We start from the raw sequence: 57671 nt of genomic DNA on the forward strand, positions 1-57671 counted from the left end.
TCAAGGATATTCCTAAATTAAATTTTTGTCTAACCTTAGATCTTTTGGTATTGCATCAATATTGTCAAAGAACGTTTTCTTATATCTTCTTTCTTCAAATAGTCGGGAACTTAATCCCTTTCTATCCCACTCCCCTTAGCGGAAAGCGGCTGCAAAGATAAACAATTTTATTTCCCTTTTCCAAAATATTATTGAACTTTTTTTGAAGTTTTTTACGCTAAGCTGAAAACCAATTAAATAAAATCTAATCAGCCCTCTTTTAACCAAAAAAAACAGTAAAATTCAATATCCTAATTTCAGTCTTAGGCGCCCCTTAACCTTCTTAAGAAGCGGCTGCAAAAGTAGAGGTTCTTATCGGGGTTTCCAAATGTTATTTGCTTTTATTTATCTTAAAAAATGTCAATCCACAATGAATCAATCTAAAGCAACATGCATTATAGTTCTTGAAGAATCAAAACATCGTATTTTGATTCTTGATTTAGCAAACATCAGGAAAATGGAATTAAATTTGCACATGTAAAAATCAGCACTATTTTCCTTTAAAAAAAGCAGCTCTTTAATAACAATAGATCGTAAGACTTTTCGCGAGACATTCGGGATTAGATGTTTTCGCCCCCGTCCCCTAGGGGGGAGATGCAAGTGAGTTTTTTATTATCAGCTGATTGAATAGCACGGCCATAGGTTTGTAAACGTTTGACGATTAAAATCATAGAAGAAGCTAAAGACCTATTATAATAATGAAAGCAACTAAATACATAAAAATAATATTCCTGTTCGCAACAGGAATATTTCTCATTTTATCATCCTGTAAAAAAGACGATGAAATAAATCCCGGTAATATAGAAGAAATACCATCAGGCATATTAAATATCAACCAATTTATTTCCTACTATATGAATCTGGCGTACTTTTGGAATAAGGAGATGCCTGATATAGATTACAAAACCGAACCCGATCCGGAAAAATACTTTTACAAGCTTCTTAAGGAGCCGGATGACAGATGGTCGTTCATTACTGATAACATCACCGAACTTGAAAACTACCTCCAGGGCATAGCAAAAAGCAAAGGCTACTCAATAGCTCCTTACTATTTTAAGGAAGGCTCCAACCAGGTAGTAGCTTTTGTTCAGTTTGTTTATCGTGACTCGCCTGCCGAACAGGCAGGACTAAAAAGAGGCGACATGTTTTATAAAATCAATGGGCAAACTATTACCGATATTAACTATCAGCAATTGTTGTCGCTTGATGATGTAACCCTTACAATGGGGCAAATTATTGATGGAGACATTGTAAAACTTGATCCTGAAGTAAACATCTCTGCTGTTGAAAATTTCAGTTCCCACCCGATATTATCGACCAGTATCATTGAGGCCAGCGGTTTAAAAATTGGCTATCTGGCCTACGGATCATTCATCAACAACTTCGATACAGCGATAGTAAATACATTCAGTAGATTTCATGAAGCAGGAGTTGATGAACTGATTCTGGATCTTAGGTACAATGGTGGAGGTCATGTGGGATCTGCCGTCACCCTTGCGAGTTTAATTGGATCTGCTGATCTGGCTGACGAGACATTTATATTTGAAAGATGGAATTCGAACCTTTCAAGTTTCAATGATGCAGTTAAGTTTGAAGAACAAGGTTTTAACTTAGGATTAAATCGCCTCTTTGTTTTGACTACTGACAGAACAGCTTCAGCCAGTGAAATGGTTATTTATGGTCTTGAACCATACATTGACATCATTCAGGTTGGGGAAAACACATATGGTAAATATTATGGATCAGTAATCATTTCTGACAACAATCAAAACCCTCATATGCGAAGGCACAATTGGGCCATTCAACCAATCGTGTTTCGTGCAGAAAACATTAAAAACAACATCAACTACCAGCAAGGCTTACCACCAACATTTACAATCGATGACGACATGTATGCCGTCCATCTTTTTGACGAAGGCGCTCAACTTGGTGAAAAAGAGGAGTTTTTTATTGCCAACGTTTTGTCCATCATTGAAACCGGTAGTCCAATTTTATCTGATGCGGAGTTAAAACGATCAAGTCTCAGATCATCGAAAGCAGTTAAACTTAAAGACATTCTGAGTACCTATCATGGATTAATGATTTCAGAACGGACTTCGGGTGATTTTTAATAAAAGCTCATAGAGCCTCAGGCTTTGATAGGCACCGGGTTCCGAGGACTATGAATCGTTCAAGTCTTTAGCGTTATAATTTATCCTTTATTTTTCTAAAGAATTTGGATGCAAAAATAAAATCATTCAACTCCTTATTGTCGCTTTGAAAAATATCCTGACTGCTTCCTTCCCAATATTTTTCGCCATTAAAAATAAATATGATGTGTTCACCTATACCCAAAACGGAATTCATATCATGTGTATTTACGATGGTAGTCATGTTATATTCCTTAGTAATTTCCTGAATCAGTTCATCAATTACAATGGCCGTTTTTGGATCCAATCCGGAATTGGGTTCATCACAAAATAAATATCTTGGGTTAAGCGCAATGGCACGGGCAATGGCAACTCGCTTCTGCATTCCTCCACTGATCTCGGAAGGATATAGGTGATTCACATTTTCAAGATTAACCCTCTTCAGGCAGAAATTGGCTCTCTCACGACGCTCATCCAGCTTTTGTTTTGTAAACATATCAAGAGGAAAACGTACGTTTTCCTCAACGGTTAACGAGTCAAACAGAGCCGATCCCTGAAACAGCATCCCCATCTCCTGTCGAACTTTTATGCGATCCTTATCGGGCATTCGTGTAAAATCTCTGTCATCATATAAAATATCACCCGAATCTACTTCATGCAAACCTACCAACGACTTCAGAAAAACAGTTTTACCCGAACCACTTTGACCAATGATCAGGTTGGTTTGCCCTGGTTTAAAAACTGCTGATACATCCTTTAATATTGTCTTACCATCAAAGGATTTTATAATGTTTCGTGCTTCAATCATGCCAATAAAAGCTGCGTTAAAATCAGATTAAATAATAGGATCTGGATGCTGCTTATAACAACAGCACGGGTGCTTGATCGTCCCACTTCAAGAGATCCGCCTGTTGAATAATACCCCCAATAACCAGCAATGGTTGTGATAAGAAATGCAAAAACCACCGACTTAATTAAGGAATAGGTAATGTAAAACGGTATAAACATATATTGTATCCCGTAAATAAATTCATCTGAGGGTACAACCCCCGTTGTTGTTCCAGCTGTCCATCCCCCAATAATTCCAACTCCCATGCTGATGATAACCAAAAAAGGAATCATTATAATCAAAGCCATCACCTTTGGTAAAACAAGGTATCCGGCTGAATTTATTCCCATCACATCAAGCACATCAATCTGTTCGGTAACACGCATGGTTCCAATTTCTGATGCTATATGAGAGCCAACTTTTCCGGCCAGAATTAAACTGACAATGGTGCTTGAAAACTCCAATATAATGGAGTCGCGGGCAGCCAGACCAATCGCGTATTTCGGGATGATTGGCAAATCGATGTTATAGGCTGTTTGAAGTGTTATGACAGCACCCATAAAAAAAGAGATAATCACCACAATGCCCACTGAACTCAAACCCAAAACATCCATTTCACGCACGATCTGCTTAAAAAAAATACGATGTTTCACAGGCCTGCCAAAAACCTGTTTCACAAACATTGCGTAACGTCCTATATGAAATAAAAAACTCATAATTACTTTACTAAAATTTAAAAGCACGATACAGATGATCGTATGCAAAACTAATTGCGAATAACTAATGTGCTGAATAACCTGCCATAACGCATCATATTTCCAGTCAGCACACAAAAAGAAAATCTAAATATAGTCAGAAGTTTTAAAAAAAGACAAATGGTTGCTATTTTTGAAGAATGGTACGAATTTTATGAGTATATATTCTGCTCAACATGGTATGTTATTCTAAAAAAAAAGGAGGCTTGTTGAAATATTAAAAAACACTCCGTATTTTAATATATAACATCACATTTTCATAACCTTACATACGCGCTAATAGAATTTAAGCCACTGAGACTATTACTTTAAAAGGATTCATAGAAATATATAACATATAAACATCATTAAAATGGATAAAAACACATATTGCATCATCATGGCCGGAGGCGTCGGTAGTCGATTTTGGCCATTGAGTAAAAGTTCAACACCCAAGCAATTTCTTGATATTCTGGGAACCGGAAAAAGTTTGATTCGACAGACCTTTGAAAGATTCCTGCCATTATGCCCAGTGGAAAACTTCCTTGTTGTAACAAGCAATGAGTACAAAAGCAAAGTACTTGAACAGGTACCAGAATTAACCGAAGATCAGGTGTTGCTTGAACCGTTCAGAAGAAATACTGCTCCATGCATTGCATACGCAAATGCATGGATAAGATCAAAAAACAAAGATGCAAACATTGTTGTAACGCCTGCCGATCACCTGATCCTTAACGAGAACAAATTTATTGATTCCATAAAAAAAGGGGTTGAGTTCGTGGACAATCAGGATGTACTATTAACATTGGGCATTAAACCACATCGGCCGGAAACGGGCTACGGATATATTCAGGTTGGAGATGAGAACAACACAGAATTTAAAAATTTCAGTAAAGTAAAAACCTTCACTGAAAAACCAGACTTAGAACTTGCAAAAGTATTTTTTGAAAGCGGAGAATTCTTTTGGAACAGCGGCATATTTATATGGTCGCTATCGTCAATTGATCAGGCTTTTTCTGACCATCTAAATGATGTACACAAGCTTTTTGCCAAGCTTGATGAACACATCGGGGCAAAAAACGAACCAGAGATCATCAACAGAACCTATGCCGAATGCAAAAACATATCTATTGACTATGGTGTAATGGAAAAAGCAACCAATGTGTATGTACAGACAGTTGATTTCGGTTGGTCTGATCTTGGAACCTGGTCGTCTCTTTATGAATACTCACCCCAGGATAAGAATGACAATGCTGTTATTTGCGGTAAAGCACTATTATATGATACCCAAAATAGTATTGTAAACGTTCCAAAGGATAAAGTTGCAGTGATTCAAGGACTCAATGATTATATAGTTGTAGATTCCTCAGATGCAATATTGATTTGCCCTAAAGACAATGAACAACAAATAAGACAATTTACTACAGATATAAAAACTGAATTCGGAGATTCCAGTTTATAAAAAAAGGGGTTGTCGCATGACAACCCCCTTATTATTTTTTCAACTCAGAGAAAACATTATTTAAAAAACTCACTCCTACCATTCCCAAAGATCATGCTCGAAGGTGAATATTTCATCACGAATTCTTTGAGATTCCAGGATTGCTTCAATACCTACAGCATACTCTTCAATGCTGCGATTTTGATGAACGTTTGACTCCTGAACAATGTAACTGCTGAAATACCTTTTGATAAAGATGTCATCAAAAGAGCGACGCTGGGCATCATTAATGGGATTGAACACCTCGTGACGAGCAAACAGATCTCTCGCTTCAGGGAAGTTTATCCAGAAAGTCTGACGACGAACAACTTCTCCAGCTTCATTAACCTCTTCTCTGATTGGGCAAAGTCCTAAGATGCGCACGTCCATCCGGCTATAGTTCTTATCGAAAAACCACACTTCTTTTACCATAACCTGTCTTACCTCATCGTACCGAACGTCTCTTGTAACTTCCATCTCCACATATGTATCGGTATCCGGATTATACACCTCTGTAAGCTCAGTGGTAGCCCCCATGACTTCATTCACCTCATTAATTCCAATTCTCACGCGAAATTCATCATCGGTAGTACTATATGCTGGTAGACCTTCATACTGAATACCATGCATTAAGAGACCAACCAAGCTATAACGGTCATCTGCAGGAGCAATGGGATAATATAGGGGCAGATTGATTTTTTCACGTAAATCAATGATTCGCCATATTCTTTTAGACCAGATAATGTCCGCCTCTCTAATAGATGGATAAGGAATTGGTCTTTTGTTTGTAATGTGTTCCTTTTCGAAAATATTATCTACCGGTCTGCCATCTCTCTGGCTGAAAGACTCTGCAGGCAGAATCAATAAACCGAAAATAAATACACTTACTAGAAGAAATACCTGTTTTCTCATGGTTGTATGTTTTAGTAATTCTAAAGTTTTTTCAATCTTATATAGTTAATCTATCGTTAGAGTAATGGAACTTAAGTTCCGTGTTCTTCCATCAGGCCCAACAGCACGAATGTCATCAATAATGATACGTTGTCCTCTTGTGGCAGCTCTAATTAAGTCCTTTTGCTCTTCAGTAAACATGTTATTGCTCGAACGTTGGTCTACCATAAAACCTCTTTGAACGGTAGAAACACGGAATTGAGTTACCCGGAATGTAAGGTCAAAATCAAAATTCTCCATATCCGCAACAATTCCCATCTGAGCAAGAAGCACCTGCCTAGCAATGGCTCCCTCACTAACTCCACCGACTTTTGCAACCGGGTTAGGCACTCTGTTAATCCTGAAATTACGACTTCCTAGATTTTGCATTCTCCCGTTAATTTCAGTGGTAACTGTTACAACAGCTTCTCTACCTGCAGAGCCGGCATTGGGTTGCACTATGTATTCATTTCCACGTCGCGTATATGTTGCATTAGAGATGTTGACCCTCAATCTTTCAGAAGGAACTCCCGGTGCAGATATCTCAACAGGATTTTCTACCCCTTCGTAAAACACATTCATTTTGGTTGGTGACACCACTACGTTTGGCTCCATCACATGAAACTGACCTCCTACCTGCTGTGGTGTAGTCCAGCCTTCAGGACCCATTATGGATATCTCAGCCTGCCATGAGTTGTCCCCCAATCTGGATGCCGGGATTTCAAGAATTCCACGTCCATCAGCAGTCCTGAGTTCCTGTCCGTTAAAGATAACTCGCGGTGGAAACTCATCATCATATGCGGCCATCATAATTTCAGCCCGATAAGTATCACCTCTCATAACATGTTGCGAACTTGGAATCACCAAAGGCCCAATTTTATTAAATCTGAAGGTTCCTTCATCAACCCTCATAAACAAATGACGAACTACATCAGCTTCCATATTACGCACATCAGCCTGAATCTGGCTTAACATAGCCATTGATCCGGCCATTGGAACATAATAAAACTTTGAATCCTCCCAACTTCTTTGAACTCCTTCCCGAGGTTCGGGATCGGCTGTAGAAAGATTGGTATTAATACGGGCAATTAAAGCTGTATCTCCTTCAACAAGGCTTGATAATAGCTCTCTATAATCATTTATATGGTTTTTAAGAGTATCACTTCGACGGCGTCCTGATGGTTCTGATAACAGTAGCTGACCTACAACACTGGTGTTGTTCTTCGATTTATAATTTTCCACTGTATAGCTTGGACCATCAGCTGTATGCACCAGTAAAAGTTTGATTCCCTGAATATAGTCAACTAGGAAATCGGCTTTTTCCCTCACCTGTAAAGCTTCCTCATAAAACTCTTCTACTCTTGGATTTAAAAGGGCTCCTTCTGCAAATTGTCTATATAGCTCTTCATTCTTAGCTTCCACAGACTCCTTAGCTTGCAGAATACTTCTATCTACCAGAATAAAAGCATTTAATAATTCTGCTGAAACATTTAACGCAAGCATCGCAGTAAGAAAGAGATACATCATCCCAATCATCTTTTGCCGCGGTGTTTCAGGACAGTTTCCTCCAGCCATAATTCAAAGTTCTTTAATATCTTGTGATTAAGGTTATCCTACTTATTACCACCTACGCTCATTGCGCTCAACATGTTTCCGTAAATGGAGTTAAGGTCGCCTAACGTTTTGGTTAAATTTGCTACTTCCTGCTTATATGCAGCTGTGTCAGAAACCGATTGGCTCATGTGTTGAGAAATATCTCCAAGGCTTTTTGTTAATTGTTGAGATGACTGAACCTGATCGTTAATACTGGATAATTGCAATTCATAAGCAGAGTTAATGGCTGCCAATTTTTGATTGGCAGAAGCCAACCCTTCAGTGTATTTTGCACCATCGCCGGAAACTTTCTCAACCTGCGTGGTCATAGACTCTCCAAGAGCCTGATATGATTGTACCAGTTTATCGCCACTCTCTTTCAAAACATCAACAAATGACTCTCCGGTAGCTGTTAATTTCTGAGAAAACTGTGTTCCAGATGATGAAACCGATTGAGCAGTATTTACAAAAGAACTGGCTAAAGATTCTGCTGATTCTCCAAGTTTTGAAGACACACCGGCAAAACTGCCAACGCTGTCTGATGCTGATTTCATAGCTTGTAAGTATGCCTCAGTTGCCATACTTGCTTCGCTAAGATTTGAAAGACTACTTGCAGTTTGAGATAGTTTCTTTATCCCTTCACTAAGCTTTTCAACAGTTGAAACGTCCAAATGACCTCCCTGTATAAGAGCTGCAAGTTCGCTTCCTCCACCACCTCCTACTGCAACTCCACCACCTCCGGCATTCAGACTCACTTTTGATTCGCGGGGTTCAAGACCAACAAGTTCGGGGTAAACCAAGCTCCAATCGGGCATCTCATGTGGGGGTTCGAAAGCAGAAAGAAAAAATATTAATGCCTCTGTACCTAGTCCTGCCATCAACATATAGTCAGCTCCAGGCCAGTGCAAAATCTTCCATAACGCTCCCAAAATCACTACTGCTGCACCGATTCCGTATGTCTTAGCCATTATTTTTTTATAGGCCGGACTTCCAAAAAAACCACTTCCACTCATTTTTCTCTTTATTATCGTGGGTTAATACTTAAAGCTCAAACTAGTTACCAATATAATCTCTTACACAACGGAATCCAATATAGGATTTCGCAGAATCCTGATATTCGTATGTACGAGTACTGTTCTGAAGAAAGAAACCAATGTCTTTCCAGGATCCACCTCTCACTACCTTACGTTTCATCACATGATGATCTCCGGGCAATGCATTATATTTATAAGTAGGGCTCATGTCGTGCATGAAACTGTATGAAGATTCATCAAAAGCACTTGAAGTCCACTCCGCAACATTCCCTGCCATGTCATATAATCCGAAATCGTTTGGAGCAAAGGACCCTACCTGCATGGTATACATTCCTCCGTCATCACCATAGCGTCCACGCAGAGGTTTGAAGTTCGCAAGGAAACATCCCTGATCATTCCTGGTATAGAGTCCACCCCATGGATAGGTGTTGCTGTTTAACCCACCGCGAGCAGCATATTCCCATTCGGCCTCACTTGGTAAACGGTACTGCATAACTTCAGGCTGGCCTTTTGAACGCAGGAAGTTATTCAGTAATTGAGTTCTCCATATACAGAAGGCAGTAGCCTGCTTCCAGTCAACTCCAACTACAGGGTATTCATCAAATCCGGGATGCCAGAAATACATTTCGGTCATTGGCTCATTGAAAGAGTAGGTAAAATCGGCAATCCATACCAAGGTATCAGGATATACATTTACTCTGTCCTTCATGATAAACGCTGAACGATCTGCAATCTCAATCCGCTCTCCAAATTGATTGTACACTTCGCCCTCATAGGAGTTGGTTTCGAAGTTAAACCTGTTGGATCTTCTGGCCGCCTGTTGTAGGTCAACCCATTCATATTCGTAATTCAACAATCTGGTATCGATCTCTTTTCTTCTAAAGAATCTTTCATTCTCAGGTAGAAACAGATCTTCCAATATTTCGGCATATTCTTCGTTGTTCCAATTCAATCTGGTACGCCAGTTAATGAAAGGCGGTTCTATGATGTTACCAAAACGATCTTCGGTAATTAAAAACTCATCAAATTGTTCACCCAACATTGAACGTGCAATACTGTCTCGAACCCAGTATACAAACTGACGATATTCAGTATTTGTAATTTCTGTTTCATCCATCCAAAATGAGGGAACAGAAACTGTTCTGACTTCAGTGGTCAACGACCCGGTTATGTCCTGATCATTTAACCCCATGTTGAAGCTTCCCTGAGGAATAAACAGCATTCCATAAGGTTCAGGTTCATAGAACGAAGCACGTCGTGGAACCCCAACAAGCTCACCATTACCGGATCTACCGCATCCGCTTAAAATCGTGAGTACAATGATACAAAGGGCAAGTACTTTCTTCATAGTTTTCGGATATTCTTAAACTGTTCTGTTAATTTCATACTCTCATGTTATAAAAAACGTACACTTCTATATCGTTTTTCTCTCCTGTTAAGAGATAGATCAAATGTGTATCCAACCATAATTTCGTGGCTTCCGCCACTTCCGGCCCGGCTAAGTTTTGATGTGGTTATATCGTAACTGTAACCTATTTTTAGACCGTTTTGTAATTCCACTCCTCCCAATAAAACAACCGCATCTTGTATTCTGTATGACAATCCGCCCCAATATCGCTCCCTGAAAATCATATTCATGTTTAAATCCAACTGCCATGAATTACTGGAATTCTTCAGGAAAAAAGAGGGCTTTAAAGTAACCGGAACTTCATACAAAGTGTGGCTATATCCAGCTGTAAAATAAAAAGAACGTGGTGTATATACGTTTAACTCTTCATTAAAGTTTGGTTTTGGCTCAAATAAATGCAAAATTGACAATCCTGCATATATGTTTCCATCTTCATACCATACGCCAACCCCTGAATCAAAAGCTGTTCCGTTATACTCAATCTGATCAATTGAGGGATCTTCATCAGAATGGTAATCACTGGAGGTTCCTGTCCTGACTTTTGTCCCATCAAAAACCTGATTAAACAATCCAATTGTTAACCCAACTCCGATTCTGCCATCTCCAACAAAATATCTTTGTGCGATACTTCCATTAATGGTAATATTTCGAAAAAACCCGATTTCATCATTCATAACAACCAAACCTACACCCCCGGGATTTCCAAAAAAATTATTTATCGCCATATCTGCCCCTACAACCGTTGTTCGCGGAGCACCTTCTAAACCCACCCATTGATGCCTGTCAACAGCCACCAAATTGATCTGTCCGGAATGTCCTGCAAAGCCAGGATTTACCACCAACGGGTTAAACATATTCTGGCTAAACTGTGGATCACTTTGACTATAAGCCAAAGGAGTTATGCAAAATAACACAAAAAAAACAAAACTGACAGAACAAAATGATCGAAAAAGGAAAAAAAACATTCCATCCCCGGATATGGTATCCGGCTTTTTCAAATCTAAGTTGCACTTAAACCTCTGTTTTATTTTTTTTCTGAACCATGACCTCATATACTACATTCGGGCTTCAAAGGTTTCATTTTTTTATTACTTTTAGTTTTTTTCAGAGCATCATATCACTCTGTCCTTCTGTGCTTTTAAGGTATAATCTCCACCATTTTTCGGGAAACTCCTTTTTTAACGCCCGACGGTAATCGTCATAATAACACGAGACTATTTTTTGATTCACCTCCATCCACCATCTGTTATTATTCAGATTTCGATAAAACTTTATTCCTTCTTCAAACTCATCAAATTGAACAACATAACATTTATAAGCGTCCACGGAACATGCCGGAAAATCATATACACGACCGCAGTAACCATCAATAAAATGCCAAATAAGTTCTGCGCCTAGTATGCTGTTTGCCCCCTCTGTGTCAGCAGGCATTTCAAATAACCCGACTACTTTTAACCGGTCGCTATAACCTGCATACCTCATTATTCGGCAAGCCTCATATGGCTCGCATCCATGCGGAGACATTTTTTTGTCATGAAACTGTGGCTGATCTCTTATCACACGAAAGTCCATGCTGAAAAAATCAGAGTCACGTAAAATGGCCTCACATTTTTCAATTCCATCGCCTCTTATTTCCGCCAGACGAACTATATCAAAGAACTTACTTGTTATTATTTGTTCCTGTGATGGTGATACCAGATAATTCTGGACACCAAAAACAGTTAAATCTTCAGGTATAATCTCCGCTTGCTGCAATAAAAAACTGATCCAGCTCCTGGAAGTAAAATCCTCTCCTTTTGCATCGGCATCTATAAGTGCATCGGCTATGGCAATAGAGCACTCACTTTCCTTACTCAATGCTTTATAAACCGACCATGAAAGATCCTGTGTCCCACCCAAAATCAATACGACCGATCCTTTTGACCGCAAAAAGTCAACAGCCTCTTCCAGTGCATGATACCTGTCGTTCAATGTATTGCCACGGATATTACCCAGATCAGCAATGCTCACTTCAGATTCGAAACCCCTCAGCGAATAAAGCCAAGAACGGATTTCATCCGGACTGTTTTTACTGGATAAATTATCGGCTCCATTTCTTGATTCCGGCACTCCCATCAAAATCAGATCATACTCGAAATCTTTAAACCACTCCTTTTTTCCGTTGAAAAAAGAGACCTGCTCCTTTAGCGATTCCTGTATATCTATACCCGGAATTGCTGCAGAAGTAAAATTACAAGGTTCAAAATAATGGAATATCTCCACGATTAATGTTTTAAAAACCTATTTCTTTGCAGCACTTTTTTTCGCCTTGGTGCTTTTTGATGCAGTAGTGTTCTTCCCACTTGCGGTTGTTTTCTTTTTGGTTGTGGCTTTTTTTGTTGCGGGAGCTTTCTTCCCACCGTCCTCAACCAGTTTCAAACACTCTTCAAGGGTTAATTTCTCTGCATCTTTTTCTTTGGGGATTTTGAAATTTTTGCCTTTATAGCCTATATATGGTCCCCAACGACCATTCAATATTTGCAGGTCCGGCTCTTCTTCAAACGACTTAATTATTTTTTTATTGTCTCGCTCCCTCTTTTCTTCAATCAGCTCGATGGCTCGTTGGAGTGAAATTTCCATGGGATCATCCACGCCTTTCTTCAAAGAGGCGAATTTTCCATCATGCCTGACATAGGGCCCAAACCGGCCAATGCCAACTACAACCTTCTTTTCCTCATAAAGTCCGAGATCTCTAGGCAATTCAAACAGCTTAAGGGCCTCTTCAAGTGTGATGGTTTCTATGCTCTGTTCCCGTGTTAAAGAAGCAAAGGCAGGTTTTTCATCTTCAGCCTCTGTATCCCCCAATTGAGCCATTGGCCCATAACGGCCAATTCTTACAATGACCGGCTTTCCGGTTTTGGGATCAGTTCCCAGAACCCTTTCACCCGTATTGCGTTCAGATTTTTCAAGTGTTTCTTCCACCTGATTATGGAATGGTTGATAAAACTGATCTATTGCTTTAGTCCATTGAACATCACCAACTGCTATCTGGTCGAACTCCTTTTCAACTTTTGCAGTAAACTCATAGTCCACAATATTTGGGAAATATTTAACCAGGAAATCATTCACCACCATACCAATATCAGTAGGGAATAATTTAGATCGTTCAGCTCCGGCATTTTCTGTTTTAACGCTTTTCTTCACCTCACCTCCTTCGAGTTGAACTAACCGGTATTTTCTGGGGTTCCCGGGTCGATCCTCTTTCACCACATACCCCCTTTGCTGAATCGTACTGATGGTTGGGGCATAAGTAGACGGACGACCGATTCCTTGCTCTTCAAGTTTACGAACCAGAGCAGCTTCTGAGTATCTCGGAGGTTTTTGAGTCCATCGCTCCCTAGCTTCCATAGCCATAAGACCCAAAACATCCTGTTCCTTTAAAGGAGGCAGAAACCCCGGTGCTTCCTCATCTTCCTTTTCAACATCGGAGGATTCTATATACATTTTCAGAAAACCATCAAAAAGAATCACCTCACCAGATGCATGAAACTTATATGTTGAACCTGAAACAGTAATATTGACATTGGTTCTTTCGATTCGTGCATCACTCATCTGACTGGCCAGAGTACGCTTATAAATCAAATCGTAGAGTTTCTGTTCGGCAGCCGTTCCGGACACGGAATCCTTGTCGATGTATGTTGGACGAATGGCTTCGTGAGCCTCCTGGGCTCCTTTGCTTTTTGTTTTGAATTGACGGGTTTGCACATACTTTTCACCCATATCTGATTTAATCTTCTGAACCGCAGCAGAAACTGCTGTATCGGCCAGATTAACCGAATCGGTTCTCATATAGGTGATTTTTCCTGCTTCATAAAGTCGCTGCGCCACCGACATGGTTTGACCGACTGAGAAGCCCAGTTTTCTGGAAGCCTCCTGCTGAAGCGTTGATGTGGTAAATGGCGCTGCCGGACTTTTGGTAAACGGCTTTCGTGTTACCTGCTCGACCGTAAACTGACCGTTCTTACAATGGGTGAGAAACTGAAAAGCCTCCTCTTCGGTCTTAAACCTGTGATTTAATTCTGCCCTTAACTCGTGCTTTTTGCCATCCTCATCGGTAACAAAGAATCTGGCAACGACTCTGAACGCTGAATCTGCGTTAAAAGCATTAATTTCCCTTTCACGCTCCACAAGCAAACGAACCGCAACAGATTGTACTCGACCTGCCGACAACGATGGCTTTACCTTTTTCCACAGTACTGGTGAAAGTTCAAAACCTACCAACCGATCGAGAACCCGTCTGGCCTGCTGAGCATCTACCAGATTGATATCGATTGGACGAGGGTTTTTAATGGCTTTTAGAATCGCTTCTTTGGTAATTTCGTGAAACACGATCCTTTTGGTTTGTGCCGGTGTAAGTCCGAGCACCTCATAAAGGTGCCAGGCGATGGCTTCTCCTTCGCGGTCTTCATCGGAAGCGAGCCATACCGTCTCAGATTGTTGTACCAAAGATATAAGCTCTTTTACAACATCCTTTTTATCTGAAGATATTACATACTGGGGTTGGTAATTATTTGAAACATCAACTCCAAAATCTTTCTTTGCCAAATCTCGGATGTGTCCGTAACTTGATTTTACCAAAAAATCTTTCCCCAGAAACTTTTCAATGGTTTTTGCTTTTGCAGGTGACTCAACTATCACCAGGTTTAAAGCCTTCTCTTTCGCTTTTTGCGTCATTTAAATAATCTTAATCAATTATTACTTTTACCTGAGGATGAAAACAGATGATACGACTCTGCAGTGCAGGCAAATAAACCGGAGGGATCAATCAAGTATATAAATCTTAACCCATTAAAAGAAATGATGCATTTAACAGAAATCATCTGAAAACCCATTCATGTTTCAGTTTAATTCCGTTTGAATTAAACGTTTTTGATGGTCAAAAATCCCTCCTACTTATTAAATATTCTGCCATTTCTACCCGCATTTCATGAACGCATCCCTTCACTTTAGGCAAAATAACATATTTAATAACAAGCGGCAAATTTATAAAATATTGTTTTATACGATCAAATGTTTAAGAACATCTTAATGATATTTCTGAGTTCTTTGCAAAATCAGAGTCTCTGGAGATGAACATTCATCTTATGAATAATGTTTTGGATAAACTGTTCTGTTTTAATAAAGTATTAAGGTAAGGACTACATTCTAATGGCCAAAAATCATTCAGTTTATTAACCACGTAGGTGGTTAATAAAAAGTTTTTAAGATTTGCGAGTAATCATCTTCAACTTAAATAAAGACCAGAATATAGTGTAATAAACATCTCCTTTATCATAAAATCAAATAGTTACATATTTTTTTTTGAGCTATTCGATACATAATTGATTGGATTAAGTATGAAAATGATTATTTTTGAAAAAAACTGAGATTTTGAAGAAAGGCACAGTTATAAAATCCACCGGCAGCTGGTATCTTGTAAAAGAAAATGACGGAGAACCTATTCCCTGTCGCATCAAGGGCAAATTCCGGTTAGACGACCTTAAAAGTACCAACCCGGTTGCCGTTGGCGACAAGGTATCTTTTGAAACCGACCCTGGCACCGGAAACGGTGTGATCGCTGAAATTGCACCTCGAAAAAACTTCATTATCCGCAAAGCCACAAATCTTTCTAAACAAAGTCAGATTTTAGCTGCTAATATAGATCAGGCTATATTACTGGTTACCATTAACTATCCCATAACCACTACCATATTTATTGATCGTTTTTTGACTTCTGCCGAGGCTTTTAACATTCCTGTAACGCTTCTTTTTAATAAGGTAGACAGGTACGATGAGAAACACCTGCGGCAGATGAAAGAGCTTAAAGTGATCTATGAAAATATTGGGTACAAAACCATGGCTCTTTCCGCCAAAACTCAGGACGATTTAAGTGAGGTAAAAGCACTTCTGACGGACAAGACAACAATGATAAGCGGTCATTCAGGGGTTGGTAAAAGCACCCTGATCAACAGACTTGAGCCGGGACTAAATCTCAAAACCCGTGAACTATCGGAATCACACCATACCGGTAAGCACACCACCACTTTTGCCGAAATGCATCCTTTCTCATTCGGGGGGTATGTAATAGACACACCGGGAATCAGAGGTTTCGGGCTAATCATGATCGAAAAAGAAGAGCTGTATCACTACTTCAGGGAGATTTTTGCCGTTTCCCATAAATGCCAATTCCACAATTGCACACATTTACACGAACCGGGTTGCGCAGTTAAAAAAGCTGTTGAAGAAGAGGAAATAGCATTTTCGAGATATAATAGTTACATAAGTATTTTACTTAACAAAGATGAGAAATACAGATAAGAAACGATTAATATACAGAACACTCCAATAATGAAGAAATCCACGATTATTGCATTTCTGAGCATTTTAGTTCTGACAGGAATAAATATTTACATTATTTTCTCCCTGCCGGCTGGAGTAAGCACCTCATCATTTCTTGAGAACTCCTATTTTGCAGGCTTTATATCTCTCCTTATCATTATTCTTGTTGTAACATTCTATTATATCCACATCAAGGATCACAACATTGAAAAGTCGAGGATACAACAATCTGAACAGGCTCTGAGCAAAGTGCTTCAATATTTACCAACCGGCATCATTCTTCTGGACAATAACCAGCGCATCAGGGAAGTAAATAAGGCAGCCGTTAAACTTTTTGAGTTGGAAGATTCTGATATAATTAAGGGATCTCAGATTGATGAAGAGATTCTGTTCAGCAGATTTCACATTCGGGAGAAAAAGTCTGTATCGTCTAATGGTACCCGCTATGTATTAACCGATAACGACAACAATGAGAGAATTATTTATAACGAAAAAATTGCATTTTTTCTGCAATCAGAAAAATATGTCATCAAATTTTATCACGAACTCACTCCCTTCATTCAAAATAGTGAATCTTCACTGAGTCCTCAGCAAACAGAATTCATTGCCAACATCAGCCATGACCTCAGAACCCCTCTAAACGGAATTATTGGCATGACAGACCTTTTGCTGAGTTCACCTCAATTGGCCGGTCAGGAAAAAGAGATGACTACCGTAGCCAAGCGATCAGCAGAAACCTTACTTTCTTTGATCAACGATATTCTGGATTTCAGCAAACTGGAAGCCGGAAAATTTGAGATTGAATCCATATCATTTAACCTCATGGAAGAGGTAAATCTCGCCATAAAAGATTTATCTTCTTTTGCAAGAGATAAAAAAATCACCATTGTTACCCGGCTAAACAACCTGCTGCCTGAAGATTTTATTGGCGACCCCATACGCATCAGACAGGTAATGAATAACTTGCTTAACAATGCCATAAAATTCACCCCACATGGGCGAATAGAGATATCTGCTCACCGCACCAAGACAGTGCATGGCAATCCTGCGATTCTCATGAGTATTAAGGATACTGGAATTGGGATTAAACCTGACAAAATCAAACATATATTTGAACCTTTTGCACAGGCCGACAAATCATCTGCCAGGCAGTTTGGTGGTACTGGACTTGGAACAACCATTTGTAAACAACTCATTCAGTTGATGGGGGGCGAAATTTGGGCACAAAGTCCATCGGGCATTTCCGAATATCCGAATCAGCCGGGAACCGAGATCTGCTTTACCCTGCCTCTTAAGACAAAACGCTATCAAAAATCACTGGATTTTTCAATGATCCATTCATTTACCCAGATAAAAGCTCTGGTTGTAACAGATAATCAGCTGCACGTGCAAGTATTATCGCGAAATTTAATTTCAATGGGTGTTGATTTTAAACTTGAACCTCCTACCAATGATACGGTTAATCATTTAAAGCAAAATAAATCATATCATCTTATAATAATAGATCACCGATTTGATCTTAACGGTTTGGATTTTCTGCACGAGCTTCATAACCAACACCTTCACAAGGAATTCTTCATCATCATCCAGAGTAGTGATTTGCATACATCAAATACCAGCCTGGCCAGGAGACTTGGTGCCGATATATATTTACGAAAACCTATTCCGATTTTTACACTTAAAAGAATTCTCACTCAAAATTTTCCCTCCATATCCGAAAGGGAGAAACGAGAGCCACTCTCCATCCCCGAAGAGTTTAACATCATGATTGTTGATGACAATCGGCTGAACCAGAGAATGACCGTTAACATATTATCAAAACTGGGATATGAAGCGACTGTGGCTCCTTCAGCGGCAGAATCGGTTGATTTGATGAAAAACAAAAAAATTCATTTGGTTTTGTTGGATGCATTTCAGCCTGAAGAGAAAATGACTGATTTAATCAGCCGTTTAAAAACAACTAATGCCAAATGTCCCATCATTGTTATGATGCTGGAGAAAGATATGAACAAAGAGTTTATGAGCAGACTCACACAAGCGGGTGCTTCCGACTTCCTGCCAAAACCAATTCACTTCGATCTGGTTTATCAAACCATACAAAGATGGGGATATAATTAATAAAGTTGATAAATGGAGATTTATAATAAAAAAAGATGGTGGAAATTTATGTTGTTTGTAGGGGCTGCAGCCATCAGTCTTTTTTCTTTACTATATACCAACAGATTAACTTCTGAACTCAAACAGGAGGAACAGATCAAAATAGAATTATGGGCCGAAGCCAACAGGCTTCTGGCCATTGATGCTTCACCCGGCGAAACCATGTCGCTTATTGTTGAAATATTGCGACACAATACAACCGTTCCTGTGATTGTGACAACCGATGAAGATGAAATCATCTTCCATCGCAATGTGTCTCTCCCAAGAAACAATCAGGAACAACATTTACGGCAAGTTCTTGAGAAGATGAAAAGATACCGTGACCCTTTTCCTGTAAAACTTGCTGAAGACGAATTTCAGTATATCTATTTTCACGATTCAATACTACTTAGGAAATTGCAATGGTTTCCCATTGTTCAGTTGATTATTGTCTTTGTTTTTATGCTGGTGGCTTATGTTGCCTTCAGCGTTGCACGTAAACTTGAACAGGATCAGGTTTGGGTAGGAATGGCCAGAGAGACAGCACATCAATTGGGAACTCCAACAACATCTCTGCTGGGATGGATGGATGTATTAACAATGAAAAATACCGATCCGGAACTGATTAAAGAGATGCACTTTGACATACAACGTTTGCAAACCATTACCAGTCGTTTCTCAAAAATTGGATCCAAACCCGATCTGAAACAAGAAAACATTATTGAGGTAATTGAATCAATGGTGTCATACCTGAGAAAAAGGAGTTCCTCCCTGGTCTCATTTACGGTAGTTCATTCGGTTAAAAACCCACTGATACCTCTTAGCAAACCCCTTTTTGAATGGGTTGTTGAAAATTTATGCAAAAATGCCATTGATGCGATGGAAGGGGAAGGACAAATATCAATTCTCATCAGATCGCATAAGGATTCGATATTCATTGACATATCAGACACCGGTCGGGGAATGAGCAGGCAAACACAAAAAACAGCCTTTAAACCAGGCTATTCAACCAAATCGCGAGGTTGGGGACTGGGATTAACATTAAGTCACAGAATAATTGAACATTATCACAAAGGAAAAATCAGCATACTAAGTTCAGTTCCTAACAAAGGAACCACGTTCAGAGTTGTTTTACCTTCAGAAGTCTGAAGTGAAAAATTATTTATCATCTCTTTTTCTGATGATTAAAGGCATAAGGAATCACTCTGCTTGTCAAAATGGGAAAATAAAAACAGTTTTTTTTTCGGATAGAATGATATTTTTATAACTTTGCACAGTTTTTACGGAGGGTATTGTGAAAAAGATCAAGGAATACAATATTGGTTTTAAAGGACTTAAAAACGGTTTACACACGTTTAAGTACACTGTTAACAAGGACTTTTTCGCACTTTTTGAAAGTGCCCTTTATGAAAACGGCAATTCAGAGGTAACAGTTAATCTGACAAAGAGCGAACAAATGCTGATTCTGGACTTTGACATCAATGGAACCATTGAGTCAGTATGCGATCATTGCCTGGAGGAAGTCAACATGCCAATCAATTGTCAGTCAAGACTATATGTCAACTTTGGAGAAGAGTACGATGAACCATCGGAAGAGATCATCATCCTTCCGCATGCAGAGCATGAAATCAATGTGGCCAGATTCATTTATGATGTAATTGCCACCTCGTTGCCAATTAAGCATGTACATGGTCTTGACCAAAAAGGTAAAAGCACCTGTAACCCTGAAATGGTTAATAAATTATCGGAATACCTGGTAGATCAGGAACCCGGAGCTGATGATTCCGAAGAAGAGATTGACCCAAGGTGGGACGAATTGAAGAAATTATTAGATAAAAACAAGTAAAGAGGTTGAAAAATGGCACATCCTAAAAGAAAAACATCGAAGACCAGAAGAGACAAGAGAAGAACTCATTATAAAGCAGAAATGCCTGCTTTAGGTGTATGTTCAAACTGTGGCTCAGCTGTTAAACTGCACACCGTTTGTGGAGAGTGTGGATATTACAGAGGCAAATTAGCTGTAGAGAAAGAAGTTACAGCATAACAACATCAAAAATATCATGATTTAAGGCTGTCATTTTTAAGACAGCCTTTTTGTGTTTGTCGCCATCAGAGCTTGTGCACCAACAGAAAACACTGGAAAAAACCAATATCAGTTGTACACCAGACATCTTTTTGTAATTTTGTATACAGCAGAACAGATTTTCATGCCGGGAATGATTTGTCACTCCCGCTTATATTTTCAAACTAAAATTATTTATCGGGTAGGACTAACAGGTATTGGCGGGTAGCTGTTTGAATATTTGTGAATTAAACCTCACAACTCCTCCTTTAATCAATGCATTGAAAATGACAAAACAGAAAGCTGTGATCACTGCCATTGGCGGGTACGCTCCGGACTACATTCTCAACAACGAAGAGTTGAGTAAAATGGTTGACACTTCCAACGAATGGATCATGACCAGGGTTGGAATTAAAGAAAGGCACATTCTCAAAGGCGAAGGAAAAGGAACCTCTGATATGGCTGTTGAAGCCATAAAACAAATCTTTGACAAATCCGGCACAAAACCTGAAGAGATCGATATGGTGATTTGTGCAACCACCACACCCGATCATATATTCCCGGCCACCGCCAATATCATTTCCGACAAATTAAACATCAGGAATGCCCATAGCTTCGATCTGAATGCCGGTTGCTCCGGATTCTTGTACGCACTCGACACCGGTTCTAAATTCATTGAAGCGGGAGCAAAAAAGAAGGTACTCGTGGTAGGTGCCGATAAAATGAGTTCCATTGTTGACTACACAGACAGAACGACTTGCGTCCTTTTTGGAGATGCAGCAGGTGTAGTCCTTCTGGAGCCATCTTCTGACGAAACAGGTATCATTGATAGCATTTTACAGAGTGATGGTTTCGGACGAGCATATCTTCACATGAAGGCAGGGGGATCGGTTAATCCACCTTCTCATGAAACCATCGACAACAAAGAACACTTTGTTTTTCAGGATGGGAAGCATGTTTTTAAACATGCCGTTTCCAATATGGCCGATGTTTCTGTGGAAATGATGAAAAAACACAGCATCGCTCCAGAAGATCTGGCATGGTTAGTTCCCCATCAGGCAAATCTCCGCATTATTGATGCCACAGCTCAACGCATGGGTATTGACAAACAAAAGGTAATGATCAACATCGAAAGGTATGGAAATACCACCTCCGCCACCATTCCCATGTGCCTATACGAATGGGAAAAACAGCTAAAAAAGGGAGACAACATCATCCTGGCAGCTTTTGGAGCCGGATTTACCTGGGGGTCTCTTTACCTGAAATGGGGATATGACACAAATGAAATGTGAAACAGTTCATCATATATGGTAGCAAAAGACCCGCATTAGGTTTTCTAGGTCGGGTAAACCAGATCCTATTTATCTCGCTGGTATTGTTATTGGGTTTTATCATGCTTTTCAGTGTGGCCATAGGCATTCTTGAGCTACCATTCAAACTAATTGTTTACCCCCTTTCAATGTGGCTTGTGCTTTTGTTGCTTTCAACAGGCTTTAATTTTTATTTGAAGAAAGTCATGATCCCAATTGGCATTCTTGAGATAGAGGAAAAAACGATGAAAAAGTCTATTGGTGATTACTCCCGCATTTTCAGATATTCAGATATTGAGAAAATATCCACAAAAAGCCACCTGAAAGGATGGCTTTTTCTGGACTCCAATAAGACCATCATCGTTACCATTTCTACCAAAGCCAAAGAGAATATATCTTTTGTAATCAAAAACAATTCTGAAAATCAACCACAAATTACCTTTGAAGAGATTATAAAATCTATACGTACAACAAAGTAATTGAGTTTACACATTGGCTATTTAAGAGTAAATATTGAATCGCCAGCGATTTAGTCGATATTAGATTCATGGCAACAAAGAAATTCGAGCCATCGTGAGAAAACTCGATAACTTAGCGGCTATTCCTTCTCTGCCAGATAAAAAAATAACCACTTTCAGTTTTTTGAACGAAGCAAAATATTTGATATTCCAGGCTTATAAAAAACTAAACTTCCGGATGGGAGTGATAGATATATTAAATTAAATGAAACTTTATACTAAAATCCATGTATACATATGTGAAATATAATGTAAATTTGCAAAGCTAAATTTACACATACACATCTTGACTTCATCGCCCATTAAAGCATATTCTCACATTTACTCAAAGCCCATTTGTATATACATGTTCTGGCTAATTCATGAATCCGCTTTTCGGCAAAACTGTCATTGAATAGAACTGAAGTATGATTAACTGAGTATTAGTCACTCACAAAAAAGATAAAATGAAAAAGTATTTTACACTTGCAATGTTTTTAATGGCCATAATGCTATCTGAGAGCGCCTTATCTCAACGAACTGCCGAAGTTATAAGAGAAGAAGGTGAGCCATGGGTTGCTAAAGTAAATGGGAACCAGGTCTACAGTGGCTTGGACATGATTCTAGCAATTCAAACAGCGATAAACAATTTGACACAAAACCGTACCGAGAAAGAGGTTGTGAATGTTAGGACATCGGGCTCAACCGGGCGCCATAGCTGGAATGGTGATGTAAAAGCAATAAACCTGCCAAGCAACACCATTATAGATTTTCATGATAATACCATGAATGTAAATGACGACGCTGAAGACAATATCATTGTTCCAATTAGAGCAATTCGTGCAAATAATATTGAAGTACGGAACATGAGAATCACAGGGAATCCACGTTACGGCATTTGGATTTTTGGTTCTGAAAATGTGATATTAGAAAATATTCATATTTCAATTCCACAAGCATACAATATTGGCCTTGGAATCAGAATTCAGGAGCGGGATGCCACATGGTCAAGAAATGTGACAATGGACAACATTTACGTAGAGCACAGCAAACATCACGGAGTTGAAATATGGAACACTGATGGTTTAAGTATAGGGACTGTAACGACCCAAAACACCGGAGGATGCGGCCTACTATTGAACAGTACACGCAACGCTACCGTACAATTGGTTGATGCTTACCGTGCAAATCATGGCGGAGGATATGCAGGATTAAGGTTTGCCAATAATTGCGGCCCCAATGTGGTTGTAGAAAAAGTCATTGCGAATAGTTGCGGAAGAGGTGTATTCAGTGTATCCGGGAGCCATGGAATAACCATCAACGAAGTTGACATCTACGGCTCTACAAATCAAGGCATTCTGATTGAAGACACAAAAGATTTCACGATTAATGGTGGTGTGGTAAAAAACAGTAGTTCGCAAGGTGTTAGAATTACTTCCCGGAGTAGTACCGAACACCATGCCTCGAGCAATGTGTTGGTTCAGAATCTTCGGGTTTATGATGACAGGACACCTATGGTGCAAAGCTATGGAATCCAGGAAACAACCCCCCGAACCAATAACAACAAAATTCTTAATAATGATTTAAGAAATGGTGGTAGGACTGCTGATCTAGCATTTTCCGGTCCGGGAACAATAGCAGAAGGAAATATTTTAACAGGCATGGAGCCTCCAACCACAAACATCCCCGATTTATTGGCTGATCAAACCATTGCCATTTATCCAAATCCATCGAATGGATCATTTACTATCCATTCCTCTCATTTGACGACACATGTTGAATTTAAGATTGAGATATTTGATTTGCAGGGTAGACTAGCGTTTTCTGACAAAAAAACCTTTACCGGAACAATTGATCTAAACACTGAATTAAACAGCGGCGTTTACCTAATCAAGATAAGTAACAATAATGATATCTTCAGTAGTCGTTTAATTATAAGCAGATAAGTTTTTTACCCTTAAAGCAATTCATTGCAGTTAATGTGAAGTATGCTGAGTAGCACTATACTTTTCATATAAACATTCTGCAATGATATTTAGGGTCTGCTGAAAAAGTCAAAAGGATTTCTTAGTGTCTTTACCCTCTACACGCACTTTCATGTTCTCACGAATACGAATATAAAACGACACCTTATTCCTAATGATATCCTCAAACCAATCCTCACCAACATTCTCTTTTTAAAACTAACTTGATTGAACTCAGAATCAGGAATATAAAACTCTGGTTTAAATCTTTCCGGACAATAGTAAATTAATTAATCGAAATCACTCCATAAAATCGCCAAAAGCATTATATGTTTTGTATGAATCGAGTGGATTCCGATTTTGCTTGATGTGCCATTTTTCTGCCAGATTTTTATAAAAACCATCAGCATGCTCAAGAAACATTTTGGTACTTCGGCAAAAGCGGGGCATCCCGCTGTCACGAATATCTTTCACTCGGTCCTTTGTACAGCCACCAAGACAATGTCGGTACCATGAACAACGCTTACATTTTGGAGGCAATACCGATTTCAACTTTCCAAATTGTTTCTGTTTTTGTGAGTTTAGAAGTTCAATTAAGCTTGTAGTATGGATATTGCCCAGCTTCCATTTTGTTTCCACAAAGAAATCGCAGGCATACACATCCCCATTGTGCTCTACTGTTGGGTAAGTACCGCATTCGGCCTGCATATAACATTCAGGAGCCTGCATACCAACATAGGTGTAGAAAAGCGATTCAAATTCACGAATATGCGTGGTTGGTTCGTCGTTCACAAAATCGTTCACCCATAAATCGAATAAATCAATCAAAAAATACCCGTAATCTTCTGCATTTACTGAAAAATCGGCGGCATATTTATTTCCATTGCGCGAAGTTTCAACTATGGGTATAAACTGCATCCATTCAAAGCCTTCATTTTTAAAGAAATTGTAGGTGTCTTCGGCATACTGCGCCGAGTATGATGTTACGCAGCTCATTGCATTTACGGCCACCTTTTGCTCTTTTAACAAGCACAACGAACGATAAACGCGATCCCAGCTTGGCGACCCGTTGCTCAGTTTTCGATAATGATTGTGTATATGCCTTGGCCCATCGATGGAAAGGCCTATCAGAAAATTGTGCTCAGCCAAAAATGCAGCCCACTTTTCATCAATCAGCATTCCATTGGTTTGAAGTCCGTTGCCAATCACTTTTCCCCTACCATACTTTTTTTGTAGCTCTATAACTTTTTCATAAAACCCGAGCCCAATAAGCGTAGGCTCTCCACCCTGCCAGGTAAACGATACATGCGAACCCGACTGCGCCATCACCTGCCTAATTAATACCTCAAGAGTTTCGTAGCTCATGCGATGGGTTTTAGCCTCGCTGTAGAGCTCCGCTTTCTCGAGATAAAAACAATACGTACAATTCAGGTTGCAATCTGGCCCTGCCGGTTTTACCAAAACTGAATTTAATGGTTTGAGATTGTTCATTGGCAAAGTGATATATACAAAAAAAGAAAGATATGTTTTCTGATTTCTTATCCCATCATATGTTTATGTGTTAAAAAACATATCGGATACATACTCAAAGTAAAAAACACAGCTTTACACCTCATAAACATTGAGAAAAACCGAATCAATATTTGACAGTTTCAAATGGGAAACATGTCCTTAATCATAAAAAAGAACCATGTAGGCAAAATCAATTTTCGTACCTTTATGGTATAAGGGGAAAAACACAACACTCACACTATTTCTAAATCCATAAACCTGCGATTATGAATTATACACCTGCATTTTCAGCAATAAATAAAACTACCGGGTTTATTGGAGCCGGATTATTGCTGTTCGGCTGCCAGCAAGCATCCGAGAAAGAACTCGAGCTACCCTTTCGTCCAAATATTTTGGTAATCTCATGTGAGGACATAAGTCCTTTTCTTGGAGTATATGGCGACCCCGTAGCCCAAACACCAAGACTGGATCAACTTGCGGCCGAAGGCATAAAATTTACCAATATGTTTGCCAATGTAGGTGTATGCGCACCCAGTCGTGCATCACTCATAACCGGCATGTACCCAACGGCCATAGGCGCCAACCACATGCGAAACTACAGCCCCGATGGCCCAGATTATAAATATATTCCGGAAAACATTGAGGTTTACGAAGTGGTTTTGCCCACAGGTGTAAAATGCTTCACCGAGTTTTTAAGGGAAGAAGGATACTATTGCACAAACAACAGTAAAACCGATTATCAATTTGCATCGCCCCTGACCGCCTGGGATGAGGATGGAAACGAAGCGCACTGGCAAAACAGGCCTGAAGGTAAACCTTTCTTCTCCATTTTCAATTTGTTTGTGTCCCACGAATCGCAAGTTTGGGCACGCGGCGATTTGCCCCTCACTGTTGATCCGGATAAAGTTCCGGTACCACCCTATTTCCCCGACGATTCGATAATTCGCCACGACATTGCAGTGATGTACAGCAATATTCACGAAATGGACAGGCAGGCCGAACGCTTAATTAAGCAAGTTGAAGATGCCGGATTACTGGATAGTACAATTATTATTTTCTATTCCGACCACGGAGGTCCGCTACCCCGACAAAAACGCAGCATCAAGGAAAGCGGAACACTGGTTCCTTTTATAGTTTGGTATCCCAATGGTTTCAGAAAGGGTGAAACAGAAGAAAGAATGGCTTCGTTTGTTGATGTGCCCGCCACAATATTATCGCTTGCCGGCATAAAACCACCCGAATACATGCACGGAAAGGCATTTTTGGGGAAATATTCAGAAGATCCCCGCGAATATGTATTTGGAGGAAGAAATCGCATGGACGAACAAATTGATAAGCAAGGATTTGTAAGGGACGAACGCTTCAGGTACATCAGGAATTATTATCCCGACCAAGTGGAGTTTATGCCTGTAACATACCGCATGCAAATGCCAATGATGAGAAGGATGTTGGAACTCTACAAAAAGAATGAGCTGAACGAGATTCAACGTATTTATTTTGAAAACATTCGGGGCGAAGAAGAATTTTATGATGTACTGAAAGACCCGCATGAAATTAACAACTTGATTGATCACCCCGATTACCAAGGATACATTTCACGTTTACGAAATGAATTTGAAAAATGGGATGAGGAATATAACGAAATGTGGCACATCCCTGAAATTGAAACCCGCGAAATGTTTTTCCCCAACGACAAACAGCAAATTGTTAAAAAACCAACATTCAAATTAAACAATGGAAACCTTTCTATAGAATCTAAAACCCCGGGGGCTTCCATAGCTTATCAAATAAATGGAGAAGGGCATAATCCCGATCATTGGTTTCTATATAACGGGCCAGTAGCCATAAACGAAGATGATAAGGTTACAGCCATTGGAGTAAGAGCAGGATTCAAAAACAGTAATGCGGCATATCATAAAGAGAAAAACAATTACAAATGAAACGCCCATGAGTGAGCAACTCACAACAAGAGCACGAAAATAACAGCTCATGGAAGTTCCATTCGGCCAATTAATTAACTAAATTATTTTCGGATGAAATATAGAATTATATCGGGAGTTCTGGGCAATGCATTGTTACTAGTTGTTCCATTTAATGCTGGTGCTCAAAAGAAAAAAATTGAAAAACCAAATGTGTTATTCATTGCCATTGACGATTTAAAACCTGAAATGGGTGCTTATGGTAACAGTTTAATACATACGCCCAATATGGACAGACTGGCAAGTATGGGAACCATATTTTTGGAAAATCATTGCCAGCAGGCTATTAGCGCGCCCTCAAGAGTAAGCCTATTGACCGGCAAGCGCCCCGATTATACCAAAGTATGGGACTTGAACACTCAAATGAGAGAGATCCGCCCAGAGACTGTTACCATACCTCAGCATTTCAAAGAAAATGGATACCATGCCGCAGGAACAGGAAAAATATTCGATTTCCGCTCGGTAAGCCGCGAACAGGATGAACAGTCGTGGAGCGAGCCATACCTCAGGGCGGGCAACAAATATTATCAGAACGGGCAACGACCGATGCTCTATTGGTATCAAAACCCCGAAAACAGAAAGATTGCTCAAAAATACATCGAAAAAGCAAACGAAAAAGGCCTAAGCGGAAACGATGCAATACAGTACGCATTGCAATATTTTAAACCTTCGGTGGAAGCAGCCGATGTGGAAGATAACGCCTACAACGACGGAGCCATGACCTTATTAGCCCTGGAAACACTTGCCAGACTAGCCTCGGATAAAAAACCGTTCTTTTTTGCTGTGGGTTATCAATTGCCTCATTTGCCATTTGTTGCCCCTCAAAAATATTGGGATTTGTACAATCGTGACGAGATGCCTCTGGCACCGTTTCAGGAAAAGGCCAAAAACAGCCCCGAAATTGCCTATCATAATTCGGGAGAGCTGCGTTCGTATTCCGACATTCCTCCTTTGGTAAGTTTCTCGGATCAACCATACGGAATAGGACTTCCGGAGTATAAACAAAAAGAACTGATACATGGCTATTACGCTTCTACTTCGTATGTGGATGCTCAAATTGGAAAATTGCTTGATTATCTGGAAGAATCTGGGTTAATAGAAAATACGATAATTGTTTTGTGGGGCGACCATGGGTGGCACCTGGGAGATCATGACCTTTGGTGCAAGCATTCGAATTTTGAACAAGCTACCCGTTCACCCTTAATCATTTCAGCACCGGGCTACCAGCCAGGCAAAACTCAAAGCGTAAGCGAATTTGTTGACGTTTTTCCAACATTGTGCGAATTGGCCGGAATTCCAGTTCCTGACAAACTCGATGGTTTGAGCCTTGTCCCTGTTCTTGAGAATCCAAAAAACGAGATAAAAGAGTTTGCGGTAAGCCAGTATCCTCGAGGGCAAAACATTATGGGATACAGCATTAGAAACAAAAGGTACCGCCTCACTTACTGGATTGGAGACGGTTTCAGATCCACACAACCTTATAATGACTCGTTGTTAGTTGCGAAGGAATTGTACGACTATAAAAGAGACCCTCTCGAAACCGAAAACATCGTCCATCGGCTTAGGTACAGGAGAGTGTATAGAAAAATGTCGCGACAAATAACCGGGTTTTTCGAAAGCCAGCTTAAGCAATAAGAATCTTAGCCAACAAAATTTTTAATTTTAAATCTAATTATTAATGGATTGCAATCTACTTGTATAGAATTATCGAACTTAAAAATATTCCCAGAATCAAAAAGGGAATCCAAATAATACGTTTCATACTAGTTCTTTAGATTAAAGATAAACACAACCGGATTATCCTCAATATTGCCATTCGCAATAACTCCTTTCAGTTGATTATAAAACCCTTCTAACTTATATTCGCTCTCCGGGAATGTCCCGGCTCGATGGACATTATTCATGGATTGAGGAATTACAATTTTGGAATCAATAATCGATGCCGGCGTAAACACAAAAGGCTTTGGTAAATTTAGGTTTATAGCTAAATCATATAATTGATAAACATTCTCATACTTATCATATATAAAACCATAACTATCACCCACTGTTTCAATAGAGGCAAAAAAATAGCGATCAGATTCACTGATCCAGCCAATATTCACGACTTTGTCATCATCGTTTTCCTGAAAAACAAGTTCCGGTCGACCGGATGGATATTTTGCCCTTTTACCTTTAAAATCGAAAACGTAAGATGGTGAAACAATCCCTTCATTTGTAATAGAAAAAACTGTGTCGCAACCGGAGTAAACTAAAGAGACATTATCTTTACAAATGGAATATAAAGGCCCTCTACTTCCAAGAGAAAGTGGCTCTTTATCAAATGGCAAATAATACTTATAGTTCTGGTTAACGATATCGTCAAGTAGATACAAGCGACTATTGCCCCACTCTTCCTCGCCCCAATCGACATATAAATACAACTTATCATTAAAGAAAAAAATATCATTCGCCCAAATATCAGGGTTTAGACCAGCCTCTTGGATTAACGCACCACTAAAGTCAAACTCCAAAAATTTACGCAGCGCCATGTCAAAAATAACAATTACAGAATCATTAGCTCCCATAGCACTGATTTCCATATATTCACCGGGACCCCGTCCATGCTTAGAGATTTTACTGTGCTTAGTGCCATCCATATTAAACAAATAGATTGCACGCGACATTCTATCGTAAATGATTATTTTATCATTTTTGATATCAATTTTTTCAACATCTCCAATAATAAAATCCGGGGTTGATTCCAAGGGAATAATCTGGTATGAAGAGTCAGTAATGGTGGCAAAATCGAAACGCGGCTTCGTTTTGGCTGCATCATATACGAATGTTTTTATGTCATAATTTTGAGTGTTGGTTGTATTACAACCAACTATAAAACAAAACATAAAGGAACAATTAATCAAAAAGAAAATGTACTTTTTCATGAGTTTATAATTTGTTTTTTAGCTATCAGATGTAACTCGCCAGATAATCATCCCCATGTGTGAGAACTTCTTCTCATGGATCGTTTCATTAGTTAAGAATTTAGATTTTAAAAGATGAACCATACAACATGTATCAACAGACTTCTTAAATACGCAATATCCCACCATCTTTATGGTCTTTTTCCTAATCATCATCATTTCCATTCTACCCAGTTCATGCCTTCGCCATCACCGCAATCCCCTCCAACGAAACATCTCCGGCACTTTTTCCTTGCAACACATTCATATTAAACACAGTTGCCACTGGGAAAAAACCTGTTGCTATTGCAAAAACAAGCAGGCATACCATTCCCAGTCCAAATAGTTTGGAAGTAAGAAGTTCGTTGAAAAATCCTGTGAAAGACAAAAATACGCTGCAAAGCGTAGTAGCAATAAGCAGCACTTGGAAGGAAGCGTAAATTGGGTTGGTTATAGCATTCATTTGGGGCTTAGGTTTATCATTTTATTTGGGTTAAGAGCTTAGATTAAAGTAAAAGTGACCATTACAAATTTATTGACATTATTTATATTATCAAATAATGTGGTAAGTATTTGATAATTGCATTTTGCGTAGCATAGGTATTGAAATTCTTGATGTTTGTATTTGATACACTGATCGAATCTTTGTGTACTAGAGTCACGAACAACCCAATGTTGAGTTGAGAGTTAAGAACTTTCAGTAAGGTCTTCTGGGTTTGCGAGGGGCGGGTCCATGAGAGTAATAGGATTGTTAGTGCTAATGGGAACAGGTGATTTTTCATTGATGTTTGGGTTGATGATGTTGTAAAATGTTTATGGACTAAAAAGACACAAGTTATAAAATTGAGCGACCGGAGTATCCCTCCTTTTCTTGAAAATTTAGTTGGACACTACTGATTTATTTTCTTTCTACAATATCAAAAAAATAATACATGGGTGTAAATATGCTCATTAACGTGTTATTAAATTGAGGTTCTCTTGTACTGCCATGACTAATTCCTACTATTTGAAAATCGTCCGATTTAGATTGTGAATAAATTAAAGGCCCCCCACTTGATCCTTGGTACGAACAAGGGCTAACGCTTATTTGGGCACTAATTATGTTGGGATTATCAATACGAGGTCGCTTCATTATATAATTAATCGAATAAGTCTTAAAAACATATGGTGTGAATACCGTAGTATTTCCGAATGATAAGTGATTTGCCAAAGGATAACTGACATGTAAAAAAGAATCTCCAATTTTGACACTGTATTTATTTACAATAAATTTTTCTGAAGAAACAGCGTGTTTGGAGTGCACTTCAAAGTATGTCTCAATTTTTGGTATTTCTAATATTGCCATATCTGCTATTTCATGCACTTGCCAATTTATATTTCTATCTTTTACTATATCAATAAGGTTTATTGTTTTTTGACTCAAATCCGAATTGCAAATTTGAATAACCGATTCATCTCTCATTAGCAGGGCCACATGAGCGGCAGTTATCAGAAATAAAGCACCATTGTGCTTCGCAATAAACCCGGTGCCGTAGTTTGAATTGTTAATGCAATTTTTACTAAAAATTGATACAACGAATGGATAGGGATTCTCTCTTGATTCTTTATGTAAATCTGTATAAGAAACAGATATATAGCTGATAATAAAAAGTAAACCAAACAATTTCATTGACGCTTTCATCATATACGTTATTTATTGATTATGTCAAGGGAGCCTTTTTCCTCAGCAAATATTAAACAAGGATTAGATTCGCTGCTTAAGTTAATATTGTAAGCCAAATTTGTAATAGGGAAATATTGATCATGCATAAGTCCTGGATGCATAGTTAAAACAACCATGTTTTTATGAACTGCAATAGGAATCATGGACAATAGCAGATTCTTATGAGAAATCGACTCATAATATAATGATTCATCCTGAAGATAATCATAAGCATGCCCAACGTTTCTCGATAAACCACTTGACATCAGCCCTATGGTGAAATATATCCTTGAATTGGAAACTGTATAATTTGCAGATGAAATATGATAATTATTTGAGTTCAAAAATCGCTTTGAATTATATTCATTAATGTTAGTTATCCTGCTTAATTCCTGATAGCTGGTGCTTCGAAGTAGATTCTCAATAGTATATAATGGCAGTACCTTGCCATCTGCTATTTGATATAGTTGTGGATTATACCCATGAACAAAATAGATTTTATCATCGTTTGTTGAAAAACAATACATAGGATCTCGTCTATCAAAAAAATTATTCGTCGGAAAATGTTTGCTTATCAAATCAGTGAGCTTATCGCACAACTCCAAGAGGTTATATTTTCCCTCAGTGTTGTTTTGTTCATAACATGACCAAACCCAAAAGGAACTATCTATTTTGCAAAATGATTTAAATCCATATTCCGTTTTGATAGTTTCAAGAAGATTTCCGTTTTCCTCAAAAACAAACATTTTATGTTGGGCTAAATCATGCGCATATAACAATTGTTCGTGTACATCGAAGAAAATACATGTTAAATAGATGTAATCATTTGGACCCTTACCTTGATTTCCAATTTGTCTGACAAAGGAACCAGAATGAATATCGAAACACAATATCTTTTGTTGTGATTCGTCAAATATATAAATCACATCATCACCAAAATAGATTTGAGAAATGTTGTTTATAATGGAATTTGAACATGTTTCTAATGGCAACACCTTTGTAATATTAAAGATTCTATCTGCATCAAGTTGAACTATATTGTTTTCGTTAAATGATGAACTGAACTTACTCTTGGGCGTATTTTTATTATTACCTAAATTATTACATCCCATATGAAATATGAGAAATATTAATAAAGTATAAAGAGAAAATGATTTCATAGTTTTTTTGTAAAAATTAAATTAACTGGTTTACAATGATATCCACTACCAAATGTATTAGAGCCACCAATATTTGTGCTTGATAAGCCAGCTGATATATGGGGATTCATTGCCCCTTGGACATTCCATCCCCCTCCGTTATGAGAATTTGTGGTTGAATTATTTGATTCATAATGAGCAGTAATAGTCTTTTGACTATGATACATACCTGTTACGGTTCCAAATTCATCCTTAAGAATCTCAGGAATTCTATAACTGTCATCAGCACTATTAGTTTTCGATGAATTCTTTTCACCTCCTGCCTGCGCCATCACCGCAATACTCTCCAAAGAAACATCCCCCGGCACTATTAGCTTGCAACACATTCATATTAAACACAGTTGCCACTGGGAAAAAACCTGTTGCTATTGCAAAAACAAGCAGGCATACCATTCCCAGTCCGAATAGTTTGGAAGTAAGATGGTCGTTAAAAAATCCTGTGAAAGACAGAAATACGCTGAAAAGCATGACAGCAAAAAGCAGCAATTGGAAGGAAGCGTAAATTGGGTTGGTTATAGCTTTCATCTGGGGCTTAGGTTTATCATTTTATTTGGGTTAAGAGCTTAGATTAAAGTAAAAGTGACCATTACAAATTTATTAACATTATTTACATTATCAAATAATGTGGTAAGTATTTGAAAATTGCTTTTTGTGGCGCATTAGTTCTGAAATTTTTGATGTTTGTATTTGGTGTACTGAACGAATCTTTGTGTACTAGAGTTTCAAACATCTCAATGTTGAGTTGAGAGTTAAGCATTTCTAGTAAGGTCTTCTGGGTTTAGGAGGGTTGGGAGCAGGAGACGAACAGAATTGCTAGTGTTAACGGGAATAGGTGTTTTTTCATTGATTTAAGTGTTGATATTTCTCGTAATTGGGCAAATTAAATATGTTTTAACAATCCTACGAGTTGCCTCTCAGCACTGCTGCTTTGCAAAGGCCTCGCGCCAAAGGGGTAAATCAATACGACCTTTGATAAACTAGCTATTTTGGAGCTTCTAGTTTAATCTCCTACTCAAACTTTGGTTGATAAAATACTAATACAGGATTGGAAGCATAAGTAAAGTCGTCCGGCAATTCAAACTCCATATCACCCTGATTATCTATCAAATAATAAGGCTGTGCAAGTGTGATTAAGCTATTTCTATAGTGTCCATATGTCCCATAAAATCCTTCTGATTCCCAAATATCATTGTTAATACTCTGTGGGATAATCATTGTTCTTGCATTCTCTATATCATAAAAATAAAAGTGGAGCATGTTGTCATAGAAAAAATTAAAAAAGACATAGCTATCATTCTCAACAAATGACCTAACATTATACATTTGATGTGGCATTGGGTAATTGAATATTGTATAAGGCGTTGCATCTATATATTGTTTCGTTTCTGACTCTGACATTGGTGATTCAAAATTAACAAAGTACTTAGGTAAAAAAAGATTGTTCGCTAACTCATATATAATATCATTATATCTTTGAGTTACGAATACTTCTCCTGACATGCTTTTTGTTAAATGGGAAAAATTGGATCTATCCATAGTTCCTCTTCTTTTTATCTGAGATGAAACAAAAGCCTCCTTAGATAAACTATAAAAATAATAATGATAATATGCTGTAGGATGGTAAAACAAAATAGTATCGCTATTAAGCATAGTGAAGTGATGATGCCCCGGATGCACAAAAGGCACCTCCTCGCCCCATTTGATATCTATCGATTTATGAAAATCAAGATCTTTATCCAAAACAAAGAATCGCTCAGGAGCAGCAAGTACATATATCTCCTCATCGAAGAATGAGATATCCAATATATCAATATATTCCTTAGGACCTCTGCCTATACTTCTGTATGAGTTTATAAAATTGCCGGTTCTGTCAAAACAAAAAATTGATTTTGACCTAAGCCTATCAAAGACATAAATCCGATCCTTTGTAACAAGAACTTTACTAATTTCTCCTATAATTGACTGATTATTATACTCTAAAAAGACGAGTGAGTCTATGCTAATAACATTTGAAAGACTCGTATTTAAAAGGATGTCTTTTTTCTTTACATCTATTGCTTCAAACCTGTTTAATGATTCAGAAGTCTCGTGAGTTTTCGATTTACATGAAAAAAGAACAACCATTAATATTAAAGGTAAGTAATTCATTGTATTAATTTTAAAATTAAAATGATTTGTATAGGGAGCTAACAACAAATTAGCTCCCCATTTATATTGCTAATAATCAATATACAAAAACTAAACTATTTTGTGCAACTTAACACCCCCAGCAAAATGAACCACCGCTACATCCTATCGCTGCTTCAGGAGCATCTTCAATAATAAAAGAGGCTTTGATTAAATCCCCACTTTGCCCGGAAACGGCATAGATAGATTTTTCTTCCTCATCAACAACGAAAGATCTTATAGAGTGATTTAGATTCAGAATTGCGATTGATTCGCCTTCCCAGTTAAATACATATATTTTTTCAAAATGGAACGGAGAATTTTCCATAATTCTTTTGCCGGAGAAACCGGCATAAATATATTTATCAGAGCAAGAAATATATGTGTAGCCAATTCTCGTATGCGGAGGACGATCAACTCCAGCATAATCATTATTTCTAAATATTTTGAAATTGGGATTTAGATTTAATGGGCCTCTAATAGCCTTAATAAGTTCGCCGGTAATATTATATATCTCTATTACATCAAACCAATAACAACCTGCAACAAATTTTGTCCTATCAGGCTTAACTTTATAATCTCCTTCGAAAAACAATTTTTCAGGCTGTGGACTCCACTCTTCATTTGCTGAAGTATTAACATCAATTAATCTTGACAAAGTGTTTAGATTCCCTAATCCCCTTAAAATCATATTTGCATTAAAATCATAAATGTCATATTTATTGTTTGTCCCGGTTGAACCAAATGTAATTACGCTTGCATCATCAACATACCTGACTTGTAATACTTTTAAATCAACCGTATTTGAAGTTAAATCTGATTCTTTTTCCAAAAAATCATTCGTGAACCAGATACGTCCCAGGCCTCTATCAAAAATCCAAAACTTATTATTAATGAGGCCACTACTTCCTGCCTGCAAAACTTCATTCGGGCCTCTTCCTCTTTTAAACTTTTTATCTACAAGCTCTCCGTTCTTTGTAAGTATAATAATCCAATATCCATCTTCAGGCGTTCGCGTATTATGACAGATGATAAAACCATTTTTTAAATGCATCTCTCTGGGTTCGGAATGAAGGTAACTAATTATTTTTTGAAATTCCACCTGAACTACATTCGGGAACTTTCCTAAAGCAGTTTCATTTTCATTAACTCTGATTCTTTGTCCTTGAACGGATGCCGTTATTAATAGAATTAAGAAACATAAATAAAATCTAGACATTTCAGTTAAGTTGTTTATTTAAAAAGTATTTTTATTACAAGTGATTGATTATATGGAAGGTGTAAAAAAGTAATTGACACCTTCAAAGTATCCATATCCTTATAGATGTCCTTACAAACAATTAAATATGACTGTATGAGACAGCTGCTAAAGGCTTTAGGTATAGCTCGATATTATGGATGAGGCCAATTTCCTCCAGTTCTAACAAAAAGGCACGAGTTGCAAACTCGCGTCAACGGAACAAAAGAGATGGTATAAACTTACAATACCATAAACTCCACCCGTCTATTTTTGGATCTCCCCTCCTCCGATATATTATCACTAACAGGAATCGTGGAGCCATATCCCTTCCATGAAAGTCGGGCGGCATCAATTTCAAGTTCAATCAATTTTTGAACAACAGCCTTCGCTCTTTTAACAGATAATTGCTTGTTATATTCATCGCTGCCTGAATCATCGGTATGACCGGCAACCTCAATGTTTCTGTTGGGATGCTGTTGCATAAATGATACAAGTTCTAACAAGTCGGGAATAGACTCTGCCAACAAATTGTAGGAGTCTACTTCAAATAAAATATTCTCCAGCACAATTGGAGTATCCTTTTCTACTTTTTGATGGTTGAATACCATTACAGGAACATCAACGGTTGAGGTTTCTGTAAAATCTGACGATTCAGGGTAAAAATTAGGTAATGCCTTATCTTTGTAGTCATGAGCAACCAAGATAAAACCATCAACATAGCACCATCTGGATAGAACGGAACTTCTCTGGATGGACGGTGTGATCTCTTTTAATGTATTAAAAAAACCAATGGTCATATATCGGGCAAATTCAGGCGCTTCAAATGAGAGTGTAACTTTTTGCCACTGGTGAACTATAATGTCGTGAAACGATTCAACGTTTACTAAACTATGAAAGTAGTTCTGAAAGTTATCCAAAGTAACAGGGTGCTCTGAAAAAGATATATTCAACGAATAATCAACTGGATAACTATACGGTTTCCAAAGCCAAAATTCAAGATGATACTTATCTCCTTTTAACATAGTAGAGTTAAGTTTCGTTTGTAATAATGGATGGTTATAAAAAGGATTGCAGTTGGCCAGCCCCCCTCCAGAAGACAATTCTATAAAACTATTACCCTCAATACTATTAAAATAGAAAACTCTATCTGCTAGTCCCCAAAGCGGAGAATGTGGTGTATTACTTTCTACATTATAAATATTGGGGAATTTTCTACCTAAGCTCTTCCAACCAGGAACTATAATTGCAATATCCTCATAATTACAAATATGTGCTTTACTTCTGTGATAGATTTCTTTATGTACAGAATAAAGTGAATTAGCATATATAGAGTCTATTACATATCCATTTTTTTCAACCAATACATATTGCATTACAACTCTGGAAAAGTCTAATGGACAACCGGAACGAGTTTCACGGGTAATCAAAGTGTACTTTGTAGTATCTATATCTTTTATATGAGTATGTACAAGCTCTGTGCGTATTACTGAGTCAATGGGTTGACATTGAACTGTATTTACGAAACACTTTTCTATGATATGCGGTGGAATCTCTGAATGTTTTTCAAAACTACCGTTTGGTATTAGGTTCAAATATGGAGGAAAATAACAATTAACCAAAACTCTTTTCCCATCTTTAAAGTTCTCTTCAAGAACCAAATTGCCATCTTTGGCCCATACTTTTCTTTTGTTTACAGCAATTGAATCAATCACCCGAAACCGTTCCCGCTTTATTCTCGACTCTGCGACCTCCTTTAAAGTACCGTTCTTATAAAAAAAGGAGTCTACAACATGGCGGGTGTCGTCAATTCGGCCGGGTTCCCATTTTTCTGTTGTATTTAAAACAGTTCTACGATGATGTTTACTTTGTCCCGATATCGAACTTATAGCAACGAACAAGAGCAACATAACAACAAAAGAAGGGTAGTTCATTTTAAACTTTTTGTGATGAACCAGTTTTCGTTTCATTTCTTTACTATTCGATATAGAACAACTACATTGTGTTGATTTTTGTTGGTTTTATCAACTATTTGAAAAAAATCCTTTTTAATGCTTTCATGTTCTGCACTCCATTTCATATCGGGTATAGACCTCGTAAATTCATACGAATTGAAGTGTAAATAGCTAACGAATTTGTCCTGATGGGTTCCACAATCAATGCCATTAAACAAGAATAGCGAAAGGTTATCAGTTTGAAATTTTTCAAATCTAACATTTTCAGCAGTATCATTTTTTATATAGCATGTCCAAACGAGGGGACTATGTATGTTATTCGCATTGGAGACCTGAAAGAAATGAAAACCATTTGCATGAGTGTATCGATGAATTCTTTTTGTATTCTCTACTCTCAGAAATTTGAATACTGAATTGTTGCTGATTTTAAATATTTCATTGTTTAGCTCCACAGAAAACAACACCTCATCATCCATCCCAGGGAAAAACCTCGGCCTAAAGATTGAATCATTTTTCCTACTTGTGAGAAAATATTGCTCCAATAAATTTAAGGAATGGTCAAATACATTAATTCTTACGGTATTATTTCTCCTGTCTGTTTCATGCTTGCAGATAAAATGCAGACCTTCCGTATTAACCATAAAGTCTTCAAAATTAAATGTCAATAATTCTTTGGACAGAAAATCCCCTTGTGCTGTAAATTTGAATAAAAACAAAGATTTATTATCTACAATGTAAATAGTATCCTTATGTATTGTAAAATCAGTTATCCAGGCTCGCTCATCATAGAGGGAGATATCAATTTTATTTTGTGCTTTACCCTGTAAATCATAGATAAATAAGTTCGTATTACTAATATCTGAGACATAGATAAGAGCATCACTCATTCTTACTTTTCTAATCGTATTTACCCGATAGCCCCTGCGTGATTGCAAGAGCGTAAGGGATTGTAATTCAAAAGTCAAATCTGCTTCATTGAAGATTTTAGTCTCATTGAGTTCGATTTTATGATGGGCATCTACTTTTTCAGAAAGGTCAAAATAGTATCGCTTTTGTCCAGATGCATTAATCATTGCAAAAAAAAGAAGAAGGCAAATGCAAAGTGTTTTCATAATAATTCTTTAAATGTATTGCTAACCATCGTATCCAGTTTGACAAAGAATTTGTTCAATAACAAAACAGCGTCCTCCTTCTCTGTTACAAACGGAGGTTGTTTTTCTAAAGAATCTGATTTCCGTACCATAAAAATAGCCGCATCGCCTTAATCCCGACAGCGATATACCACTTGATTTATCGGGCTGTATATTCTGAAGTTTTGATACTAATAAACGATAAGATGTATAAGCGGGAATTGATAGAAGAAATGCATCCGAGAATGGGTTCATCGGAATTGGAGTTCGCCGTAAAGGCATTTTGTGGGCTAAGGCTAACATGAAACTGAAATTTATGGATTCTGAACGAAAGATAACAAAAAAGAGAATCCGGGCAAAATCTTTAAACAGCAACGCCCCAATAAAAATATTATTGGGGCGTTGTTGTTTTGCTTATTTAAATGATAAAATCAAATAAATTTTATCCCTTTATGATAATCCTGTAAGGATTTTACCTTGTAATTTCCATTCTGCCGCTCTTTTATTCCGGCTGTGGCAGCTTTGGCTGCCGCAGTGGTGGTAATATAAAGAACATTGTGCTTGATGGCATTTTTGCGAATGTAAGAATCATCAAATTCGCTCTGTTTTCCTGAAGGGGTATTAATGACGAGGTTTATCTCGTCATTAACCAGCATATCCACAATATTTGGACGTCCCTCGTGAACTTTTAGAACTTCTTTGGCTTCTATACCGTTCTCTTCCAGAAACTTTTTGGTTCCCCGGGTTGCCACGATGCCAAATCCCATTTTCACAAAGTCCTGCGCCACATCAACAATTTTATCCTTATCGTTATCGGCGATGGTAATCAGCACATTTCCATTCACCGGTAATTTCAGTTTGGTAGCTTCCTGAGATTTGAAAAATGCCAGACCGAAAGAGTCGGCCATTCCAAGCACTTCACCTGTGGATCTCATTTCAGGACCCAACACCGGATCCACATCCGGGAACATATTGAACGGGAAAACGGCCTCTTTTACTCCAAAATGTGAGAACTCCGGTTTTTTCAATTCAAAATCGGCCAGTTTCTTACCCAACATAATCTCTGTAGCTATCTTGGCCATTGGGATGTTGCAGATTTTCGAAACCAAAGGAACCGTTCGAGAAGCCCTTGGGTTGGCTTCTAGTATATACACTTCGCCATCATAAATAGCGTATTGAATATTCATCAGACCCACCACTTTCATTTCAATGGCGATTCGTCTGGTGTACTCTTCAATGGTTTTTATTTGATTTTCGGTAATAATAACCGGGGGAATTACGCATGCTGAGTCGCCTGAGTGAATTCCGGCATACTCTATGTGTTGCATTACAGCAGGTACGAATGCATCTGTTCCGTCAGCAATAGCATCGGCTTCGGCCTCAATGGCATCTTCAAGAAACTTATCTATAAGCAATGGCCTGTCGGGCGAAACCTCGGCAGCGGCCGCTTTTACATACTGGCGCAGCATCTCTTCATCCAATACAATTTTCATTCCACGACCGCCCAATACATAAGATGGACGTACCATTAACGGATAACCTATACGGGAAGCTATTTCTATGGCTTCTTCCTCAGTACTTGCCATTCCTGAAGGTGGCTGCGGGATGTTCAGTTTTTCCATGATCATGCGGAACTGATCCCGGTCTTCAGCCAAATCGATGGTTTCAGGCGAAGTACCAATAATTTTCACGCCATTTGCCTGAAGCTCATCCGCAATATTGAGTGGTGTTTGTCCACCAAACTGGCAAATAACACCATCCGGTTTCTCCTTTTCATATATACTGAGAACATCTTCCACGGTTAGTGGCTCAAAGTAAAGTTTCCCTGAAGTATCGTAATCAGTTGAGACTGTTTCGGGGTTACAGTTCACCATGATGGACTCACAACCGGCATCTCTAATGGCAAAAGCGGCATGCACACAGCAGTAATCAAACTCGATTCCCTGACCAATCCGGTTTGGACCTCCACCCAACACCATGATTTTCTTTTTATCGTCTACCTTCACCTGATTGGGCGCATTGTAGGTTGAGTAATAATAAGCAGCATCTTCTACGCCACTCACCGGAACAGGTTCCCAGGCCTCTTCCATACCAAGTTTTAAGCGGCGCTGGCGAATCTCTTTCTCAGGAATTTCAAGGATTTTTGCCAGATATTTATCGGCAAATCCATCCTTTTTGGCCTGAACAAAAAGTTCGTCGGGCAATTGCCCTCCTTTATAAGAGAGGATCTGCTCTTCCAGTTCCACCAACTCTTTCATTTGTTCAATGAACCAGGCTTTAATGGCCGTTTTTTCGTGAAGTTGATCAATGGTAGCCCCTTTGCGCAATGCTTCGTACATAACAAACTGGCGTTCGCTGGTTGGAAATGCCAGGCGGCTTAATAACTGATCGAGCGTCAGTTCATTATAGTTTTTGGCAAAACCCAATCCATAACGACCGGTTTCCAGAGAGCGAATGGCTTTTTGGAAAGCCTCTTTATAATTTTTTCCAATGCTCATGACCTCGCCCACAGCCTGCATTTGAGTTCCAAGCTTATCATTAAGCCCTTCAAATTTCTCAAACGCCCATTTGGCAAATTTCACAACCACATAGTCGCCATAAGGCTTATATTTATCAAGTGTTCCTTCTTTCCAGTACGGAAGTTCGTCGAGGGTAAGCCCGCAAGCCAACATTGCTGAAATTAAAGCGATGGGGAATCCCGTTGCTTTTGAAGCCAGCGCTGACGAACGGCTGGTTCGGGGATTGATTTCAATCACCACCACACGTCCGGTTTTTGGGTCGTGTGCCCATTGAACGTTGGTACCTCCAATAACTCCTACACTTTCCACAATTCTATAGGAGTAATCCTGAAGCTTTTTCTGAACTTCCTCTGAAATGGTTAACATGGGAGCAGTACAGAATGAATCACCGGTATGAACACCTACGGCGTCCACGTTCTCAATAAAACATACGGTAATCATCTTTCCTTTATGATCACGCACCACTTCCAACTCCAGCTCTTCCCAGCCAAGAACCGACTCTTCAACCAGTATCTGGTTAATCATACTTGCCGCAATTCCTCTTGCAGCAATTACTCTGAGCTCCTCCACGTTATATACAAGGCCGCCACCGGTGCCTCCCATGGTGTATGCAGGGCGAATTACCACAGGGTATCCCAGATCCTCAGCAATTTTCTCGGCATCTTCCACCGTTGTCACCGCCTCACTTCTGGCCATCTCAATGCCCAACTCTTCCATCGATTTTTTAAATTCGATGCGGTCCTCCCCCTTTTCGATGGCTTTTAGGTTTACACCGATAACCTCCACGTTGTATTTCTCAAGAATTCCCTTATTGGCAAGATCCAGCGAAAGATTCAAAGCTGTTTGTCCCCCAAGATTTGGAAGAAGAGCATCCGGACGCTCTTTTTTAATAATTTCTGTAACAGCATATTCATTCAATGGCTCAATGTAGGTAAAATCGGCCATTTCAGGGTCGGTCATGATGGTGGCCGGATTGGAGTTTACCAGTACAATTTCATAACCTAATGATCGTAATGCTTTACATGCTTGAGTTCCTGAGTAGTCGAATTCGCAAGCCTGACCAATTACAATGGGTCCTGAACCAATGATCAGAATTTTGTGGATGTCGTCCCGTTTTGGCATTTTAAAGTAGTATTTAAACTGTTATTAAAAAGGGATTCTGAAGCGTATTATCAAAATGTGTAGAATTGTCTTGACAATTCTACTTAATAAATTCTGTTTATTTCACTCCAAAACGGATGCAAAAATAACAAAAATCATTTGATTTATAACAATCTGAAAGTATGTTTGATGGATATCGGGAAAAGTTTTTTGCTAAATCCATTTAGTTTTAAATCAACAAGTTGATTTATAACCGATTATTTTAAAACACCCCATTACTTGCCAAAGAATGCAATTTAATTCACGAGAACCTTTCGGCATGTCCGTAAATCAAGAAATTCAAGCTACAAGACTAATAGTGTAATCAATAAAAAATATAGTGCAATTCCTCAAAAGTGGCATCCAACTACTTAACCCTTCGGCTGAACTCCAATATCTGATACTGCACAAACATGGGTCGGTTTACCAGGCCAATATTGGCTCCGCGTGTTCGGACAAAATAGACTTTCTCATTGAAATCATCCACTAAAAAACTCTCACCGCTGGTGAGAGGAAAATCCTTTTTTGACTCATTCGGATTACCCTTTACTCCTACTACGGTTCTGATTCCGTTGCCACGCTCCCGCCCTGTTATATTCATTGGTTCAACATAAAACGGAAGATCTTCGTAATGGGCTTTGTATTGATCGTAAAACAGCTGAGATTCTCCAAACCCAATGGATGCAGTAAAAACGGGATTTATTTGTAAATCGTAAGTCACCTCCATGTATCTTTCCAAACGTAGGTCGTTAAAAAGACTCAACTCTTCAAGATTGTTTTTCAGAATTGAGCCCAATACCAATGAATCACTTGCCATTACCGAGAAATTATTGTCCAGCCCCTTTAAATCAAGATTCAGACGCCCCACGTAAACCGTATCGTTTGCCATTAATCGGTTGTTGCTGGTAAGGCGAAAACCGGAGACATCCAACCTTCCCATTGCATTTCCAGAAGGACTATAGACAGTGAGGTTATTTCCAAGCATCAATTGGTTGTTCTCGTTAATCTGTTGCTCCGAAAGTTGCCAGTTGATGATAAAAGCACTCCCGATAAGAGCTGCAATACTTCCACTCAGCTTTACTGGTCCCATGTTGAAATTGGAGTTTTCGATGCCACCTAAAAAATAAAACACCAGCGTTGAAATTGCCATGGCAATGAGCAGCGAAGGGACAATGGGCGGGAAATTCAGGAATACCAGGAGAACTCCTCCAAATAGCCCGAATCCCAATGTAACTGAAATTATAATCTTCTCAAATTTGGTAATGTTTTCCATATAGTTTTGGGTTTATCGATCAATAGATCGTTAGAATTTTAGATATTTAGATATTAGACAAAGGTAAACACTTAATTATACGCAAATTACGCGCTTAGCAAACAATTCTGCATATACTTGTATATCTGACAGATACAAAAGCTTAACGAACTATTATTGATAAAAGCAAAAAATTAATCCATATAAACAAAAGTAATGTTTTGGTTCTAATTCTCACTCTTTTTGACCTGTTACTATTTCTTCAAAAAATGGAGTTTGTGGGTGTAATGCGTCAAAAATAAGCAACAAACCAAATATTCCGAACACCAAACTTTGAATCATCTCTCCAACAGTCAGAAAGTTTAAAAAATAAGACATAAAGGCTACTATTACAGCATTTGCGATTAAAAAAAATATTGCCTTACGTTGCCGGGAATAAACTATAAACAATACGAATTCAATAAAACTGAACAAAATAAGAAATAATAACATGGCTCTATCCTGGGAATAAGGGAAAAGTCGAACAAATGCAAAAACAGAGACGACAACTCCGATTAGTCGCATAACAATCAAAAAGTTTCTGACATTGTCTCGCTCGTCCCTCAAGTATGATTCACGGTAACGTTTACTGTTTTCCATCCTAATCTGATGATCTTCATTTTTCTTTGTATTGGTAATGAAATACAAAAGAAAAATGTTTATTACGGGAATCATTAAAAACAAATAGTACCAGGAGGTGATTCTTTTATGTTGATGTAACCATTTCTTTGAAATGGTTACAGTTTGTAAACCGCTTAGAACAACTCCTGATAGCAAAAACAACATCATATAAAGAGGATAAAATAGAGGCATTTCATACTCCAAATAATCATCAAAACGCCCCACCACTCTATTGAATCCCCAAACCACAAAAACCAGAAATGAATAATTGAAACAAAACCCAACTAAGAACTCTTTTTGGGACAACAATTTTGTTTTAAAAGTACTCCGATTGGCTTTAAACAGCTCAATAAAGCCTGAATTATCAAAAAAGAATAAATAATAAAAAAGAAATGAGAAGCACAAAATGTAAACAAACAGATTGATTAATTGCGCAAGCCAAAATCCCTGAAAACGATAAAAAACAGAGACCACCAAATCCATATTGATTCCAGTATTGGTCATGAGATAAAACATCCCAATGCCCAGCAAATACTTTATTAAATAGTTAGACTTGTAACCCAATAAGAACGATCTGGCAATTAATAACAACCCGAAATTATTGATTAGGGGATTGAGATAGATCTCGATTTCTATTGGAATTTGACTAATTAAAAATCGGAAAAGTAAAACCCCTGCCACCACTCCGGAGAGATAAAAAATCTCTCTGAATTTTTTATCATATATAAATTCCCATACAAACAACAAGAACAAAAAGAAAAAAGTCTCAATGTGTCTTAAAAATGGATATTTATGTATAATTTGAAATTCCCTGAAATCACCAGTTGAAATAACCGGATTTAACCAGCTAAATAACATCCCACTTAAAAGAACCAAAATAGCTGGCAGAAATACAAATTGAAGTTTTTTAAAATTGGGGATGTAAATCATATCTTCATCTTGGTTTATTCATAAATTAGTCGAAATCCTACAGGAACCTGCAATGTATCAGAATCATACATGTTAATATACAGAATTACGGGCTCTTGTATCCCATCATAAGTTAATTCATACATATCAAGCAACCCGGTATCGCCAAATGTACCATTCTTAGTTTTAAACATACAACAGCTACCAAGTCTTCTATAACTCACATACTGCCCTTCCGGCCCTGTCAGTGCATTTAAATAACGTCGCTGATTCAACACCCTATCGGCACCTCCTCCGGTCATTACAGGATTCTCTTTTGCATATCCGTAAGTGGGATCATCACTGTAATGCGAAATAAGGAGAACGTAATCATTCAAAAGAACCTGTTCAACATTTGGCGATTTAAAATCAAGTTCCTTTTTAGAACTACAGGAATATAGAAATCCGGAAATCAAGAGACAATAAGCAACTTTATTCATACAGGCAGAGTTTGATTTTATTGATAAAAATAGGCTTTTTATTTAAATTCACGGAACATAACAAAACATTATAGTAATCTTTATGTGCATGGGCTTTTTAAAATAAGCAGTTGGCTATAATGCTTTAATAATTTTAACAAAACAGAACTATTAAAATATAGCCATCAAACAAACATTGCAATAAAACCACTAAGCCCCGGCTAAAAAACAAATTAAACTATGCGTTCGAAAAAATTAGTAAATAAATCGAACGATTATACAAATTCATTTGTAATATTGTTGATTCAAATTTTTAAACGATAACCCTGAATAATAAAGATTCTAAAACAGAATGGAAATTACAATAAGAGAGGTCTCCAACCAAAGTGAATTCAAAAAGTTTATAGCTTTTCCAGGCAAACTCTATAAGCAGAATAATTACTATGTGCCTCCCTTAATCTCTACTGAAAACAAAACGCTTTCGCCCCGGCATAACTCCGACTTTAACCACTGCGATGTGAAGCTTTGGCTCGCCTCGATTAACAATGAGGTTGTTGGAAGAGTGGCCGGAATCATTGATCATAGGTACATTGAAAAAACCGGAAAAAAGTATGTGCGCTTCGGGTGGTTCGATTTTATTGACCAGCAAGAAATAGCGAGTGTGCTGCTAAAAACAGTTGAGAATTGGGCTGTTGAGCATGGAATGACCGCCATTCATGGCCCCTACGGACTTTCACAGTTTGATCCATCAGGAATTCTGATTGAAGGATTTAACGAGTTGCCAACTTCATTCGGAAAATATAACTACCCATATTACGCTCCAACAATTGAATCCCTGGGCTATCATAAAGAAACTGATTGGCTGGAGTTTAGAGTAACGGTACCCGAAAAAGTGCCCGAAAAATATTTTAAGATAGCAGAGATTGTTGAAAATCGTTACAATTTATCGAGCGTTCCGATTAAAAGCAAGAAGGATCTGCATCAATATGCCGCTGAGTTGTTTACATTACTCAATAAAGTTTATGGAGAACTTTACAGCCATTTTGAATTGACTCCCCAAAAGATAAAAGAGCTTCAAAAAGAATTTATTCCCATGTTAAATCCCGAATTTGTTTCGATGGTAGTCAATGCAGACGGAAAAATGGTGGGTTTTGGAATTTGTCTGCCTTCACTGGCTAAAGCCATTCAGAAATCGAAAGGACGATTGTTCCCTTTTGGCTTTATAAGAATTCTTTATGCTCTTAAATATAACGACACCATTGATACTCTGCTAATTGCCATTGATAGCAATTACAAGGAGAAAGGAGTAAATGCCTTAATATTCCGTGATATAGGCCAATCCATCATCAACCATAAAATCAAGTTTGTTGAAACGACTCGTGAACTGGAGGGGAATCGCGATGTGCAGAACCTTTGGAATAAATTTGAATACAGACAGCACAAAAAGGCACGTTGCTATATTAAGGAGTTATAGCTCAATCATATTAGGTCGTTCGAGTTTAAGAAATTTAGATGTTAGATTAAAGCCAAACGATATATTGTCAACTAATTTTTAACCACTTAACACAATAATTATGATTAAAACTATTTTTGCAATCGTTGTTTTCTTTTTTGCAAGTATAACAGCGTTCGGGCAGGAAGATTCTGAGTATAGTAATACTCTTAAGAAAATGTTTGAAGTTTCAGGGACTGAGGCTTCGTATCAAACAGCCATCAAACAAATGATTTCGATGTTTAAGCATCAGTATCCTGATGTTAAAGCAGAAATTTGGATGGAACTTGAAGAAGAATTCCTTAAAACTTCAATGGATGAGTTAACTGAAATGTTGGTTCCTGTCTATTATAAATATATGTCCATTGGCGACTTACAGGACATCATAAAGTTCTATGAATCGCCCGCTGGTTTAAAATTCGCCGAAAGCACACCTCTGATTATGGAGGAATCAATGCAGATTGGACAAGCGTGGGGGATGAAACTCGGGCAGGAATTTACAAAAAGAATGGAAGAGAAAGGATTTTAACAACAATAAAATGAAGAAAGAGACTGTCTCAAAAGTAAATTTTCATAATCCTTGTCTTTCAAATCGTTAACTCCACATTAATATTTTACCCCTAAATCCCCCAAGGGCGACTTAAACCTCCCACTTGGGGGAGGTTTGGAGGGGTGAAAGTGAGTTTGCTTAAAGATTGCAGCCCTTTTATATGGGAAACGAATTAAATGTTTCCATAACCACCCCAGCTATCCTCTGCGAACTGGCATACAAAATCCCCTTATGATTCATATAAGTTGATTCACGGCGGTTCAGTTCAAGCGGCGACCCAAACATATCAACAGATATTGCTCCGGCTTCATTAAAAATACAAGCCGATGCTGCATAATCCCAAAAACTGCCTCCACCCTCTTCATCCTTTGGAAACTTAAAATAGCACGAATTGGCATGTTGTAAAACCATACATGCATTCATGGCGCCTCCGGCTGTGGTGTGCAGTTCTATTTTTCTGCATCCGGTTGATTGATGGTGTTCTTCCAGCTTTTTAACCACCATGGGGAAAAAGTCTTGTTCGGCAAAACTTCGGTCGGAATATAGATGTAATACCTCATCGTTATTATCAGGAATCTCAAGCTGTTTTTGATTAAAAAATGCGCCTCCTCCGGTATGCGCATGATAGAGGTTTTGTTTTAGCGGATCGTAAACCACACCAATAATCGGAAAACCATCCTTTCTTACCATAGCAATGGATACTGAGTATCCATGTTGCCTGTTAATAAAAGGGAGGGTGCCGTCCAACGGGTCAATACACCAGACGTAATCCTTTACCAGGCGACTCCCGTCATCGGGACTCTCTTCTGCTAAAAAGCCAATGTCGAACATGTCCATAGTGGGCTCCAAAACCTGTGAAACTATATTCTGGCTCTCCATGTCCACCTCGGTAAAAACCTGCGATGCCAGACTGTCGCCGGAAGCTTTTGTTCCCACGTTCAGCTTGCGGTCAACTTGCTTGGATATGTATATTCCTGCCTGGTATGCAGCTGCAATGGCGCTGTTTTTTAATAAAAAAAGTTGCCCGGAAGTGAGATTCATAATTTTTTATTTTTTTATTGATGCTTTCCGATTTTCTATATCCGGTAAAACCTTTCTGGTCATTTTTTCGCTGTAACTGTTTATTTTCCAATGACCGGGGCTCCAGCCTTTTAAAAAACGATGAAAATCAGCCCAGGCATAAGGATACATCTCACGCCACTCCTGTTCCAGTGCATCAAAGTTAACATCATTATTGTACTTAAAAATGGCTGTTTTAAGATGCATAAAATAGGTGTTGAGAAGATGATTTTCATACTTTTCGCAATCCTCTTCGTATAAGCAACTGCCAATAAAGTAGGCAACATCTTTCATGCCGCAACCACCACCAACATACTGAAAATCCACGGCAGCAACTTTTTGCATATCATCAGAAAAGCAGAAATTTGCCAGTTTGGCATCGCCATGCACCAATGTTTTATGTTTGGTTTGATTCAGAACCCGGTCAATCATGGAAGCCGCCTGCTTAAGGTTTTTATCCGTCAGCTGTTCCAATTCGTCAGGCCGGGTATCTAAGTGCCAGTAGGTTCCAATGGGCCATAAACCGGAAGGTTCGCTATTCATAAAAATTGCATGAAAATAAGCAAGCCATCTCAAACAAACCTCCATCTGATCCAATGAAATGGTTTTTGCTCTTTTCGGAAATCCTGTGCTGTTTAAATCTTCCAGCACAATGAGTATCTCATTGTGCTGCTGCTCTACTCCCAGACATCCGGGCGTGTAACATTCATCTGAACAACGGTCGCTCCACTTTTTATACCATTCTATCTCAACCTGATAGGAGTGTAATTTTCTTTGGTGCGAAACTGAAGTATTCCAACCCCGCGGGTGATTCATCTCTTCAGGATAGGAAATATGCTTTACAACTACAGAAGGATAACGTCCCTCCTTAAAATAAAATCTCTGGATGCGGCCATAGCCGCTCCAGAGCGATTGAATTTCTTCAACTTTTTCAATATGGTTTGTACCGGTAATTTCGCTTATTTTTTCCTTAAAATAGTTGTTCACGTCAAAATGTGTGTTTCTGATAAAATTACCAGCAAAATTACAATTTGCCTGCTAATTGAGGAATTATTAGAGTAAATGTTTCGTTTCTCTTTTTATTATGGCTGTATATTGTACCGCCCGAAGAAGAGGTTGTTAAGTCAGAAACCTAATCCCTGTTTACCAAAGAAATTACCTCTTTTCCTATTAACTCAATGGAACGTAACATCTGCTCATGCGACAATAATGCACTGTCCATTTGAAAGGTAACTCGATTGATTCCTCCCAGAGCTTCGCTGTGGCGAAGTATTTTTTCAGCCACTGTGGAAGCATCTCCCACCAAAAGGGCCCCTTTTTCCCTAACCAATGGGTCAAATCGACTGCGGGTAACCGGCGGCCATCCCCGTTCCTGCCCAATTTTTGTGAAAGACTCGGCATATCCCGGGTAAAACTCTTCGATGGCATTGTGAGTGGTATCAGCAACATATCCCAATGAATGCAGTCCCACCTTCATCTCAGATTCAGGATGCCCTGCCTGCAACCATGCATTGCGGTACATGTCCACCAACGGCCTAAAACGATGGGTTTCGCCACCAATGACTGCCACCATAAGCGGGAGCCCCATTTTCCCTGCCCTGACAAATGATGCCGGAGTACCGCCAACACCCAACCAAACAGGAATGGGGTTTTGAAACGAACGTGGATATACGGGCTGGTCATTCATGGCAGGTCTGAATTTTCCCGACCATGTTATTCGTCCCTCTTTCTGTATTTTAAGAAACAGCTCCATTTTTTCGGTAAACAGCTCATCGTAATCTTTCATGTCTAATCCGAACAAAGGAAAAGCATCAATGAAAGAACCTCTGCCTGCCACCATTTCAACCCGACCCTTGGAGATGAGATCCAATGTGGCGAATTGTTGATACACGCGCACCGGGTCGGCAGCACTTAAAACTGTAACCGCACTAACCAGTCGAATTTGTCTGGTACGAGCTGCCGCTGCTGCCATTATGATTGTATTGGCCGAATCCAAATACTCCTCCCGGTGATGCTCGCCAAATCCAAAGAGATGAAGTCCTGATTCATCGGCTCTGACAATTCTTTCAAGCAACTCTTCAAGGGATTCCATACTATTGTGAGCTCTGGTTCTGCTTTCTTCCGTCTTAACTGCTGCAAAACTGTCAATTCCTAATTCTATCATATCAAACCTTTTGGTTTTTGTTGTTTCAGTATTGATTAATACTTATGCTTTTATAAAGAACTTAATATATGCCAATTACGAACATTTAAAGAAACATTGTTTAAACAAAAACGAATAATTAGATAAAAAGTTCAATTGAATTTTGGATCATATGTGAAGAACGAACTTAGGACAACATGACACAGTTTTTAAATAATAGAGATCTAAAAATCTTAGAGAATGTCTAATTTAAGATATCAGGGCTAGCGCCCCTTTAATGTCCTCTAAAACCAAATTAAGAGGAGGAATCAGCTTTGAATAATCTGATCATATCTGCCTCTAATCTCCCACATTTCGGATTTTCCTTGCGAAAAACAGGACCGAGAGCAAACCCAACGGAACAAAAAGAGCAATCAGGGCGAAAACTGGTACATAAGACGTTTTGGTGATCACCGGAACCATGAAGTTCATTATAATTACGGATGACATTCCAACCATACCGCCAATCCCGGCCAATGAACCTACAGATTTTCCTTTAAACAGATCGCTGGGTAGCGTTTGGATGTTGCCAATGGAGAACTGAAAGCCAAACAACACCACAAAAAGTACTGCTAAGAACGCTTCAGGTGATTGTGCCAGGAATATTGTGCCAACCAAACCGGCAACCATTAAAAAAGCCCCAACAGCTATGGCACCCTTTCGGGCAATATTGATTGAACGTCCACGACGAAGCAAAAACCCGCTGAACCAACCCCCGGCCAAACTTCCAATAGCCGCACCAACGTATGGAATCCATGCAAAAAGACCAATTTGCTGGATATCGAACCCATAAGCGTCGAAAAGATAAATAGGCAACCAACCCATGAAAAAGAACCATACCGGTTCGGTAAAAAAACGTCCCATTAATACTGCCCATGATTCCCGATGTTTCAAAACCGATAAAAAACCGCTCTTTTTTCTGATTGGTGTATCTCTTGGCTCAGTCTGATCATTACAAATATACTCCTCCTCTTCTTCTGTAATCCAGGGATGCTCGGCTGGTGATTTTTTATTAATGATCAACCATGGGATGAGCCATAAAAAACCAAAAGAACCTACTATAAGAAAAGTGGTTTTCCAACCAAATGCCACAAACAGAAACGCCAGTAAAGGCGGTGCAACCAAAGCTCCTACTGAAGCTCCGGCATTAAAGATCCCCTGAGCAATAGCACGTTCGTGCCGGGGAAACCACTCAGCGTTGCTCTTTACGGCTCCAGGCCAGTTTCCTGCTTGCCCAATGCCCAACGCAGCACGCAAAAAAGAAAATGTCAGCACCCCTCTTGCAAAACTATGAAGTAACGAGGCCGAACTCCATAGAATTATACTTAAAACATAACCTGTTCTGGTTCCAATTTTATCAAAAACCTGACCACTTACAAACTGTCCAATTGCATAAGCAACCATAAAAGTATTCAAAATCAGGGCATAGCTATTTCTGTCCAGTCCCAAATCGGACGATATTTCGGGCCACATTACGGCCAACGCCCAACGGTCGATGTAGTTTATGATGGTTGCAATACCAATAAGCCCTATTATCCACCAACGTAGCCCTTTTAACTTAATCATTGCCTTAATTTAATTGCCGGTTAAAAATCAGCCAGCAAACATATCAATTATAATGACAATTAAAAAAAAATAAACTGAGCTTCAGAAAAAGGGAGAACCAACTAAAAAATTTTGAAGTGATGTAATAGAGTAAAAGCTCTTTTAGAGAGGTGGTTTATTGGTCTCTCAACAAAATGTAGGAGCGCATGGGCGATCCTTGTTCAGAAAGTGCTTTTGCCAGAATACGGGCATTTATCAATGCACCCTCTTCATTTGTGTGTGTATGATCCTTGGGGAAAATTAAAGCGACAGCTGCAGTCCCCATCTTTTCATACTGGATAGCAACCCTTTCATTCAGATCTATAAAATAAGCACCAGTCTCCATAGCAACTTCACGTGTCCACAATCCATAATCCAGATTATTTCTCTCAACCTTGCCTTTGTGCCATCTGTTTCGCGGAATATGTGAAAGAACAATTACATTTACTCCCACTGACTGTGCATCAGTGATAAACCGACGCAAATACCAGCCATAAGTATGAACCGTTTCTAGCGAACCGTCTTCCAATATAACATCAGAAGAATCATCTCCTATTCCGGGAATAGAAGCACGAAATTTAGGCTGGTCAATGGCACCTCCATCGTTATGTCCAAATTGAATCAATAAAAAATCTCCTTCTTGCAATAATTCAAGAGATTGCTCCCACAATCCTTCTGAATAAAAAGTACGACTACTACGTCCTCCTCGAGCTCTGTTCAAAAGCTCGATTCGTGAAGTATCCAGGAAATCTGCAAAAAACAACCCCCATCCGGCAATGGAATCCCGTCCATTTGCCACGGTTGAATCCCCAATTAAAACGGCTCTCTTCTTAACCGGGAAATTGATGACAGCATAAGGATCTAACAGAACATGAAGCCGGCTATTTCTTAACTCCCTTATACCCTCAACCACAAGAGAAGCAGCCAGTTTTGCTCCTTCAGCATTGGGATGTGTATGGTCGTGACTGAAAAAAAGAACATTTGTAACATTACTTTCTCCCAAAGTTTCCATGGCTTGTGCCATTTTTTCATTCAAATCAATAAATGTGACATCTTCTCGTTCGGCCACGGTCTTTGCCCAGCCTCCATAACTATCCTTGTTGCGAGGCACTTTACCATCCTCCCATCGATTGCGGGGAATTGGGGAAATAATTATCGGGGTGGCACCTTTAGCCTTAATCTCTTTAATGTATTCAGTTAAATACCGACCATAACTATATACTTTTTCACGCTCTCCGGTCAGGATGTTATCAATGACTTCAAATTCATCACCAACACCACGAATGGTTCCTCTGGCCCGAATTGAATCATTTAGTGTCCCGGCATCATTATGTCCAAATTGAATAAAAACATAATCCCCTTTTTTTAACTTGTTATACACTTCATCCCATAATCCCAATGTTCGATAGGTGCGACTGCTGGTTCCGCCACGTGCGTGGTTTTTAACCTCAACCTTTGCTGTGTCAAACCAGAGTTTAAAAGGATCTCCCCAGCCCCATAATCCACCGGCACCATCTCCCTGTCCATTTTTTACTGTGGAATCACCAATGGTATAAATAACAGGCTTTTCAGATTCTGTGCATGAAAAGGTCAGGAAAGCCAGGAAGGCTATAAGACTAAAAACTCGCAAATACATAATTGAAAATTATAATGACAACTTATTTATAACAGTTCGTTAAACTTTTTTATCTAATTGATCTATAGGCATATACAAACTTGCTTGTAATGCATTCAATGTGCTTAAAATCATGAACTTACTCTTACCTAAGAACTGAAATTTCAACGATCTATTGTTTTTAAACCGTTTAAATTAAACCTTAAAACCCGAAAATAGAAAATTAGAATTACAGACACAATAGATCACTATTCCCGATACATCATGATTCCCGATAGAATCGGGCTTACACAAAAACAAGTCAGGTTTAAAATCTTCAATACATTAGAACTCTATCCTATATCCAATATTTGGAATCAATATTCCTTCATATCGACTCTCAATGGTTCCATCTTTTAAATGATAATAGTGTGAATTGAATTCTTGTGTTGCCAACACGTTCAAAATCTGTAACGACCAAACCGAAGAGTAACGGGGTCTGTTTTTCCGATAGGAAAAAGAGACTGAAAAAATGGGTTGGTCGCTGTGCTGATTTTCAAATGCAAGATTTCCCGGAGTCTCTCCATAAACCACTTCGCCCAATGCCAGAGATTCGCCCATGTTAACCGGCTCTTTTCTGAGCCCTCCCATATAATTCAAACGAAAACCTGCACTCAACAAATTGTTGTTGTCACGACCAACAACCCACTCTTTTCCGGCCAAAAGATTAAATACATAATTGCGGTTGAAACGCGTGTTGCGTTCAACGCCATCAGGCGTTTTGTATTTAGAATCAAACAACGATGAGGTAAAAAGATAATAAAAGCCTCTGTTCAGAAACTGTTCAAAAGTAAAATCAACTCCCATGTTTCTCCCGGTTCCTTCGTTCACCAAATGGTCGTTAAAAAAAATCTCATCCATAAAATTCACACTTGACAAATAACCATCAGGGGATACCGGAACATTGGTCAACCGCTGATAATAAGGTTCAATTCCCAGCCGTAAATATGGCGACAACCTCATGTTCCATGAAAGAATAAAGTGTTCATTTTTCATTAAATCCAGTTCTTTATTTGGCTGCTCGCCATCTATAACCACAAAGTAAAGAGGGAGCTGTTCAACGCGGCTGTGCACTCCATAAGCCGCCGCTAAACTTTGGTTTTCGTTGAAATGGTACTTAATTCCCACCCGAGGTTCAACCGAAAAGCTGTTGTTCAACAACAACAGCTGGGTATTAATTCCCATGTTCAATTCCAAATTCGGAAGAACCCTGTATGTTGATTGGGAATAAACCTGAAACAAACCTGATTCACCTTTTCCATCAGCTAACGGAACCGGAGATGCCCCTTCAGAAGGGGCTTTTTCGATACCCACATTATAGTACATGTAGCTATACCGAAACCCAGTCCTATTGACATGCATATCCGAAAAATGATGCTGTATGCGCGATTGTAGCGACATCCTGCCTGAGTGATTCTTTACTTTTGAGTACGGACTCTCCTGTAGATCGGCTATGCCAAGTCTCGTTTCACTGTGCGAAAGGCCATCTCCGGAGGTTGAAACTGCCGTTCGGAGAAAAGTACGCGAGCCTAACCTCAGTTGGTGAGATAATCCGGTTGCATACAGATACAAACTTGTTGAAGAGTTCTCGCGGTCAAAATCGGCTTTCCAGTCAACACTGTCGGCTGCAACCATGTCCACACCATCATAAGCACCAATGCCCCAAAAAGTAAACGTTCCTGAGTTTTGAGTAGGAAATACAGACTTAAAGGTTAAATCCTGATATTTCAGAACACCTGCATTATCGGGCAGTAACGGTGAAACCAAAGCCATTGTTGAATATCTGTAATTCATAATGTACGAGGCCTCTCCCCCTTTTTTGAATGGGCCCTCGGTGGCAAAATCAACCCCTAATATTCCGGCCTGAAAAGTATATTCACGCTTTTTA

Annotated in this window: 45 protein-coding genes (1 of these 45 running past the window's edge); 14 read left to right on the plus strand and 31 right to left on the minus strand. The window is 38.7% G+C overall.

Annotated elements, in window-relative coordinates; genetic code table 11:
• Window positions 1–737: 737 nt before the first annotated feature.
• Window positions 738–2150, plus strand: a complete 1413-nt coding sequence (locus tag B5X70_RS12095) for a S41 family peptidase (RefSeq protein WP_079558168.1) — start codon at window positions 738–740, stop codon at window positions 2148–2150.
• Between the two features lie 73 nt (window positions 2151–2223).
• Here the strand turns inward: B5X70_RS12095 and B5X70_RS12100 are convergent, their stop codons facing one another.
• Entirely contained in the window at window positions 2224–2976 is a 753-nt protein-coding gene (locus tag B5X70_RS12100) for an ABC transporter ATP-binding protein (protein WP_079558169.1), read from the minus strand.
• Window positions 2973–3713, minus strand: a complete 741-nt coding sequence (locus B5X70_RS12105; protein ID WP_079558170.1) for an MlaE family ABC transporter permease — start codon at window positions 3711–3713, stop codon at window positions 2973–2975. The genes B5X70_RS12100 and B5X70_RS12105 overlap by 4 nt, the downstream gene beginning before the upstream one ends.
• Before the next feature lie 391 nt (window positions 3714–4104).
• Here B5X70_RS12105 and B5X70_RS12110 point away from each other — a divergent pair, with 391 nt between their 5' ends.
• A complete protein-coding gene (locus B5X70_RS12110; RefSeq protein ID WP_079558171.1) occupies window positions 4105–5193 on the plus strand; it encodes a mannose-1-phosphate guanylyltransferase in 1089 nt (362 codons plus the stop codon).
• Window positions 5194–5268: 75 nt separating this feature from the next.
• Here the strand turns inward: B5X70_RS12110 and porN are convergent, their stop codons facing one another.
• From porN to topA, 7 genes are all read right to left on the minus strand, one after another.
• Window positions 5269–6123, minus strand: a complete 855-nt coding sequence (gene porN, locus B5X70_RS12115; RefSeq protein ID WP_079558172.1) for a type IX secretion system ring subunit PorN/GldN — start codon at window positions 6121–6123, stop codon at window positions 5269–5271.
• Between the two features lie 45 nt (window positions 6124–6168).
• Window positions 6169–7716, minus strand: a complete 1548-nt coding sequence (gene porM / locus B5X70_RS12120) for a type IX secretion system motor protein PorM/GldM (RefSeq protein WP_079558173.1) — start codon at window positions 7714–7716, stop codon at window positions 6169–6171.
• Window positions 7717–7754: 38 nt separating this feature from the next.
• Window positions 7755–8747 (minus strand): type IX secretion system motor protein PorL/GldL, encoded by a 993-nt coding sequence (gene porL, locus B5X70_RS12125; RefSeq protein WP_079558174.1) that lies wholly within the window; start codon window positions 8745–8747, stop codon window positions 7755–7757.
• A gap of 40 nt (window positions 8748–8787) precedes the next feature.
• Window positions 8788–10116 carry a T9SS ring complex lipoprotein PorK/GldK gene (gene porK / locus B5X70_RS12130; protein ID WP_079558175.1) on the minus strand — a complete coding sequence of 443 codons (1329 nt, stop codon included), beginning with the start codon at window positions 10114–10116 and terminating at the stop codon, window positions 8788–8790.
• A 47-nt stretch (window positions 10117–10163) separates the two neighbouring features.
• Window positions 10164–11141: a PorP/SprF family type IX secretion system membrane protein gene (locus B5X70_RS12135; protein WP_079558259.1), complete on the minus strand. Its 978-nt coding sequence runs from the start codon at window positions 11139–11141 to the stop codon at window positions 10164–10166.
• A 139-nt stretch (window positions 11142–11280) separates the two neighbouring features.
• Window positions 11281–12438, minus strand: a complete 1158-nt coding sequence (locus B5X70_RS12140; protein ID WP_079558176.1) for an arginase family protein — start codon at window positions 12436–12438, stop codon at window positions 11281–11283.
• Between the two features lie 18 nt (window positions 12439–12456).
• Window positions 12457–14889, minus strand: coding sequence for a type I DNA topoisomerase (gene topA, locus B5X70_RS12145; protein WP_079558177.1), 2433 nt, complete (start codon window positions 14887–14889; stop codon window positions 12457–12459).
• 696 nt (window positions 14890–15585) lie between these two features.
• Here topA and rsgA point away from each other — a divergent pair.
• From rsgA to B5X70_RS12185, 8 genes are all read left to right on the plus strand, one after another.
• A complete protein-coding gene (rsgA, locus tag B5X70_RS12150) occupies window positions 15586–16512 on the plus strand; it encodes a ribosome small subunit-dependent GTPase A (RefSeq protein ID WP_079558260.1) in 927 nt (308 codons plus the stop codon).
• Between the two features lie 30 nt (window positions 16513–16542).
• Window positions 16543–18651 carry an ATP-binding protein gene (locus B5X70_RS12155; RefSeq protein ID WP_079558178.1) on the plus strand — a complete coding sequence of 703 codons (2109 nt, stop codon included), beginning with the start codon at window positions 16543–16545 and terminating at the stop codon, window positions 18649–18651.
• A 12-nt stretch (window positions 18652–18663) separates the two neighbouring features.
• Window positions 18664–19818, plus strand: a complete 1155-nt coding sequence (locus tag B5X70_RS12160; RefSeq protein ID WP_079558179.1) for an ATP-binding protein — start codon at window positions 18664–18666, stop codon at window positions 19816–19818.
• Between the two features lie 145 nt (window positions 19819–19963).
• The gene (locus B5X70_RS12165; RefSeq protein WP_232468277.1) at window positions 19964–20515 is read left to right on the plus strand and encodes a YceD family protein; all 552 of its coding nucleotides are present in this window, start codon (window positions 19964–19966) and stop codon (window positions 20513–20515) included.
• 12 nt (window positions 20516–20527) lie between these two features.
• On the plus strand, window positions 20528–20713 hold the full coding sequence (gene rpmF, locus B5X70_RS12170; RefSeq protein ID WP_079558181.1) for a 50S ribosomal protein L32: 186 nt from the start codon (window positions 20528–20530) through the stop codon (window positions 20711–20713).
• Window positions 20714–21018: 305 nt separating this feature from the next.
• Window positions 21019–22023, plus strand: coding sequence for a beta-ketoacyl-ACP synthase III (locus B5X70_RS12175; RefSeq protein WP_079558182.1), 1005 nt, complete (start codon window positions 21019–21021; stop codon window positions 22021–22023).
• Complete coding sequence (locus tag B5X70_RS12180; RefSeq protein ID WP_079558183.1) at window positions 22020–22520, plus strand: hypothetical protein; 501 nt, start codon at window positions 22020–22022, stop codon at window positions 22518–22520. The genes B5X70_RS12175 and B5X70_RS12180 overlap by 4 nt, the downstream gene beginning before the upstream one ends.
• A gap of 485 nt (window positions 22521–23005) precedes the next feature.
• On the plus strand, window positions 23006–24484 hold the full coding sequence (locus tag B5X70_RS12185; RefSeq protein WP_079558184.1) for a T9SS type A sorting domain-containing protein: 1479 nt from the start codon (window positions 23006–23008) through the stop codon (window positions 24482–24484).
• A 318-nt stretch (window positions 24485–24802) separates the two neighbouring features.
• On the opposite strand, the gene B5X70_RS12190 is transcribed toward B5X70_RS12185, so the two are convergent.
• Window positions 24803–25993, minus strand: a complete 1191-nt coding sequence (locus B5X70_RS12190) for an anaerobic sulfatase maturase (protein ID WP_079558185.1) — start codon at window positions 25991–25993, stop codon at window positions 24803–24805.
• Window positions 25994–26280: 287 nt separating this feature from the next.
• On the opposite strand from B5X70_RS12190, the gene B5X70_RS12195 reads away from it, so the two are divergent.
• The gene (locus tag B5X70_RS12195; RefSeq protein WP_079558186.1) at window positions 26281–27954 is read left to right on the plus strand and encodes a sulfatase family protein; all 1674 of its coding nucleotides are present in this window, start codon (window positions 26281–26283) and stop codon (window positions 27952–27954) included.
• A 93-nt stretch (window positions 27955–28047) separates the two neighbouring features.
• On the plus strand, window positions 28048–29628 hold the full coding sequence (locus tag B5X70_RS12200) for a sulfatase (RefSeq protein WP_079558187.1): 1581 nt from the start codon (window positions 28048–28050) through the stop codon (window positions 29626–29628).
• Window positions 29629–29756: 128 nt separating this feature from the next.
• On the opposite strand, the gene B5X70_RS12205 is transcribed toward B5X70_RS12200, so the two are convergent.
• The 15 genes from B5X70_RS12205 to B5X70_RS12270 form a co-directional block, all read right to left on the minus strand.
• Window positions 29757–30917 carry a 6-bladed beta-propeller gene (locus B5X70_RS12205; RefSeq protein ID WP_079558188.1) on the minus strand — a complete coding sequence of 387 codons (1161 nt, stop codon included), beginning with the start codon at window positions 30915–30917 and terminating at the stop codon, window positions 29757–29759.
• Window positions 30918–31131: 214 nt separating this feature from the next.
• Complete coding sequence (locus tag B5X70_RS12210) at window positions 31132–31398, minus strand: hypothetical protein (protein WP_079558189.1); 267 nt, start codon at window positions 31396–31398, stop codon at window positions 31132–31134.
• A gap of 435 nt (window positions 31399–31833) precedes the next feature.
• On the minus strand, window positions 31834–32619 hold the full coding sequence (locus B5X70_RS12215; RefSeq protein WP_079558190.1) for a S1 family peptidase: 786 nt from the start codon (window positions 32617–32619) through the stop codon (window positions 31834–31836).
• A gap of 5 nt (window positions 32620–32624) precedes the next feature.
• The gene (locus tag B5X70_RS12220) at window positions 32625–33797 is read right to left on the minus strand and encodes a 6-bladed beta-propeller (protein WP_079558191.1); all 1173 of its coding nucleotides are present in this window, start codon (window positions 33795–33797) and stop codon (window positions 32625–32627) included.
• The gene (locus B5X70_RS12225; RefSeq protein ID WP_143255075.1) at window positions 33794–34108 is read right to left on the minus strand and encodes a hypothetical protein; all 315 of its coding nucleotides are present in this window, start codon (window positions 34106–34108) and stop codon (window positions 33794–33796) included. Before B5X70_RS12225 ends, B5X70_RS12220 begins: the two co-directional genes overlap by 4 nt.
• Window positions 34089–34361 carry a hypothetical protein gene (locus B5X70_RS17935; protein WP_143255076.1) on the minus strand — a complete coding sequence of 91 codons (273 nt, stop codon included), beginning with the start codon at window positions 34359–34361 and terminating at the stop codon, window positions 34089–34091. The genes B5X70_RS12225 and B5X70_RS17935 overlap by 20 nt, the downstream gene beginning before the upstream one ends.
• Before the next feature lie 483 nt (window positions 34362–34844).
• On the minus strand, window positions 34845–35984 hold the full coding sequence (locus tag B5X70_RS12230; protein ID WP_079558193.1) for a 6-bladed beta-propeller: 1140 nt from the start codon (window positions 35982–35984) through the stop codon (window positions 34845–34847).
• A gap of 109 nt (window positions 35985–36093) precedes the next feature.
• On the minus strand, window positions 36094–37221 hold the full coding sequence (locus tag B5X70_RS12235; RefSeq protein WP_079558194.1) for a BF3164 family lipoprotein: 1128 nt from the start codon (window positions 37219–37221) through the stop codon (window positions 36094–36096).
• Window positions 37222–37481: 260 nt separating this feature from the next.
• Window positions 37482–39209, minus strand: a complete 1728-nt coding sequence (locus B5X70_RS12240; RefSeq protein ID WP_079558195.1) for an OmpA family protein — start codon at window positions 39207–39209, stop codon at window positions 37482–37484.
• Window positions 39206–40306, minus strand: coding sequence for a 6-bladed beta-propeller (locus B5X70_RS12245; RefSeq protein ID WP_079558196.1), 1101 nt, complete (start codon window positions 40304–40306; stop codon window positions 39206–39208). Before B5X70_RS12245 ends, B5X70_RS12240 begins: the two co-directional genes overlap by 4 nt.
• A 21-nt stretch (window positions 40307–40327) precedes the next feature.
• Window positions 40328–40627: a hypothetical protein gene (locus B5X70_RS12250; RefSeq protein ID WP_143255077.1), complete on the minus strand. Its 300-nt coding sequence runs from the start codon at window positions 40625–40627 to the stop codon at window positions 40328–40330.
• 128 nt (window positions 40628–40755) lie between these two features.
• On the minus strand, window positions 40756–43965 hold the full coding sequence (gene carB, locus B5X70_RS12255) for a carbamoyl-phosphate synthase large subunit (RefSeq protein ID WP_079558198.1): 3210 nt from the start codon (window positions 43963–43965) through the stop codon (window positions 40756–40758).
• Between the two features lie 385 nt (window positions 43966–44350).
• Entirely contained in the window at window positions 44351–45256 is a 906-nt protein-coding gene (locus B5X70_RS12260) for a hypothetical protein (RefSeq protein WP_079558199.1), read from the minus strand.
• A gap of 213 nt (window positions 45257–45469) precedes the next feature.
• Window positions 45470–46825, minus strand: coding sequence for a hypothetical protein (locus B5X70_RS12265; protein WP_079558200.1), 1356 nt, complete (start codon window positions 46823–46825; stop codon window positions 45470–45472).
• Window positions 46826–46839: 14 nt separating this feature from the next.
• Window positions 46840–47283: a hypothetical protein gene (locus tag B5X70_RS12270; RefSeq protein WP_079558201.1), complete on the minus strand. Its 444-nt coding sequence runs from the start codon at window positions 47281–47283 to the stop codon at window positions 46840–46842.
• A gap of 331 nt (window positions 47284–47614) precedes the next feature.
• Here B5X70_RS12270 and B5X70_RS12275 point away from each other — a divergent pair, with 331 nt between their 5' ends.
• Together B5X70_RS12275 and B5X70_RS12280 are read left to right on the plus strand one after the other, a co-directional pair.
• Window positions 47615–48736, plus strand: coding sequence for a hypothetical protein (locus B5X70_RS12275; protein WP_079558202.1), 1122 nt, complete (start codon window positions 47615–47617; stop codon window positions 48734–48736).
• A gap of 100 nt (window positions 48737–48836) precedes the next feature.
• Complete coding sequence (locus tag B5X70_RS12280; RefSeq protein WP_079558203.1) at window positions 48837–49283, plus strand: DUF2059 domain-containing protein; 447 nt, start codon at window positions 48837–48839, stop codon at window positions 49281–49283.
• Window positions 49284–49460: 177 nt separating this feature from the next.
• On the opposite strand, the gene B5X70_RS12285 is transcribed toward B5X70_RS12280, so the two are convergent.
• The 6 genes from B5X70_RS12285 to B5X70_RS12310 all read right to left on the minus strand — a co-directional run.
• Window positions 49461–50345, minus strand: coding sequence for a 3'(2'),5'-bisphosphate nucleotidase CysQ family protein (locus B5X70_RS12285; protein ID WP_079558204.1), 885 nt, complete (start codon window positions 50343–50345; stop codon window positions 49461–49463).
• A 6-nt stretch (window positions 50346–50351) separates the two neighbouring features.
• Window positions 50352–51350: an oxidoreductase family protein gene (locus tag B5X70_RS12290; protein ID WP_079558205.1), complete on the minus strand. Its 999-nt coding sequence runs from the start codon at window positions 51348–51350 to the stop codon at window positions 50352–50354.
• Between the two features lie 145 nt (window positions 51351–51495).
• A complete protein-coding gene (locus tag B5X70_RS12295) occupies window positions 51496–52527 on the minus strand; it encodes an LLM class flavin-dependent oxidoreductase (RefSeq protein WP_198314155.1) in 1032 nt (343 codons plus the stop codon).
• A 318-nt stretch (window positions 52528–52845) separates the two neighbouring features.
• A complete protein-coding gene (locus tag B5X70_RS12300; protein WP_088328623.1) occupies window positions 52846–54111 on the minus strand; it encodes an MFS transporter in 1266 nt (421 codons plus the stop codon).
• Window positions 54112–54265: 154 nt separating this feature from the next.
• Entirely contained in the window at window positions 54266–55765 is a 1500-nt protein-coding gene (locus B5X70_RS12305; RefSeq protein ID WP_079558206.1) for a rhamnogalacturonan acetylesterase, read from the minus strand.
• Window positions 55766–56068: 303 nt separating this feature from the next.
• A protein-coding gene (locus B5X70_RS12310; RefSeq protein WP_079558207.1) for a TonB-dependent receptor crosses the window boundary here: on the minus strand, window positions 56069–57671 show its 3' portion. The gene runs 734 nt beyond the window's last position; only the last 1603 of its 2337 coding nucleotides appear in the window; the start codon falls outside the window, past its right edge; the stop codon is at window positions 56069–56071.

Origin of the sequence: Alkalitalea saponilacus (assembly GCF_900168165.1) — a bacterium.
Classification (GTDB): Bacteria; Bacteroidota; Bacteroidia; order Bacteroidales; family Marinilabiliaceae; genus Natronoflexus; species Natronoflexus saponilacus.

Excerpts from the sequence above, each read along its gene's own strand:
- B5X70_RS12095 (WP_079558168.1), top strand. The coding sequence starts at position 738 with ATGAAAGCAACTAAATACATAAAAATAATATTCCTGTTCGCAACAGGA.
- B5X70_RS12100 (WP_079558169.1), bottom strand. The coding sequence starts at position 2,976 with ATGATTGAAGCACGAAACATTATAAAATCCTTTGATGGTAAGACAATA.
- B5X70_RS12105 (WP_079558170.1), bottom strand. The coding sequence starts at position 3,713 with ATGAGTTTTTTATTTCATATAGGACGTTACGCAATGTTTGTGAAACAG.
- B5X70_RS12110 (WP_079558171.1), top strand. The coding sequence starts at position 4,105 with ATGGATAAAAACACATATTGCATCATCATGGCCGGAGGCGTCGGTAGT.
- porN (WP_079558172.1), bottom strand. The coding sequence starts at position 6,123 with ATGAGAAAACAGGTATTTCTTCTAGTAAGTGTATTTATTTTCGGTTTA.
- porM (WP_079558173.1), bottom strand. The coding sequence starts at position 7,716 with ATGGCTGGAGGAAACTGTCCTGAAACACCGCGGCAAAAGATGATTGGG.
- porL (WP_079558174.1), bottom strand. The coding sequence starts at position 8,747 with ATGAGTGGAAGTGGTTTTTTTGGAAGTCCGGCCTATAAAAAAATAATG.
- porK (WP_079558175.1), bottom strand. The coding sequence starts at position 10,116 with ATGAAGAAAGTACTTGCCCTTTGTATCATTGTACTCACGATTTTAAGC.
- B5X70_RS12135 (WP_079558259.1), bottom strand. The coding sequence starts at position 11,141 with ATGTTTTTTTTCCTTTTTCGATCATTTTGTTCTGTCAGTTTTGTTTTT.
- topA (WP_079558177.1), bottom strand. The coding sequence starts at position 14,889 with ATGACGCAAAAAGCGAAAGAGAAGGCTTTAAACCTGGTGATAGTTGAG.
- B5X70_RS12155 (WP_079558178.1), top strand. The coding sequence starts at position 16,543 with ATGAAGAAATCCACGATTATTGCATTTCTGAGCATTTTAGTTCTGACA.
- B5X70_RS12160 (WP_079558179.1), top strand. The coding sequence starts at position 18,664 with ATGGAGATTTATAATAAAAAAAGATGGTGGAAATTTATGTTGTTTGTA.
- rpmF (WP_079558181.1), top strand. The coding sequence starts at position 20,528 with ATGGCACATCCTAAAAGAAAAACATCGAAGACCAGAAGAGACAAGAGA.
- B5X70_RS12175 (WP_079558182.1), top strand. The coding sequence starts at position 21,019 with ATGACAAAACAGAAAGCTGTGATCACTGCCATTGGCGGGTACGCTCCG.
- B5X70_RS12185 (WP_079558184.1), top strand. The coding sequence starts at position 23,006 with ATGAAAAAGTATTTTACACTTGCAATGTTTTTAATGGCCATAATGCTA.
- B5X70_RS12190 (WP_079558185.1), bottom strand. The coding sequence starts at position 25,993 with ATGAACAATCTCAAACCATTAAATTCAGTTTTGGTAAAACCGGCAGGG.
- B5X70_RS12195 (WP_079558186.1), top strand. The coding sequence starts at position 26,281 with ATGAATTATACACCTGCATTTTCAGCAATAAATAAAACTACCGGGTTT.
- B5X70_RS12200 (WP_079558187.1), top strand. The coding sequence starts at position 28,048 with ATGAAATATAGAATTATATCGGGAGTTCTGGGCAATGCATTGTTACTA.
- B5X70_RS12205 (WP_079558188.1), bottom strand. The coding sequence starts at position 30,917 with ATGAAAAAGTACATTTTCTTTTTGATTAATTGTTCCTTTATGTTTTGT.
- B5X70_RS12210 (WP_079558189.1), bottom strand. The coding sequence starts at position 31,398 with ATGAATGCTATAACCAACCCAATTTACGCTTCCTTCCAAGTGCTGCTT.
- B5X70_RS12215 (WP_079558190.1), bottom strand. The coding sequence starts at position 32,619 with ATGATGAAAGCGTCAATGAAATTGTTTGGTTTACTTTTTATTATCAGC.
- B5X70_RS12220 (WP_079558191.1), bottom strand. The coding sequence starts at position 33,797 with ATGAAATCATTTTCTCTTTATACTTTATTAATATTTCTCATATTTCAT.
- B5X70_RS12225 (WP_143255075.1), bottom strand. The coding sequence starts at position 34,108 with ATGGCGCAGGCAGGAGGTGAAAAGAATTCATCGAAAACTAATAGTGCT.
- B5X70_RS17935 (WP_143255076.1), bottom strand. The coding sequence starts at position 34,361 with ATGAAAGCTATAACCAACCCAATTTACGCTTCCTTCCAATTGCTGCTT.
- B5X70_RS12230 (WP_079558193.1), bottom strand. The coding sequence starts at position 35,984 with ATGAATTACTTACCTTTAATATTAATGGTTGTTCTTTTTTCATGTAAA.
- B5X70_RS12235 (WP_079558194.1), bottom strand. The coding sequence starts at position 37,221 with ATGTCTAGATTTTATTTATGTTTCTTAATTCTATTAATAACGGCATCC.
- B5X70_RS12240 (WP_079558195.1), bottom strand. The coding sequence starts at position 39,209 with ATGAAACGAAAACTGGTTCATCACAAAAAGTTTAAAATGAACTACCCT.
- B5X70_RS12245 (WP_079558196.1), bottom strand. The coding sequence starts at position 40,306 with ATGAAAACACTTTGCATTTGCCTTCTTCTTTTTTTTGCAATGATTAAT.
- B5X70_RS12250 (WP_143255077.1), bottom strand. The coding sequence starts at position 40,627 with ATGTTAGCCTTAGCCCACAAAATGCCTTTACGGCGAACTCCAATTCCG.
- carB (WP_079558198.1), bottom strand. The coding sequence starts at position 43,965 with ATGCCAAAACGGGACGACATCCACAAAATTCTGATCATTGGTTCAGGA.
- B5X70_RS12260 (WP_079558199.1), bottom strand. The coding sequence starts at position 45,256 with ATGGAAAACATTACCAAATTTGAGAAGATTATAATTTCAGTTACATTG.
- B5X70_RS12265 (WP_079558200.1), bottom strand. The coding sequence starts at position 46,825 with ATGATTTACATCCCCAATTTTAAAAAACTTCAATTTGTATTTCTGCCA.
- B5X70_RS12270 (WP_079558201.1), bottom strand. The coding sequence starts at position 47,283 with ATGAATAAAGTTGCTTATTGTCTCTTGATTTCCGGATTTCTATATTCC.
- B5X70_RS12275 (WP_079558202.1), top strand. The coding sequence starts at position 47,615 with ATGGAAATTACAATAAGAGAGGTCTCCAACCAAAGTGAATTCAAAAAG.
- B5X70_RS12280 (WP_079558203.1), top strand. The coding sequence starts at position 48,837 with ATGATTAAAACTATTTTTGCAATCGTTGTTTTCTTTTTTGCAAGTATA.
- B5X70_RS12285 (WP_079558204.1), bottom strand. The coding sequence starts at position 50,345 with ATGAATCTCACTTCCGGGCAACTTTTTTTATTAAAAAACAGCGCCATT.
- B5X70_RS12295 (WP_198314155.1), bottom strand. The coding sequence starts at position 52,527 with ATGATAGAATTAGGAATTGACAGTTTTGCAGCAGTTAAGACGGAAGAA.
- B5X70_RS12300 (WP_088328623.1), bottom strand. The coding sequence starts at position 54,111 with ATGATTAAGTTAAAAGGGCTACGTTGGTGGATAATAGGGCTTATTGGT.
- B5X70_RS12305 (WP_079558206.1), bottom strand. The coding sequence starts at position 55,765 with ATGTATTTGCGAGTTTTTAGTCTTATAGCCTTCCTGGCTTTCCTGACC.